This is a genomic window from Vibrio splendidus (genome assembly GCF_003345295.1).
Taxonomy (GTDB): domain Bacteria; phylum Pseudomonadota; class Gammaproteobacteria; order Enterobacterales; family Vibrionaceae; genus Vibrio; species Vibrio splendidus_K.
On record NZ_CP031055.1, the window covers coordinates 1,555,461 to 1,613,131 of the forward strand.

Consider the following 57,671-nt stretch of genomic DNA (forward strand, 5'->3'; position numbering starts at 1 on the left):
TTGCTCAAATTCGATCCAAGTTACCTGACCTTCACTATCAACTTGCTCAGTCAGCGACTGTTGATAATACGATTCAAGTTGCTCCCTATCCGTCACTTGATTGATAAAACTGGATGACAAAAAGCGTTCCCAGAATTTGCGGCGTTCATCAACAGTAGGAAAGGACTCCTTAATCGAATTGCGTTTTGATGCACCAAAGTCCGCAATCAAACCTATGTTTTGTGGCAATACCGTTTCGAGTTTTTCTCTAATATTTCTCACCAAAACAGGTGATGCACCCCCACTTGAGATCGCAATTTGGATTCTTCCGCGATTTATCATTGAAGGAGTGATGAAGTCACAATAGGGTAAGTCATCGACCACATTGACAAGAATACCCATTTTTTTTGCATCATTATGTACTTGATGATTTAGGTTTGGGTTGTCTGTTGTTGCCCACACTTGTAAGTAGTTTTTCGAGATAAGTTGTGAAGAGTAAAAATTTTGAATCCAATGTAATTTATTATCATCGACAAGCTGCTTTAAGTAAGGCTCTACCTTTGGGGACACTAACGTGACATCCGCCCCAGCTCTTAACAAGCTATCGACTTTTCGGCAAGCAACCTCACCCCCACCTACCACTAAGATCGGCTTATTTTCTACATCTAAAAACATTGGGAAATAACGCATGTTCTTCCTTGAGGTGACTTCAATAACTATTCAGCCATGCTACCAAATTTGGAGCATATTAATAACTATCCAAGTACAATAAAAATATTTATTCACCAAATTTCAATCTTTCTGAAGTTTAATGTTTCATCATTGTGACATTGATTCAGAATATTAACCTAGTCAATTGTCAATATAAAAATCTAAATCTCGTTGCACCAACAGTGTGAAGCGCTGCACTATTTACATTAAGTTAACATTTGGTCATTCTAATTGTGTTCGGATTTGTGATTTCATTCAAAATTCTTTTTAAATTATACATTTGTGAAAGTACAGATCCTTTCCTAACCTTATAAATAGTTGTTTAAATCGCACACAGTTTCATTTGCAAAATGCAACCAGTTTGATTTGAGTAACAAGGTCATAGAAAACGCAACACATATAGAAAAACTCAAATGAGCACGAGTATCAGGTGTCACCTGGTTAACAAGGAAGGATACAAATGACAAATAAACTAACACTTCTTGCTTCAGTAGTAGCTGCATCAACTGCGATGATGGCAACATCAGCATCAGCGGCAGAAAGCACTCTGGACAAAGTCACATCTCAAGGTTTTCTAACTTGTGGTGTAAGTACCGGTCTTCCAGGGTTCTCTAACCCTAACTCAAAAGGTGAATGGGAAGGAATTGATGTTGAGTATTGTCAAGCTCTTGCAGCGGCTGTACTCGGTGACAAAACTAAAGTTAAGTATGTACCTCTTACTGCTAAAGAACGTTTTACCGCGCTTCAATCTGGCGAAATCGACGTACTATCTCGTAACACAACATGGACACTACATCGTGACACAGCTCTAGGTCTGAACTTCGTAGGCGTTAACTACTACGATGGTCAAGGCTTCATGGTTAAGAAAGAACTCGGTCTTACAAGTGCTCAAGAACTTGATGGCGCTTCTGTATGTGTTCAATCAGGTACAACGACTGAACTTAACCTAGCCGATTACTTCCGTAACAGTGGCATGTCTTACAAGCCAGTGGTATTCGATACGGCAGCACAAACATCTAAAGGCTTCGACGCGGGTCGTTGTGATGTGCTAACGACTGACCAATCTGGTCTTTACGCACTTCGCCTAAACTTAGCTGATCCTAAATCTGCACAGGTACTTCCTGAAATCATCTCTAAAGAGCCACTAGGCCCTGTTGTTCGTCAAGATGATGACAAGTGGTTCAACGTCGCTAAATGGACACTTTCAGCAATGATTAACGCGGAAGAGTACGGTATCTCATCTAAGAATGCTGACGAAATGCTTAAGTCAAAAGATCCAAACATCAAACGTATTCTTGGTGTCGACGGTCCTAAAGGCAAAGGCCTTGGTATTCGTGACGATTGGGGTTACCAAGTCATTAAACAAGTTGGTAACTACGGTGAGAGCTTCGAACGTACTGTTGGTACAGGTTCACCACTACAGATCTCTCGTGGCGTAAACGCACTATGGAATGCGGGCGGCTTTATGTACGCTCCACCAATCCGTTAATAAATTTACAAGCATCAATTAGGGCGGACTTTTCCGCCCTATTTATTAAATGGATTTGAGGTTATAGCAGTATGAAACCTAATGAAACTATTTCTCCAGCTCAGGCAAAGCCACAGCCCAAAAGTGCCAACCTTTTTTACAACCCCACTTTTCGCTCAATTGTTTTCCAAATTATCGCCGTCGGGGCGCTTTGTGCTTTCTTTTATACGATTGTAAATAATGCACTCACTAACTTAGATTCCCGTGGTATCGCCACTGGTTTTGATTTTTTATCCCAAGAAGCTGGTTTTGGTATCGGCTTAACACTGATTGAATACGACGAAACATTCTCATACGGTCGTACCTTCTTTATCGGTCTTCTCAATACCGCTTTGGTTTCTGTACTCGGCATAATGTTAGCCACGGTACTGGGCTTTAGTATGGGTATTGCAAGGCTCTCTTCAAATTGGTTAGTTAGCCGATTTGCAGCTATCTATATTGAGATATTCCGAAACATCCCTCTTCTGTTGCAAATCTTTTTCTGGTATTTCGCCGTTCTACAAGCCTTACCTTCTGCTCGTCAAAGTATGAGCCTTGGTGAAGCCATTTTCTTGAACGTACGTGGTTTGTACTTCCCTGCACCAGTGTTAGAGCAAGGCAGTAGTATTGTGATCGCATCATTGATTACGGGTGTCATCGCTACTTTTGTTATCAACATATGGGCTAATAACAAGCAAAAGCTAACCGGCCAACAAACACCAATGTTGCGAATTGCTGCGGCACTGATTGTGGGCTTACCATTGGTAACTTACTTTGTTATGGGCATGCCTATCTCTGCGGAGTACCCTGTTTTGAAAGGGTTTAACTTCAAAGGCGGTATTAGCATCATCCCTGAACTGGCTGCGTTGATGCTTGCTTTAAGTATCTACACTGCAGCGTTCATCGCCGAGATTGTGCGTTCAGGTATTAACGCGGTAAACCATGGGCAAACAGAGGCTGCGATGTCTCTAGGTCTCCCTAGAACACGAACCCTCAAGTTGGTGATTATTCCACAAGCATTAAGAATTATCATTCCACCATTAACCAGTCAGTATTTGAATCTGACCAAAAACTCATCACTTGCGATGGCCATTGGTTATCCCGATCTTGTTTCTGTATTTGCAGGAACAACATTGAACCAAACTGGACAAGCTATCGAAGTAATCGCGATGACAATGGGCGTCTACCTGACTCTAAGCCTATTAACATCCGCTCTAATGAACATATACAACCGCAAAGTAGCGTTGGTGGAGAGATAAGATGAGTACACATCAATTTCAACCTGATCTTCCGCCTCCAGCGAATACTGTTGGACCTGTCGGTTGGTTAAGAAAAAATCTATTTAATGGACCAATTAACAGTGTCGTCACTGTGGTCCTTGGTTATTTTGCTTTCACTTTATTGTGGGCAATAGCAGATTGGGCATTCATTAATGCTGATTGGATAGGAACAACTCGAGATGCCTGTACAAGTGATGGAGCATGTTGGGTTTTCATTAGTGTTCGTTGGGACCAATTCATGTATGGCTTCTATCCAGAAGCTGAACTGTGGCGCCCTCGCCTTTTCTACGCAACGTTAGCTATTTTTGTCGTTTTGTTAGCTTACGAAAAAACACCTAAGCGCACGTGGATTTGGTTGTTCTTCGTAAACATCTACCCGTTTATCATCGCTGGCTTACTATACGGTGGTGTATTTGGACTAGAGGTTGTTGATACCCATAAATGGGGCGGTCTACTGGTTACGCTGATCATCGCACTTGTTGGTATTGTAGTGTCACTTCCTATTGGCGTTGCATTGGCACTTGGGCGTCGTTCAGAGATGCCGATCATCCGCAGTATGTGTACCGTTTACATCGAAATTTGGCGTGGTGTACCGCTGATTACGGTTCTATTTATGGCCTCGGTAATGCTTCCGCTCTTTTTATCAGAAGGGATGGAAACCGATAAACTGATCAGAGCGTTGGTTGGGGTAGTACTATTTAGTGCGGCTTATATGGCAGAGGTAATCCGTGGTGGTTTGCAAGCAATACCAAAAGGTCAATACGAAGCCGCTGATGCTTTAGGGTTGAGCTACTGGAAAAAAACAGGGCTTATCATTCTACCTCAAGCTCTTAAAATCACGATTCCTTCAATTGTGAATACCTTTATTGGTTTGTTCAAAGATACCAGTCTGGTTTTAATTATCGGTATGTTTGATGTATTGGGAATTGGCCAAGCCGCGAATACCGATCCTGAATGGCTTGGGTTTTCAACAGAAAGTTATGTATTTGTCGCGTTAGTGTTCTGGGTGTTTTGTTTTGGCATGTCGAGATACTCGATTTGGCTAGAAAACAGACTTCACACCGGTCACAAACGATAATTAACAAGATCAAGGACGTATTATGACGCAGCAAACAGAAAACAACTCTCAAGGTCTTATGATCGAGTTAAAAGACATGAACAAGTGGTACGGTGAGTTCCACGTTCTTAAAAACATCAATTTGGAAGTTAGAAAAGGCGAGAAAATTGTTATTTGTGGCCCTTCTGGTTCAGGTAAATCAACGATGATTCGCTGTATCAACCGATTAGAAGAGCACCAAAAAGGTCATATCTTCGTTTCAGGTAATGAACTGACAGAAGATCTGAAGAACATTGAAGCCGTGCGCAGAGATGTAGGTATGTGTTTCCAACACTTCAACCTATTCCCTCACCTAACGGTTTTAGAAAACTGTACTCTGGCCCCTATTTGGGTGAAGAAGATGCCGAAAGAGGAAGCTGAAGCAATCGCTATGAAATTCCTCGAGCGTGTAAAAATCCCTGAGCAAGCGGATAAATTCCCAGGACAGCTTTCAGGTGGCCAACAACAACGTGTGGCAATCGCTCGTTCTTTATGTATGAACCCGCAAGTCATGTTGTTTGATGAACCAACATCGGCACTCGACCCGGAAATGGTTCGTGAAGTACTAGACGTTATGGTTGAGCTTGCCGAAGAAGGCATGACGATGTTGTGTGTAACGCACGAGATGGGTTTTGCTAAAGAAGTTGCCGACCGCGTTATCTTTATGGATGCAGGTGAAATCATAGAAGAGAACAACCCTGTCGACTTCTTTGAAAACCCACAATCGGACAGAACGCAGAACTTCTTGAGCCAAATCTTGCACCATTAATGTGTTATGATGCATAAACTATAGAGGCGGCTTAGGTCGCCTCTTTATTTTTCAAGGTTATAGTTAGTTTTTCAAAGGTTATAAATCATTAACCAGTAACTATGAAAGTTTGAACATCGAGTATTAGCGACACTTTATACGTCATTAGAAACACTTTGTTACACCTTAAGAAACACTTAACCGACTATTTTGATTATTATTTTAGGTATACAAAAGGAATGAAAGACTTGATTTTTCGAACTTTCAGCCCCATAAATGTACTAATAACTATTGAAGTCACCTTACGAGGAAGATTATGAACAGCCCTATGTTTTCACGCACAGCATCTCAAGAAAGTGCTCTGCAAACCAATAAAGTGTTGCGTAACACCTACGCACTACTGTCTATGACACTACTTTGGTCTGCTGTAGTAGCAGGCGTATCTATGGCGATGAACCTTCCTCGCCCTGGTCTTATCATTATGCTAATTGGTTTCTACGGCCTACTGTTCCTAACAGAAAAGAACCGTGACAATAGCATGGGTCTAGTCTTCACATTCCTATTTACAGGTTTCTTAGGCTACACCATTGGTCCAATCTTAAACATGTACGTTGGCGCAGGCATGGGTGATGTCATCCTTACTGCACTTGGTGGTACAGCATTAGCATTTATGGGTGCATCAGCTTACGCACTGACGACTAAACGTGACCTTTCATTCCTTAACGGTATGCTAATGGCTGGTTTTGTTGTTCTGCTAGTAGGGATGGTTGCAAACATCTTCCTACAAATGCCTCTACTGTCGTTAGCAATGAGCGGTATGTTCATCCTATTCTCGACTGGTGTTATTTTGCTAACAACGCAAAGCATCATCCGCGGCGGTGAAACAAACTACATCTCAGCAACGATTAGCTTGTATGTTTCTATCTACAACATCTTCATCAGCCTACTAAGCATCTTAGGTATTATGAACAGCAACGACTAATCATAGTTCGTTCAAAATTGAGCCCAAGAGCCTGTCTCTTGGGCTTTTTTGTATCTATAGTTGCAATATTCCTAGAGATAACGACGATATTTCTTGAGAAAGGCAAACGTGGTCATGTACCCTATTTACTGAGTTAAACTGATTCTGGACTAAACATGTTTGAATATAATGGCAAACAAATTGAAACCGACGCTCAAGGCTACCTATTGGACTACACACAATGGGAAGAAGGTATGATTGAGATTCTTGCTCAAGACGAGGCGATTGAACTGACTGATGCGCACTTAGAAGTGGTACATTTTGTAAGAAGCTTTTACGAAGAATTCAAAACCTCTCCGGCTGTTCGTATGCTCGTTAAAGCGATGGAAAAAGCGCACGGCCCAGAGAAAGGTAACAGTAAGTACCTATTCAAATTGTTCAAGAAAGGCCCCGCTAAACAAGCAACCAAGCTCGCAGGTTTACCTAAACCAGCAAAATGCTTGTAACGCTTAAACAACTTTAGGTTACTCTCAAGGTAAAAAGGCAAATACTGTAGTGCGCTAGCTACAGTATTTTAAACTCATCTATACGTACATCCTGTCGCTCACTTTCTTTAACTCGATGCATCACTACTTGGTCTACTGTCGCACTCGAAGGACCAATATTGAGCCATGCGTGGAACTTCTCTATGTCCTTACCCTTTCCGACAGCTAACACTTCAACTCGGCCATCATTTAGGTTCTTTGCATAGCCTGAAATGCCCAGAGCTTGTGCCTGCCTACTGGTGTGATAGCGAAAACCAACACACTGAACTACGCCTGATACGACAAAAATATATTGTGAACTTTCCATAACGTTGCCTCATAAATTGTATGAATGATATAGTTGCGACTCTATTCATTCACCGCTTATTGGTGGACTTACTTCGAGTATAACGATTATGAAAGAAATCCCATTTCGTTGGATTGACAAATATCTCATTCACCTAAAAATCCAAGAAAAGTTCTATCTACTCTTCTTATTACCTCTTCTCGCCCTGGTTATATTAACTCTTGTTTTAGATAGCGCAGCGGACTCTTTACTTGCTCATCTTTATCAAGAAGAAATGCTCCTGATGAAAGGGCTTATCGAAGCGGGTCAACTGACGAAAGATCAAGTTGCTCAACTTGTCAGTAATTCTGAAACCATCTCTTTAGGCTATGGTGTTGGTTCCGTCTCAGTTATGAACGGTGCATTCAGCTTGGTTGCTAACCATGATCAAAACTTATGGTCAGCTCTATCTACGACTCAGGTTTCAATTATCGCAGTAACCCTAACGCTGATCGCGCTGGGTGTTTACTACATCATGACTTTCATCGGTGGCGCAATGTTCTCTATGAACAAAGCGTTAAGCACGCTAGCGAGTGGTGATCTCACCTGTCGTATGAACTACTTCCTCGTTCGTGATGAGTTCAGTGAAATCGCAATTACTATTGATAAGGTAGCAGAACGTGAACAAAACATGGTTCTATCAATCCAAGAGTCTGTCGCACTCATGCAGCAGATCAGTTCTGACTTAAACCAGTCGACACAACAGAGCTCAGACATCTCGGGTAACCAACAAGAACACCTGAATAGTTTAGCAAGTGCAACGGAACAAATGGCAGCTACGATTCGTGAAGTCGCTACCCTTGCTCATGAGTCTAGCTCTCAAACTATGGACGCTCGCGGTGTTGCACAGAGTGGCCAAGTAAAAGTTTCAAATACATTGGAATCTATCTCAAGCCTATCTCAAGAAATTCAATCAGCTTCGCAAGCGGTAGAAGAGCTTGATGCTAACGCAGCGCAAATTGATGAAGTGGTCGCAACCATCAATGGCATCTCTGAACAAACTAACCTATTAGCCCTGAATGCTGCCATTGAGGCTGCACGTGCTGGCGAGCAAGGTCGTGGATTTGCTGTTGTTGCCGATGAAGTCCGTGCCCTTGCCGGCCGTACTCAACAAGCAACGGTTGAAATCCAGAGCATGATCGAATCATTACAACGTAACAGCCAATCACTGACAAAATTGATGGAAGTGACTGTTAGCAATGCTAACGAAGGTCAAACATTGATGTCGGAAGTAAACGTTGAGATTGGATCGTTAGCTGAAAAGAACCAATCTATTTCTGATAGCAGCACTCAAATTGCTACTGCTGCTGAAGAGCAAGGTGTTGTTGCTGACAACATTGCACAAAGTGTTGAAGAAATTCGTCATCAATCAGACAGCATCTGTGAAATGATCAGTAAGAGTAATGTAAATGTTGACCAACTTCGTAAGCAAAGCGATACGATGGAAGGTTTGCTGACAGGTCTTAAAGCTTAATACTCACATCTAACCACTATGTGTTAATTAATCATTGCTAGGGCTGCTTCTGCAGCCCTTTCTTATTTGCTTTTCCCTTGTACTTCCCCGACAATACCCCTCCTTCAAATTCAACAAACAGAGTAAATTATGACTCCTTCAATTCATCTAGCTAAAGGCCGAGATAAATCACTACGCCGTAAACACCCTTGGGTATTTTCACGCGGTATCGATAAGGTCGAAGGCGAACCACAACAAGGTGAAACTGTAGACGTATATGCTCAAAATGGTCAGTGGCTCGCAAAAGCAGCTTACTCACCAGAATCTCAAATTCGCGCTCGTGTTTGGACATTTGAAAAAGAAGAAATCAATAAAGCGTTTTTCATCAAAAGATTTAAAGACGCACAATCACTACGTGATGATATCATCGAACGTGACGGCCTAACGGGGTACCGATTAACAGCGGCTGAATCTGACGGCCTGCCAGGTATTACTATCGACAAGTACCAAGACTTCTTAGTTTGCCAACTACTGAGTGCTGGCGCGGAATTCAACAAAAGCGTTATCGTTGAAGCTTTAGTTGAATGCTTCCCTGAATGTAATATTTACGAACGCTCTGACGTAGCGGTTCGTAAAAAAGAAGGTTTAGAGCAAACCGTCGGCGTACTGCATGGCGTAGAGCCACCTAAGTCAGTAGTCATTGAAGAAAACGGCGTGAAGATCAGCGTGAACATTATGGAAGGCCACAAAACGGGCTTCTATATGGACCAACGTGATAGTCGCAAAGAATCTATGAAGTACGTTAAAGGCAAAGATGTCCTTAACTGTTTCTCATACACCGGTGGCTTTGGCCTTTACGCACTTAAAGGCGACGCGAAGCGTGTGATCAACGCAGACGTATCTCAACTTGCTCTTGATACAGCTAAGTTCAACGCTGAACTTAACGAGTTTGATATCTCGAAAAAGCGTGCTGTATTCCTAAACGCTGACGTATTCAAACTACTTCGAGAATACCGTGACCAGGGCACTAAGTTTGACGTAGTGATAATGGACCCACCAAAGTTTGTTTCAAGCAAGAACAACCTAACTTCAGGCGCTAACGGCTACAAAGACGTTAACATGCTAGCAATGCAAATCCTGAAGCCAGGTGGAACACTACTCACCTACTCTTGCTCAGGTTTGATGGGGGCTGACTTATTCCAAAAGATCATTGCTGATGCCGCTCTAGATGCGGGCAGAACAGTGAAGTTTGTTGAACGCTTCGAGCAAGCTGCCGATCACTTGATCGATACAGCTTACCCAGAAGGTTTCTACCTAAAAGGTTTTGCTTGTAAGGTGCTTTAATTCTAGTGCTTTAGAGTCTAGTTTTCATAGCCAAATAGACGTAATAAAAAGGTTCATCGCGGATTCACGGGAACTAATAACAAAAACGGTAGTAAGTGATATGGTTTAGTCGCCAAACAAAAATCATACACAAACTACCGTTTTCATGCTGAATCATACTTTCCTATCTTCATTCTGAGAAGGCTTTCAAATAGTAAAGTCTCATCAGACATCATCACTGATTAACCTGATTTTTAAACCTAACTCTGAGGCTAAATACCTTTGTGGCCTTGGAGCCGAAGCTATCCATGAATATCAATGGCGCCATGAAAAAGAAGCTATGTTGATCGGTGTTCCTGTTGAACTTTCCGTTCAAACACGAAGAATTAAGTGTTGTGACTGCGGTATAAAAACAGAATCTCTATCTTGGTTGGAGCCTTCTGCTCGTATAACGAAGCGCCTCAAAAGCTATATAGAACAACTACCTCTTCATGACGAAAGAAGCGGCTTTCCCCGGAAAGCCGCGATGAAACTTAAAAAAGGGCCTTTCGGCTCTTTTTCTAATACTTTAAATTAGTCCACTTGAAGTATATTCAAAATTGCTAACATGTCAGATTGAGAATAGTGTCCATCAGGTTGTTCTGTAAACTCATTGAACTGAGTTGCAGCATGATCAAGCACAATGGTTTGATTTTCAGAGCCAAATGGGATTGTTAAGGTAAGATCTTCCCCATCAATTGAAACATCAATCTTTGACAGTAAATCATTCATGTCAGAACTTCCGGTATCAGACACAAGCTCGGACAAATCGATATTATCACTATCACGATTAAAGTCAGTAATCACATCTTCTTGGTTATCTAATGAGTCATCAACCCATTTGAAGATGTCATCACCTTCTCCGCCAGTAAGAATATCATTACCCGTTCCGCCAATAAGAATATCATTACCCGAACCGCCAACTAATGTATCGCTACCAACACCGCCTCTCAAAACATCATCGCCAATACCACCATCTAAATAATCATCACCATTACCACCATAAATTAAGTCGATACCTTCTTGACCATAAACACTATCACTACCATCGCCAGCATGAGCTGCATCGACATGCGCAGAAGGGCTATAGCCACTAACAAATGAGTCGAGGTCGTGTTCATTCAGTTTTGAGGCATCTGAACCAGCTGCAAACTGATTTTTCTCAACAATAGCAGCTTGATAAGCTGATGGGGTTTCATCAAAACCAGGGGTATGACTCTCGCCAAGCATTATTGTGTCATTACCATTACCAGAAGCAACATGGTCATTACCCGCTTGACTATCAATAATATTAGCATCACCAATATCATAACGAACAGGCGTTAAGCCTGGCGACTGCACCCAACCCGATGTGATCTGATCATTAAAATCACCGGTCAAAATAAGATCACTATCAGAGGTAATAGGGGAAGTGTTAACACCTTCTTTAGCAATTACAAAATCAATAACTGCCGGTACTGATTTAGCTGAACTATCGTTAGAGGCTTCAAGCGCAATCGAAGAAACTGTCAATGAAAAAGAGCCTATCATCGCCTTATCAAATGCAAGTTTAGCGACTTGTAATTGCTCAGTAGTAAGTGTGATCTTACCATCAATTGGTGTAAGAAGTACCCCTCCGACATAGATATAACCACCTAGAGGAATATTACCAATTTCATAACTTAACGACTCAGAACCGTCAATATCAACTAATGAACCATTAATATACTCGACAAGTTCAATATGAGTTTGTGGGTCGGAATTTCCAGCTTGAACTCCATCGTGTTCTACTATTTTAATATCATCAATAAGAACGCCACGGCCTTGTCTATTATCTACCCCAGACTCAATCAGTTGAATATTGGTAATATCATCAGATCCCATAAAACTAAACTGAACTTCATTCCAATTTAGTGAATTATCACCTATGCCTGAAGCACTCCAAGTTCCCACAACAATACCATCAACAACAACATCAAACGAATTAACCGAAGCTCCATAGCCGGGTCTAGGTGCGACATCAAGCGTAATCGTGTACAGTTTTCCTGAAGTTGTATCAAGATTTGTTTGTATACCACTAGCATTAGCAAAATTTTCAGAGCTGTTTAGTTCAACAATATTCTGCCCTTCCGATGCATTAACCGTGATATAACGACCATTACCAGTCAGCATTTGAGACCCATTAACCCAAACTTCAATCGATTCAGCCCCCGAGGCAGGCTTCCAAGCTCCAACTTGACTATAAAACCCTTGACCATTGACTCCTGTTTCAAACCCTGAATCGAAAACAACTTTACTTTCTTCCAGCGGTTCAATCGTTGGAATATCAGCTACAGCCTCAACTTTGATATTAAGGCTAGCACTAGCACCAGTATTCGTCGTGTACTCAATAGCTGGCACATCCCCACTCCAATGAGATATTGGAGTAAATACATAATCACCATTAGATTCAATCACAATTGAACCAATCCCACTCAGTGTCAAAGCATTGCCAGCCATCGAAATTTGACCATCGACACGGAAACTATCAACTGTGAGTATATCGTCTTGATCATAATCATTAGTCAAGACATTGCCTGTAGCGCTCTGCTCTTCTTTTACAAAGCTTGTATCCGAATCGAGAGCTGGCGCATCATTAACTTTACTAACAAAGACAGTTACTTTTGCTGTGCTTGACCCACCATTATTATCAGAAACTGTATAAGTAAATGTAGCCTCTCCGCTATAGTTCTCTGCTGGCTCAAAAATGATTTTACCCGTTATAGGGTCAATAGACGCTCTTCCATTATTTTCATCTTGTACACTAATAATGCTTAACACATCGCCATCAGGATCTGTGTCATTACCTAATAGTGTTTCTGGATCAATTATTAGCGCGACATCTTCTACGGTACTTAACTCATCATTTAATGTAGGAGCGTCCAACAATGGAGTAAACGCACCAATCAGATTACCGTCTTCATCATACTGGCCAATGTCAATATCAAGTACAGCGTTACCGCCTTGGTCCCAATAAACAATTTCTATGGTGTGATAACCAGCATCAGTAATTTCAAAAACATCATGAATTCGTTCTGTTGGTGATTGGTTACGGTCCACTTCAGCAACGACAACTCTATCAATTACGATTGAATAACCGTCGTCAGCATTCACCTTAAGCGCAAATTCCCCTTCATCTAAATAAATTGCCCCAGTTAAATTGAACACCCCATCGGTTGTTCCGTTAGGAACATTGCCAGAAATACTATCCGCGTCGTCACCTAAGAAGTCTCTTAATTGCGTATCATCATCGACTCCACTCGTCACGCTCAAGGAGTAATCAAGATCCGTTGCTGTAAAAGTGACATCTGGATCACCAGCGTTAATCACTGAAAGGGCAACCGCTACACTGCTCACTTGACTATTGTGTCCGTAATAAGCGCCTGATAAACCTTGAGTATGTGTGTATGTGTCATCGTTGGCGTTTGGCGCTTCGTTCACATCCGTTAGGTTGATGGTGAACGTCGCGTTGCTGCTTGTGCCATCCGTTGAGGTCGCCGTGATCTCGATGGTCGGAGCCGTATCGGTTTCGTAGTCCAGCTTGCTGCCGTCTTTCACCGTCACCACGCCTGTGGTCGCGTCGATTTCGAACGCACCGTTGTAATCGTCTGTCAGCGCGTACGTCACTGTGTCCGTCGCATCCGCATCCGTCGCCAGACCCGTGATCTGCACTTCGGTGCCATTGACCGCACTTTCACTGATCACGTTCGCATCTGTATCGCTATCAACCACTGCGCTGATGCCGCTTTCGCTCGTGTCATCCGTTAGGTTGATGGTGAACGTCGCGTTGCTGCTTGTGCCATCCGTTGAGGTCGCCGTGATCTCGATGGTCGGAGCCGTATCGGTTTCGTAGTCCAGCTTGCTGCCGTCTTTCACCGTCACCACGCCTGTGGTCGCGTCGATTTCGAACGCACCGTTGTAATCGTCTGTCAGCGCGTACGTCACTGTGTCCGTCGCATCCGCATCCGTCGCCAGACCCGTGATCTGCACTTCGGTGCCATTGACCGCACTTTCACTGATCACGTTCGCATCTGTATCGCTATCAACCACTGCGCTGATGCCGCTTTCGCTCGTGTCATCCGTTAGGTTGATGGTGAACGTCGCGTTGCTGCTTGTGCCATCCGTTGAGGTCGCCGTGATCTCGATGGTCGGAGCCGTATCGGTTTCGTAGTCCAGCTTGCTGCCGTCTTTCACCGTCACCACGCCTGTGGTCGCGTCGATTTCGAACGCACCGTTGTAATCGTCTGTCAGCGCGTACGTCACTGTGTCCGTCGCATCCGCATCCGTCGCCAGACCCGTGATCTGCACTTCGGTGCCATTGACCGCACTTTCACTGATCACGTTCGCATCTGTATCGCTATCAACCACTGCGCTGATGCCGCTTTCGCTCGTGTCATCCGTTAGGTTGATGGTGAACGTCGCGTTGCTGCTTGTGCCATCCGTTGAGGTCGCCGTGATCTCGATGGTCGGAGCCGTATCGGTTTCGTAGTCCAGCTTGCTGCCGTCTTTCACCGTCACCACGCCTGTGGTCGCGTCGATTTCGAACGCACCGTTGTAATCGTCTGTCAGCGCGTACGTCACTGTGTCCGTCGCATCCGCATCCGTCGCCAGACCCGTGATCTGCACTTCGGTGCCATTGACCGCACTTTCACTGATCACGTTCGCATCTGTATCGCTATCAACCACTGCGCTGATGCCGCTTTCGCTCGTGTCATCCGTTAGGTTGATGGTGAACGTCGCGTTGCTGCTTGTGCCATCCGTTGAGGTCGCCGTGATCTCGATGGTCGGAGCCGTATCGGTTTCGTAGTCCAGCTTGCTGCCGTCTTTCACCGTCACCACGCCTGTGGTCGCGTCGATTTCGAACGCACCGTTGTAATCGTCTGTCAGCGCGTACGTCACTGTGTCCGTCGCATCCGCATCCGTCGCCAGACCCGTGATCTGCACTTCGGTGCCATTGACCGCACTTTCACTGATCACGTTCGCATCTGTATCGCTATCAACCACTGCGCTGATGCCGCTTTCGCTCGTGTCATCCGTTAGGTTGATGGTGAACGTCGCGTTGCTGCTTGTGCCATCCGTTGAGGTCGCCGTGATCTCGATGGTCGGAGCCGTATCGGTTTCGTAGTCCAGCTTGCTGCCGTCTTTCACCGTCACCACGCCTGTGGTCGCGTCGATTTCGAACGCACCGTTGTAATCGTCTGTCAGCGCGTACGTCACTGTGTCCGTCGCATCCGCATCCGTCGCCAGACCCGTGATCTGCACTTCGGTGCCATTGACCGCACTTTCACTGATCACGTTCGCATCTGTATCGCTATCAACCACTGCGCTGATGCCGCTTTCGCTCGTGTCATCCGTTAGGTTGATGGTGAACGTCGCGTTGCTGCTTGTGCCATCCGTTGAGGTCGCCGTGATCTCGATGGTCGGAGCCGTATCGGTTTCGTAGTCCAGCTTGCTGCCGTCTTTCACCGTCACCACGCCTGTGGTCGCGTCGATTTCGAACGCACCGTTGTAATCGTCTGTCAGCGCGTACGTCACTGTGTCCGTCGCATCCGCATCCGTCGCCAGACCCGTGATCTGCACTTCGGTGCCATTGACCGCACTTTCACTGATCACGTTCGCATCTGTATCGCTATCAACCACTGCGCTGATGCCGCTTTCGCTCGTGTCATCCGTTAGGTTGATGGTGAACGTCGCGTTGCTGCTTGTGCCATCCGTTGAGGTCGCCGTGATCTCGATGGTCGGAGCCGTATCGGTTTCGTAGTCCAGCTTGCTGCCGTCTTTCACCGTCACCACGCCTGTGGTCGCGTCGATTTCGAACGCACCGTTGTAATCGTCTGTCAGCGCGTACGTCACTGTGTCCGTCGCATCCGCATCCGTCGCCAGACCCGTGATCTGCACTTCGGTGCCATTGACCGCACTTTCACTGATCACGTTCGCATCTGTATCGCTATCAACCACTGCGCTGATGCCGCTTTCGCTCGTGTCATCCGTTAGGTTGATGGTGAACGTCGCGTTGCTGCTTGTGCCATCCGTTGAGGTCGCCGTGATCTCGATGGTCGGAGCCGTATCGGTTTCGTAGTCCAGCTTGCTGCCGTCTTTCACCGTCACCACGCCTGTGGTCGCGTCGATTTCGAACGCACCGTTGTAATCGTCTGTCAGCGCGTACGTCACTGTGTCCGTCGCATCCGCATCCGTCGCCAGACCCGTGATCTGCACTTCGGTGCCATTGACCGCACTTTCACTGATCACGTTCGCATCTGTATCGCTATCAACCACTGCGCTGATGCCGCTTTCGCTCGTGTCATCCGTTAGGTTGATGGTGAACGTCGCGTTGCTGCTTGTGCCATCCGTTGAGGTCGCCGTGATCTCGATGGTCGGAGCCGTATCGGTTTCGTAGTCCAGCTTGCTGCCGTCTTTCACCGTCACCACGCCTGTGGTCGCGTCGATTTCGAACGCACCGTTGTAATCGTCTGTCAGCGCGTACGTCACTGTGTCCGTCGCATCCGCATCCGTCGCCAGACCCGTGATCTGCACTTCGGTGCCATTGACCGCACTTTCACTGATCACGTTCGCATCTGTATCGCTATCAACCACTGCGCTGATGCCGCTTTCGCTCGTGTCATCCGTTAGGTTGATGGTGAACGTCGCGTTGCTGCTTGTGCCATCCGTTGAGGTCGCCGTGATCTCGATGGTCGGAGCCGTATCGGTTTCGTAGTCCAGCTTGCTGCCGTCTTTCACCGTCACCACGCCTGTGGTCGCGTCGATTTCGAACGCACCGTTGTAATCGTCTGTCAGCGCGTACGTCACTGTGTCCGTCGCATCCGCATCCGTCGCCAGACCCGTGATCTGCACTTCGGTGCCATTGACCGCACTTTCACTGATCACGTTCGCATCTGTATCGCTATCAACCACTGCGCTGATGCCGCTTTCGCTCGTGTCATCCGTTAGGTTGATGGTGAACGTCGCGTTGCTGCTTGTGCCATCCGTTGAGGTCGCCGTGATCTCGATGGTCGGAGCCGTATCGGTTTCGTAGTCCAGCTTGCTGCCGTCTTTCACCGTCACCACGCCTGTGGTCGCGTCGATTTCGAACGCACCGTTGTAATCGTCTGTCAGCGCGTACGTCACTGTGTCCGTCGCATCCGCATCCGTCGCCAGACCCGTGATCTGCACTTCGGTGCCATTGACCGCACTTTCACTGATCACGTTCGCATCTGTATCGCTATCAACCACTGCGCTGATGCCGCTTTCGCTCGTGTCATCCGTTAGGTTGATGGTGAACGTCGCGTTGCTGCTTGTGCCATCCGTTGAGGTCGCCGTGATCTCGATGGTCGGAGCCGTATCGGTTTCGTAGTCCAGCTTGCTGCCGTCTTTCACCGTCACCACGCCTGTGGTCGCGTCGATTTCGAACGCACCGTTGTAATCGTCTGTCAGCGCGTACGTCACTGTGTCCGTCGCATCCGCATCCGTCGCCAGACCCGTGATCTGCACTTCGGTGCCATTGACCGCACTTTCACTGATCACGTTCGCATCTGTATCGCTATCAACCACTGCGCTGATGCCGCTTTCGCTCGTGTCATCCGTTAGGTTGATGGTGAACGTCGCGTTGCTGCTTGTGCCATCCGTTGAGGTCGCCGTGATCTCGATGGTCGGAGCCGTATCGGTTTCGTAGTCCAGCTTGCTGCCGTCTTTCACCGTCACCACGCCTGTGGTCGCGTCGATTTCGAACGCACCGTTGTAATCGTCTGTCAGCGCGTACGTCACTGTGTCCGTCGCATCCGCATCCGTCGCCAGACCCGTGATCTGCACTTCGGTGCCATTGACCGCACTTTCACTGATCACGTTCGCATCTGTATCGCTATCAACCACTGCGCTGATGCCGCTTTCGCTCGTGTCATCCGTTAGGTTGATGGTGAACGTCGCGTTGCTGCTTGTGCCATCCGTTGAGGTCGCCGTGATCTCGATGGTCGGAGCCGTATCGGTTTCGTAGTCCAGCTTGCTGCCGTCTTTCACCGTCACCACGCCTGTGGTCGCGTCGATTTCGAACGCACCGTTGTAATCGTCTGTCAGCGCGTACGTCACTGTGTCCGTCGCATCCGCATCCGTCGCCAGACCCGTGATCTGCACTTCGGTGCCATTGACCGCACTTTCACTGATCACGTTCGCATCTGTATCGCTATCAACCACTGCGCTGATGCCGCTTTCGCTCGTGTCATCCGTTAGGTTGATGGTGAACGTCGCGTTGCTGCTTGTGCCATCCGTTGAGGTCGCCGTGATCTCGATGGTCGGAGCCGTATCGGTTTCGTAGTCCAGCTTGCTGCCGTCTTTCACCGTCACCACGCCTGTGGTCGCGTCGATTTCGAACGCACCGTTGTAATCGTCTGTCAGCGCGTACGTCACTGTGTCCGTCGCATCCGCATCCGTCGCCAGACCCGTGATCTGCACTTCGGTGCCATTGACCGCACTTTCACTGATCACGTTCGCATCTGTATCGCTATCAACCACTGCGCTGATGCCGCTTTCGCTCGTGTCATCCGTTAGGTTGATGGTGAACGTCGCGTTGCTGCTTGTGCCATCCGTTGAGGTCGCCGTGATCTCGATGGTCGGAGCCGTATCGGTTTCGTAGTCCAGCTTGCTGCCGTCTTTCACCGTCACCACGCCTGTGGTCGCGTCGATTTCGAACGCACCGTTGTAATCGTCTGTCAGCGCGTACGTCACTGTGTCCGTCGCATCCGCATCCGTCGCCAGACCCGTGATCTGCACTTCGGTGCCATTGACCGCACTTTCACTGATCACGTTCGCATCTGTATCGCTATCAACCACTGCGCTGATGCCGCTTTCGCTCGTGTCATCCGTTAGGTTGATGGTGAACGTCGCGTTGCTGCTTGTGCCATCCGTTGAGGTCGCCGTGATCTCGATGGTCGGAGCCGTATCGGTTTCGTAGTCCAGCTTGCTGCCGTCTTTCACCGTCACCACGCCTGTGGTCGCGTCGATTTCGAACGCACCGTTGTAATCGTCTGTCAGCGCGTACGTCACTGTGTCCGTCGCATCCGCATCCGTCGCCAGACCCGTGATCTGCACTTCGGTGCCATTGACCGCACTTTCACTGATCACGTTCGCATCTGTATCGCTATCAACCACTGCGCTGATGCCGCTTTCGCTCGTGTCATCCGTTAGGTTGATGGTGAACGTCGCGTTGCTGCTTGTGCCATCCGTTGAGGTCGCCGTGATCTCGATGGTCGGAGCCGTATCGGTTTCGTAGTCCAGCTTGCTGCCGTCTTTCACCGTCACCACGCCTGTGGTCGCGTCGATTTCGAACGCACCGTTGTAATCGTCTGTCAGCGCGTACGTCACTGTGTCCGTCGCATCCGCATCCGTCGCCAGACCCGTGATCTGCACTTCGGTGCCATTGACCGCACTTTCACTGATCACGTTCGCATCTGTATCGCTATCAACCACTGCGCTGATGCCGCTTTCGCTCGTGTCATCCGTTAGGTTGATGGTGAACGTCGCGTTGCTGCTTGTGCCATCCGTTGAGGTCGCCGTGATCTCGATGGTCGGAGCCGTATCGGTTTCGTAGTCCAGCTTGCTGCCGTCTTTCACCGTCACCACGCCTGTGGTCGCGTCGATTTCGAACGCACCGTTGTAATCGTCTGTCAGCGCGTACGTCACTGTGTCCGTCGCATCCGCATCCGTCGCCAGACCCGTGATCTGCACTTCGGTGCCATTGACCGCACTTTCACTGATCACGTTCGCATCTGTATCGCTATCAACCACTGCGCTGATGCCGCTTTCGCTCGTGTCATCCGTTAGGTTGATGGTGAACGTCGCGTTGCTGCTTGTGCCATCCGTTGAGGTCGCCGTGATCTCGATGGTCGGAGCCGTATCGGTTTCGTAGTCCAGCTTGCTGCCGTCTTTCACCGTCACCACGCCTGTGGTCGCGTCGATTTCGAACGCACCGTTGTAATCGTCTGTCAGCGCGTACGTCACTGTGTCCGTCGCATCCGCATCCGTCGCCAGACCCGTGATCTGCACTTCGGTGCCATTGACCGCACTTTCACTGATCACGTTCGCATCTGTATCGCTATCAACCACTGCGCTGATGCCGCTTTCGCTCGTGTCATCCGTTAGGTTGATGGTGAACGTCGCGTTGCTGCTTGTGCCATCCGTTGAGGTCGCCGTGATCTCGATGGTCGGAGCCGTATCGGTTTCGTAGTCCAGCTTGCTGCCGTCTTTCACCGTCACCACGCCTGTGGTCGCGTCGATTTCGAACGCACCGTTGTAATCGTCTGTCAGCGCGTACGTCACTGTGTCCGTCGCATCCGCATCCGTCGCCAGACCCGTGATCTGCACTTCGGTGCCATTGACCGCACTTTCACTGATCACGTTCGCATCTGTATCGCTATCAACCACTGCGCTGATGCCGCTTTCGCTCGTGTCATCCGTTAGGTTGATGGTGAACGTCGCGTTGCTGCTTGTGCCATCCGTTGAGGTCGCCGTGATCTCGATGGTCGGAGCCGTATCGGTTTCGTAGTCCAGCTTGCTGCCGTCTTTCACCGTCACCACGCCTGTGGTCGCGTCGATTTCGAACGCACCGTTGTAATCGTCTGTCAGCGCGTACGTCACTGTGTCCGTCGCATCCGCATCCGTCGCCAGACCCGTGATCTGCACTTCGGTGCCATTGACCGCACTTTCACTGATCACGTTCGCATCTGTATCGCTATCAACCACTGCGCTGATGCCGCTTTCGCTCGTGTCATCCGTTAGGTTGATGGTGAACGTCGCGTTGCTGCTTGTGCCATCCGTTGAGGTCGCCGTGATCTCGATGGTCGGAGCCGTATCGGTTTCGTAGTCCAGCTTGCTGCCGTCTTTCACCGTCACCACGCCTGTGGTCGCGTCGATTTCGAACGCACCGTTGTAATCGTCTGTCAGCGCGTACGTCACTGTGTCCGTCGCATCCGCATCCGTCGCCAGACCCGTGATCTGCACTTCGGTGCCATTGACCGCACTTTCACTGATCACGTTCGCATCTGTATCGCTATCAACCACTGCGCTGATGCCGCTTTCGCTCGTGTCATCCGTTAGGTTGATGGTGAACGTCGCGTTGCTGCTTGTGCCATCCGTTGAGGTCGCCGTGATCTCGATGGTCGGAGCCGTATCGGTTTCGTAGTCCAGCTTGCTGCCGTCTTTCACCGTCACCACGCCTGTGGTCGCGTCGATTTCGAACGCACCGTTGTAATCGTCTGTCAGCGCGTACGTCACTGTGTCCGTCGCATCCGCATCCGTCGCCAGACCCGTGATCTGCACTTCGGTGCCATTGACCGCACTTTCACTGATCACGTTCGCATCTGTATCGCTATCAACCACTGCGCTGATGCCGCTTTCGCTCGTGTCATCCGTTAGGTTGATGGTGAACGTCGCGTTGCTGCTTGTGCCATCCGTTGAGGTCGCCGTGATCTCGATGGTCGGAGCCGTATCGGTTTCGTAGTCCAGCTTGCTGCCGTCTTTCACCGTCACCACGCCTGTGGTCGCGTCGATTTCGAACGCACCGTTGTAATCGTCTGTCAGCGCGTACGTCACTGTGTCCGTCGCATCCGCATCCGTCGCCAGACCCGTGATCTGCACTTCGGTGCCATTGACCGCACTTTCACTGATCACGTTCGCATCTGTATCGCTATCAACCACTGCGCTGATGCCGCTTTCGCTCGTGTCATCCGTTAGGTTGATGGTGAACGTCGCGTTGCTGCTTGTGCCATCCGTTGAGGTCGCCGTGATCTCGATGGTCGGAGCCGTATCGGTTTCGTAGTCCAGCTTGCTGCCGTCTTTCACCGTCACCACGCCTGTGGTCGCGTCGATTTCGAACGCACCGTTGTAATCGTCTGTCAGCGCGTACGTCACTGTGTCCGTCGCATCCGCATCCGTCGCCAGACCCGTGATCTGCACTTCGGTGCCATTGACCGCACTTTCACTGATCACGTTCGCATCTGTATCGCTATCAACCACTGCGCTGATGCCGCTTTCGCTCGTGTCATCCGTTAGGTTGATGGTGAACGTCGCGTTGCTGCTTGTGCCATCCGTTGAGGTCGCCGTGATCTCGATGGTCGGAGCCGTATCGGTTTCGTAGTCCAGCTTGCTGCCGTCTTTCACCGTCACCACGCCTGTGGTCGCGTCGATTTCGAACGCACCGTTGTAATCGTCTGTCAGCGCGTACGTCACTGTGTCCGTCGCATCCGCATCCGTCGCCAGACCCGTGATCTGCACTTCGGTGCCATTGACCGCACTTTCACTGATCACGTTCGCATCTGTATCGCTATCAACCACTGCGCTGATGCCGCTTTCGCTCGTGTCATCCGTTAGGTTGATGGTGAACGTCGCGTTGCTGCTTGTGCCATCCGTTGAGGTCGCCGTGATCTCGATGGTCGGAGCCGTATCGGTTTCGTAGTCCAGCTTGCTGCCGTCTTTCACCGTCACCACGCCTGTGGTCGCGTCGATTTCGAACGCACCGTTGTAATCGTCTGTCAGCGCGTACGTCACTGTGTCCGTCGCATCCGCATCCGTCGCCAGACCCGTGATCTGCACTTCGGTGCCATTGACCGCACTTTCACTGATCACGTTCGCATCTGTATCGCTATCAACCACTGCGCTGATGCCGCTTTCGCTCGTGTCATCCGTTAGGTTGATGGTGAACGTCGCGTTGCTGCTTGTGCCATCCGTTGAGGTCGCCGTGATCTCGATGGTCGGAGCCGTATCGGTTTCGTAGTCCAGCTTGCTGCCGTCTTTCACCGTCACCACGCCTGTGGTCGCGTCGATTTCGAACGCACCGTTGTAATCGTCTGTCAGCGCGTACGTCACTGTGTCCGTCGCATCCGCATCCGTCGCCAGACCCGTGATCTGCACTTCGGTGCCATTGACCGCACTTTCACTGATCACGTTCGCATCTGTATCGCTATCAACCACTGCGCTGATGCCGCTTTCGCTCGTGTCATCCGTTAGGTTGATGGTGAACGTCGCGTTGCTGCTTGTGCCATCCGTTGAGGTCGCCGTGATCTCGATGGTCGGAGCCGTATCGGTTTCGTAGTCCAGCTTGCTGCCGTCTTTCACCGTCACCACGCCTGTGGTCGCGTCGATTTCGAACGCACCGTTGTAATCGTCTGTCAGCGCGTACGTCACTGTGTCCGTCGCATCCGCATCCGTCGCCAGACCCGTGATCTGCACTTCGGTGCCATTGACCGCACTTTCACTGATCACGTTCGCATCTGTATCGCTATCAACCACTGCGCTGATGCCGCTTTCGCTCGTGTCATCCGTTAGGTTGATGGTGAACGTCGCGTTGCTGCTTGTGCCATCCGTTGAGGTCGCCGTGATCTCGATGGTCGGAGCCGTATCGGTTTCGTAGTCCAGCTTGCTGCCGTCTTTCACCGTCACCACGCCTGTGGTCGCGTCGATTTCGAACGCACCGTTGTAATCGTCTGTCAGCGCGTACGTCACTGTGTCCGTCGCATCCGCATCCGTCGCCAGACCCGTGATCTGCACTTCGGTGCCATTGACCGCACTTTCACTGATCACGTTCGCATCTGTATCGCTATCAACCACTGCGCTGATGCCGCTTTCGCTCGTGTCATCCGTTAGGTTGATGGTGAACGTCGCGTTGCTGCTTGTGCCATCCGTTGAGGTCGCCGTGATCTCGATGGTCGGAGCCGTATCGGTTTCGTAGTCCAGCTTGCTGCCGTCTTTCACCGTCACCACGCCTGTGGTCGCGTCGATTTCGAACGCACCGTTGTAATCGTCTGTCAGCGCGTACGTCACTGTGTCCGTCGCATCCGCATCCGTCGCCAGACCCGTGATCTGCACTTCGGTGCCATTGACCGCACTTTCACTGATCACGTTCGCATCTGTATCGCTATCAACCACTGCGCTGATGCCGCTTTCGCTCGTGTCATCCGTTAGGTTGATGGTGAACGTCGCGTTGCTGCTTGTGCCATCCGTTGAGGTCGCCGTGATCTCGATGGTCGGAGCCGTATCGGTTTCGTAGTCCAGCTTGCTGCCGTCTTTCACCGTCACCACGCCTGTGGTCGCGTCGATTTCGAACGCACCGTTGTAATCGTCTGTCAGCGCGTACGTCACTGTGTCCGTCGCATCCGCATCCGTCGCCAGACCCGTGATCTGCACTTCGGTGCCATTGACCGCACTTTCACTGATCACGTTCGCATCTGTATCGCTATCAACCACTGCGCTGATGCCGCTTTCGCTCGTGTCATCCGTTAGGTTGATGGTGAACGTCGCGTTGCTGCTTGTGCCATCCGTTGAGGTCGCCGTGATCTCGATGGTCGGAGCCGTATCGGTTTCGTAGTCCAGCTTGCTGCCGTCTTTCACCGTCACCACGCCTGTGGTCGCGTCGATTTCGAACGCACCGTTGTAATCGTCTGTCAGCGCGTACGTCACTGTGTCCGTCGCATCCGCATCCGTCGCCAGACCCGTGATCTGCACTTCGGTGCCATTGACCGCACTTTCACTGATCACGTTCGCATCTGTATCGCTATCAACCACTGCGCTGATGCCGCTTTCGCTCGTGTCATCCGTTAGGTTGATGGTGAACGTCGCGTTGCTGCTTGTGCCATCCGTTGAGGTCGCCGTGATCTCGATGGTCGGAGCCGTATCGGTTTCGTAGTCCAGCTTGCTGCCGTCTTTCACCGTCACCACGCCTGTGGTCGCGTCGATTTCGAACGCACCGTTGTAATCGTCTGTCAGCGCGTACGTCACTGTGTCCGTCGCATCCGCATCCGTCGCCAGACCCGTGATCTGCACTTCGGTGCCATTGACCGCACTTTCACTGATCACGTTCGCATCTGTATCGCTATCAACCACTGCGCTGATGCCGCTTTCGCTCGTGTCATCCGTTAGGTTGATGGTGAACGTCGCGTTGCTGCTTGTGCCATCCGTTGAGGTCGCCGTGATCTCGATGGTCGGAGCCGTATCGGTTTCGTAGTCCAGCTTGCTGCCGTCTTTCACCGTCACCACGCCTGTGGTCGCGTCGATTTCGAACGCACCGTTGTAATCGTCTGTCAGCGCGTACGTCACTGTGTCCGTCGCATCCGCATCCGTCGCCAGACCCGTGATCTGCACTTCGGTGCCATTGACCGCACTTTCACTGATCACGTTCGCATCTGTATCGCTATCAACCACTGCGCTGATGCCGCTTTCGCTCGTGTCATCCGTTAGGTTGATGGTGAACGTCGCGTTGCTGCTTGTGCCATCCGTTGAGGTCGCCGTGATCTCGATGGTCGGAGCCGTATCGGTTTCGTAGTCCAGCTTGCTGCCGTCTTTCACCGTCACCACGCCTGTGGTCGCGTCGATTTCGAACGCACCGTTGTAATCGTCTGTCAGCGCGTACGTCACTGTGTCCGTCGCATCCGCATCCGTCGCCAGACCCGTGATCTGCACTTCGGTGCCATTGACCGCACTTTCACTGATCACGTTCGCATCTGTATCGCTATCAACCACTGCGCTGATGCCGCTTTCGCTCGTGTCATCCGTTAGGTTGATGGTGAACGTCGCGTTGCTGCTTGTGCCATCCGTTGAGGTCGCCGTGATCTCGATGGTCGGAGCCGTATCGGTTTCGTAGTCCAGCTTGCTGCCGTCTTTCACCGTCACCACGCCTGTGGTCGCGTCGATTTCGAACGCACCGTTGTAATCGTCTGTCAGCGCGTACGTCACTGTGTCCGTCGCATCCGCATCCGTCGCCAGACCCGTGATCTGCACTTCGGTGCCATTGACCGCACTTTCACTGATCACGTTCGCATCTGTATCGCTATCAACCACTGCGCTGATGCCGCTTTCGCTCGTGTCATCCGTTAGGTTGATGGTGAACGTCGCGTTGCTGCTTGTGCCATCCGTTGAGGTCGCCGTGATCTCGATGGTCGGAGCCGTATCGGTTTCGTAGTCCAGCTTGCTGCCGTCTTTCACCGTCACCACGCCTGTGGTCGCGTCGATTTCGAACGCACCGTTGTAATCGTCTGTCAGCGCGTACGTCACTGTGTCCGTCGCATCCGCATCCGTCGCCAGACCCGTGATCTGCACTTCGGTGCCATTGACCGCACTTTCACTGATCACGTTCGCATCTGTATCGCTATCAACCACTGCGCTGATGCCGCTTTCGCTCGTGTCATCCGTTAGGTTGATGGTGAACGTCGCGTTGCTGCTTGTGCCATCCGTTGAGGTCGCCGTGATCTCGATGGTCGGAGCCGTATCGGTTTCGTAGTCCAGCTTGCTGCCGTCTTTCACCGTCACCACGCCTGTGGTCGCGTCGATTTCGAACGCACCGTTGTAATCGTCTGTCAGCGCGTACGTCACTGTGTCCGTCGCATCCGCATCCGTCGCCAGACCCGTGATCTGCACTTCGGTGCCATTGACCGCACTTTCACTGATCACGTTCGCATCTGTATCGCTATCAACCACTGCGCTGATGCCGCTTTCGCTCGTGTCATCCGTTAGGTTGATGGTGAACGTCGCGTTGCTGCTTGTGCCATCCGTTGAGGTCGCCGTGATCTCGATGGTCGGAGCCGTATCGGTTTCGTAGTCCAGCTTGCTGCCGTCTTTCACCGTCACCACGCCTGTGGTCGCGTCGATTTCGAACGCACCGTTGTAATCGTCTGTCAGCGCGTACGTCACTGTGTCCGTCGCATCCGCATCCGTCGCCAGACCCGTGATCTGCACTTCGGTGCCATTGACCGCACTTTCACTGATCACGTTCGCATCTGTATCGCTATCAACCACTGCGCTGATGCCGCTTTCGCTCGTGTCATCCGTTAGGTTGATGGTGAACGTCGCGTTGCTGCTTGTGCCATCCGTTGAGGTCGCCGTGATCTCGATGGTCGGAGCCGTATCGGTTTCGTAGTCCAGCTTGCTGCCGTCTTTCACCGTCACCACGCCTGTGGTCGCGTCGATTTCGAACGCACCGTTGTAATCGTCTGTCAGCGCGTACGTCACTGTGTCCGTCGCATCCGCATCCGTCGCCAGACCCGTGATCTGCACTTCGGTGCCATTGACCGCACTTTCACTGATCACGTTCGCATCTGTATCGCTATCAACCACTGCGCTGATGCCGCTTTCGCTCGTGTCATCCGTTAGGTTGATGGTGAACGTCGCGTTGCTGCTTGTGCCATCCGTTGAGGTCGCCGTGATCTCGATGGTCGGAGCCGTATCGGTTTCGTAGTCCAGCTTGCTGCCGTCTTTCACCGTCACCACGCCTGTGGTCGCGTCGATTTCGAACGCACCGTTGTAATCGTCTGTCAGCGCGTACGTCACTGTGTCCGTCGCATCCGCATCCGTCGCCAGACCCGTGATCTGCACTTCGGTGCCATTGACCGCACTTTCACTGATCACGTTCGCATCTGTATCGCTATCAACCACTGCGCTGATGCCGCTTTCGCTCGTGTCATCCGTTAGGTTGATGGTGAACGTCGCGTTGCTGCTTGTGCCATCCGTTGAGGTCGCCGTGATCTCGATGGTCGGAGCCGTATCGGTTTCGTAGTCCAGCTTGCTGCCGTCTTTCACCGTCACCACGCCTGTGGTCGCGTCGATTTCGAACGCACCGTTGTAATCGTCTGTCAGCGCGTACGTCACTGTGTCCGTCGCATCCGCATCCGTCGCCAGACCCGTGATCTGCACTTCGGTGCCATTGACCGCACTTTCACTGATCACGTTCGCATCTGTATCGCTATCAACCACTGCGCTGATGCCGCTTTCGCTCGTGTCATCCGTTAGGTTGATGGTGAACGTCGCGTTGCTGCTTGTGCCATCCGTTGAGGTCGCCGTGATCTCGATGGTCGGAGCCGTATCGGTTTCGTAGTCCAGCTTGCTGCCGTCTTTCACCGTCACCACGCCTGTGGTCGCGTCGATTTCGAACGCACCGTTGTAATCGTCTGTCAGCGCGTACGTCACTGTGTCCGTCGCATCCGCATCCGTCGCCAGACCCGTGATCTGCACTTCGGTGCCATTGACCGCACTTTCACTGATCACGTTCGCATCTGTATCGCTATCAACCACTGCGCTGATGCCGCTTTCGCTCGTGTCATCCGTTAGGTTGATGGTGAACGTCGCGTTGCTGCTTGTGCCATCCGTTGAGGTCGCCGTGATCTCGATGGTCGGAGCCGTATCGGTTTCGTAGTCCAGCTTGCTGCCGTCTTTCACCGTCACCACGCCTGTGGTCGCGTCGATTTCGAACGCACCGTTGTAATCGTCTGTCAGCGCGTACGTCACTGTGTCCGTCGCATCCGCATCCGTCGCCAGACCCGTGATCTGCACTTCGGTGCCATTGACCGCACTTTCACTGATCACGTTCGCATCTGTATCGCTATCAACCACTGCGCTGATGCCGCTTTCGCTCGTGTCATCCGTTAGGTTGATGGTGAACGTCGCGTTGCTGCTTGTGCCATCCGTTGAGGTCGCCGTGATCTCGATGGTCGGAGCCGTATCGGTTTCGTAGTCCAGCTTGCTGCCGTCTTTCACCGTCACCACGCCTGTGGTCGCGTCGATTTCGAACGCACCGTTGTAATCGTCTGTCAGCGCGTACGTCACTGTGTCCGTCGCATCCGCATCCGTCGCCAGACCCGTGATCTGCACTTCGGTGCCATTGACCGCACTTTCACTGATCACGTTCGCATCTGTATCGCTATCAACCACTGCGCTGATGCCGCTTTCGCTCGTGTCATCCGTTAGGTTGATGGTGAACGTCGCGTTGCTGCTTGTGCCATCCGTTGAGGTCGCCGTGATCTCGATGGTCGGAGCCGTATCGGTTTCGTAGTCCAGCTTGCTGCCGTCTTTCACCGTCACCACGCCTGTGGTCGCGTCGATTTCGAACGCACCGTTGTAATCGTCTGTCAGCGCGTACGTCACTGTGTCCGTCGCATCCGCATCCGTCGCCAGACCCGTGATCTGCACTTCGGTGCCATTGACCGCACTTTCACTGATCACGTTCGCATCTGTATCGCTATCAACCACTGCGCTGATGCCGCTTTCGCTCGTGTCATCCGTTAGGTTGATGGTGAACGTCGCGTTGCTGCTTGTGCCATCCGTTGAGGTCGCCGTGATCTCGATGGTCGGAGCCGTATCGGTTTCGTAGTCCAGCTTGCTGCCGTCTTTCACCGTCACCACGCCTGTGGTCGCGTCGATTTCGAACGCACCGTTGTAATCGTCTGTCAGCGCGTACGTCACTGTGTCCGTCGCATCCGCATCCGTCGCCAGACCCGTGATCTGCACTTCGGTGCCATTGACCGCACTTTCACTGATCACGTTCGCATCTGTATCGCTATCAACCACTGCGCTGATGCCGCTTTCGCTCGTGTCATCCGTTAGGTTGATGGTGAACGTCGCGTTGCTGCTTGTGCCATCCGTTGAGGTCGCCGTGATCTCGATGGTCGGAGCCGTATCGGTTTCGTAGTCCAGCTTGCTGCCGTCTTTCACCGTCACCACGCCTGTGGTCGCGTCGATTTCGAACGCACCGTTGTAATCGTCTGTCAGCGCGTACGTCACTGTGTCCGTCGCATCCGCATCCGTCGCCAGACCCGTGATCTGCACTTCGGTGCCATTGACCGCACTTTCACTGATCACGTTCGCATCTGTATCGCTATCAACCACTGCGCTGATGCCGCTTTCGCTCGTGTCATCCGTTAGGTTGATGGTGAACGTCGCGTTGCTGCTTGTGCCATCCGTTGAGGTCGCCGTGATCTCGATGGTCGGAGCCGTATCGGTTTCGTAGTCCAGCTTGCTGCCGTCTTTCACCGTCACCACGCCTGTGGTCGCGTCGATTTCGAACGCACCGTTGTAATCGTCTGTCAGCGCGTACGTCACTGTGTCCGTCGCATCCGCATCCGTCGCCAGACCCGTGATCTGCACTTCGGTGCCATTGACCGCACTTTCACTGATCACGTTCGCATCTGTATCGCTATCAACCACTGCGCTGATGCCGCTTTCGCTCGTGTCATCCGTTAGGTTGATGGTGAACGTCGCGTTGCTGCTTGTGCCATCCGTTGAGGTCGCCGTGATCTCGATGGTCGGAGCCGTATCGGTTTCGTAGTCCAGCTTGCTGCCGTCTTTCACCGTCACCACGCCTGTGGTCGCGTCGATTTCGAACGCACCGTTGTAATCGTCTGTCAGCGCGTACGTCACTGTGTCCGTCGCATCCGCATCCGTCGCCAGACCCGTGATCTGCACTTCGGTGCCATTGACCGCACTTTCACTGATCACGTTCGCATCTGTATCGCTATCAACCACTGCGCTGATGCCGCTTTCGCTCGTGTCATCCGTTAGGTTGATGGTGAACGTCGCGTTGCTGCTTGTGCCATCCGTTGAGGTCGCCGTGATCTCGATGGTCGGAGCCGTATCGGTTTCGTAGTCCAGCTTGCTGCCGTCTTTCACCGTCACCACGCCTGTGGTCGCGTCGATTTCGAACGCACCGTTGTAATCGTCTGTCAGCGCGTACGTCACTGTGTCCGTCGCATCCGCATCCGTCGCCAGACCCGTGATCTGCACTTCGGTGCCATTGACCGCACTTTCACTGATCACGTTCGCATCTGTATCGCTATCAACCACTGCGCTGATGCCGCTTTCGCTCGTGTCATCCGTTAGGTTGATGGTGAACGTCGCGTTGCTGCTTGTGCCATCCGTTGAGGTCGCCGTGATCTCGATGGTCGGAGCCGTATCGGTTTCGTAGTCCAGCTTGCTGCCGTCTTTCACCGTCACCACGCCTGTGGTCGCGTCGATTTCGAACGCACCGTTGTAATCGTCTGTCAGCGCGTACGTCACTGTGTCCGTCGCATCCGCATCCGTCGCCAGACCCGTGATCTGCACTTCGGTGCCATTGACCGCACTTTCACTGATCACGTTCGCATCTGTATCGCTATCAACCACTGCGCTGATGCCGCTTTCGCTCGTGTCATCCGTTAGGTTGATGGTGAACGTCGCGTTGCTGCTTGTGCCATCCGTTGAGGTCGCCGTGATCTCGATGGTCGGAGCCGTATCGGTTTCGTAGTCCAGCTTGCTGCCGTCTTTCACCGTCACCACGCCTGTGGTCGCGTCGATTTCGAACGCACCGTTGTAATCGTCTGTCAGCGCGTACGTCACTGTGTCCGTCGCATCCGCATCCGTCGCCAGACCCGTGATCTGCACTTCGGTGCCATTGACCGCACTTTCACTGATCACGTTCGCATCTGTATCGCTATCAACCACTGCGCTGATGCCGCTTTCGCTCGTGTCATCCGTTAGGTTGATGGTGAACGTCGCGTTGCTGCTTGTGCCATCCGTTGAGGTCGCCGTGATCTCGATGGTCGGAGCCGTATCGGTTTCGTAGTCCAGCTTGCTGCCGTCTTTCACCGTCACCACGCCTGTGGTCGCGTCGATTTCGAACGCACCGTTGTAATCGTCTGTCAGCGCGTACGTCACTGTGTCCGTCGCATCCGCATCCGTCGCCAGACCCGTGATCTGCACTTCGGTGCCATTGACCGCACTTTCACTGATCACGTTCGCATCTGTATCGCTATCAACCACTGCGCTGATGCCGCTTTCGCTCGTGTCATCCGTTAGGTTGATGGTGAACGTCGCGTTGCTGCTTGTGCCATCCGTTGAGGTCGCCGTGATCTCGATGGTCGGAGCCGTATCGGTTTCGTAGTCCAGCTTGCTGCCGTCTTTCACCGTCACCACGCCTGTGGTCGCGTCGATTTCGAACGCACCGTTGTAATCGTCTGTCAGCGCGTACGTCACTGTGTCCGTCGCATCCGCATCCGTCGCCAGACCCGTGATCTGCACTTCGGTGCCATTGACCGCACTTTCACTGATCACGTTCGCATCTGTATCGCTATCAACCACTGCGCTGATGCCGCTTTCGCTCGTGTCATCCGTTAGGTTGATGGTGAACGTCGCGTTGCTGCTTGTGCCATCCGTTGAGGTCGCCGTGATCTCGATGGTCGGAGCCGTATCGGTTTCGTAGTCCAGCTTGCTGCCGTCTTTCACCGTCACCACGCCTGTGGTCGCGTCGATTTCGAACGCACCGTTGTAATCGTCTGTCAGCGCGTACGTCACTGTGTCCGTCGCATCCGCATCCGTCGCCAGACCCGTGATCTGCACTTCGGTGCCATTGACCGCACTTTCACTGATCACGTTCGCATCTGTATCGCTATCAACCACTGCGCTGATGCCGCTTTCGCTCGTGTCATCCGTTAGGTTGATGGTGAACGTCGCGTTGCTGCTTGTGCCATCCGTTGAGGTCGCCGTGATCTCGATGGTCGGAGCCGTATCGGTTTCGTAGTCCAGCTTGCTGCCGTCTTTCACCGTCACCACGCCTGTGGTCGCGTCGATTTCGAACGCACCGTTGTAATCGTCTGTCAGCGCGTACGTCACTGTGTCCGTCGCATCCGCATCCGTCGCCAGACCCGTGATCTGCACTTCGGTGCCATTGACCGCACTTTCACTGATCACGTTCGCATCTGTATCGCTATCAACCACTGCGCTGATGCCGCTTTCGCTCGTGTCATCCGTTAGGTTGATGGTGAACGTCGCGTTGCTGCTTGTGCCATCCGTTGAGGTCGCCGTGATCTCGATGGTCGGAGCCGTATCGGTTTCGTAGTCCAGCTTGCTGCCGTCTTTCACCGTCACCACGCCTGTGGTCGCGTCGATTTCGAACGCACCGTTGTAATCGTCTGTCAGCGCGTACGTCACTGTGTCCGTCGCATCCGCATCCGTCGCCAGACCCGTGATCTGCACTTCGGTGCCATTGACCGCACTTTCACTGATCACGTTCGCATCTGTATCGCTATCAACCACTGCGCTGATGCCGCTTTCGCTCGTGTCATCCGTTAGGTTGATGGTGAACGTCGCGTTGCTGCTTGTGCCATCCGTTGAGGTCGCCGTGATCTCGATGGTCGGAGCCGTATCGGTTTCGTAGTCCAGCTTGCTGCCGTCTTTCACCGTCACCACGCCTGTGGTCGCGTCGATTTCGAACGCACCGTTGTAATCGTCTGTCAGCGCGTACGTCACTGTGTCCGTCGCATCCGCATCCGTCGCCAGACCCGTGATCTGCACTTCGGTGCCATTGACCGCACTTTCACTGATCACGTTCGCATCTGTATCGCTATCAACCACTGCGCTGATGCCGCTTTCGCTCGTGTCATCCGTTAGGTTGATGGTGAACGTCGCGTTGCTGCTTGTGCCATCCGTTGAGGTCGCCGTGATCTCGATGGTCGGAGCCGTATCGGTTTCGTAGTCCAGCTTGCTGCCGTCTTTCACCGTCACCACGCCTGTGGTCGCGTCGATTTCGAACGCACCGTTGTAATCGTCTGTCAGCGCGTACGTCACTGTGTCCGTCGCATCCGCATCCGTCGCCAGACCCGTGATCTGCACTTCGGTGCCATTGACCGCACTTTCACTGATCACGTTCGCATCTGTATCGCTATCAACCACTGCGCTGATGCCGCTTTCGCTCGTGTCATCCGTTAGGTTGATGGTGAACGTCGCGTTGCTGCTTGTGCCATCCGTTGAGGTCGCCGTGATCTCGATGGTCGGAGCCGTATCGGTTTCGTAGTCCAGCTTGCTGCCGTCTTTCACCGTCACCACGCCTGTGGTCGCGTCGATTTCGAACGCACCGTTGTAATCGTCTGTCAGCGCGTACGTCACTGTGTCCGTCGCATCCGCATCCGTCGCCAGACCCGTGATCTGCACTTCGGTGCCATTGACCGCACTTTCACTGATCACGTTCGCATCTGTATCGCTATCAACCACTGCGCTGATGCCGCTTTCGCTCGTGTCATCCGTTAGGTTGATGGTGAACGTCGCGTTGCTGCTTGTGCCATCCGTTGAGGTCGCCGTGATCTCGATGGTCGGAGCCGTATCGGTTTCGTAGTCCAGCTTGCTGCCGTCTTTCACCGTCACCACGCCTGTGGTCGCGTCGATTTCGAACGCACCGTTGTAATCGTCTGTCAGCGCGTACGTCACTGTGTCCGTCGCATCCGCATCCGTCGCCAGACCCGTGATCTGCACTTCGGTGCCATTGACCGCACTTTCACTGATCACGTTCGCATCTGTATCGCTATCAACCACTGCGCTGATGCCGCTTTCGCTCGTGTCATCCGTTAGGTTGATGGTGAACGTCGCGTTGCTGCTTGTGCCATCCGTTGAGGTCGCCGTGATCTCGATGGTCGGAGCCGTATCGGTTTCGTAGTCCAGCTTGCTGCCGTCTTTCACCGTCACCACGCCTGTGGTCGCGTCGATTTCGAACGCACCGTTGTAATCGTCTGTCAGCGCGTACGTCACTGTGTCCGTCGCATCCGCATCCGTCGCCAGACCCGTGATCTGCACTTCGGTGCCATTGACCGCACTTTCACTGATCACGTTCGCATCTGTATCGCTATCAACCACTGCGCTGATGCCGCTTTCGCTCGTGTCATCCGTTAGGTTGATGGTGAACGTCGCGTTGCTGCTTGTGCCATCCGTTGAGGTCGCCGTGATCTCGATGGTCGGAGCCGTATCGGTTTCGTAGTCCAGCTTGCTGCCGTCTTTCACCGTCACCACGCCTGTGGTCGCGTCGATTTCGAACGCACCGTTGTAATCGTCTGTCAGCGCGTACGTCACTGTGTCCGTCGCATCCGCATCCGTCGCCAGACCCGTGATCTGCACTTCGGTGCCATTGACCGCACTTTCACTGATCACGTTCGCATCTGTATCGCTATCAACCACTGCGCTGATGCCGCTTTCGCTCGTGTCATCCGTTAGGTTGATGGTGAACGTCGCGTTGCTGCTTGTGCCATCCGTTGAGGTCGCCGTGATCTCGATGGTCGGAGCCGTATCGGTTTCGTAGTCCAGCTTGCTGCCGTCTTTCACCGTCACCACGCCTGTGGTCGCGTCGATTTCGAACGCACCGTTGTAATCGTCTGTCAGCGCGTACGTCACTGTGTCCGTCGCATCCGCATCCGTCGCCAGACCCGTGATCTGCACTTCGGTGCCATTGACCGCACTTTCACTGATCACGTTCGCATCTGTATCGCTATCAACCACTGCGCTGATGCCGCTTTCGCTCGTGTCATCCGTTAGGTTGATGGTGAACGTCGCGTTGCTGCTTGTGCCATCCGTTGAGGTCGCCGTGATCTCGATGGTCGGAGCCGTATCGGTTTCGTAGTCCAGCTTGCTGCCGTCTTTCACCGTCACCACGCCTGTGGTCGCGTCGATTTCGAACGCACCGTTGTAATCGTCTGTCAGCGCGTACGTCACTGTGTCCGTCGCATCCGCATCCGTCGCCAGACCCGTGATCTGCACTTCGGTGCCATTGACCGCACTTTCACTGATCACGTTCGCATCTGTATCGCTATCAACCACTGCGCTGATGCCGCTTTCGCTCGTGTCATCCGTTAGGTTGATGGTGAACGTCGCGTTGCTGCTTGTGCCATCCGTTGAGGTCGCCGTGATCTCGATGGTCGGAGCCGTATCGGTTTCGTAGTCCAGCTTGCTGCCGTCTTTCACCGTCACCACGCCTGTGGTCGCGTCGATTTCGAACGCACCGTTGTAATCGTCTGTCAGCGCGTACGTCACTGTGTCCGTCGCATCCGCATCCGTCGCCAGACCCGTGATCTGCACTTCGGTGCCATTGACCGCACTTTCACTGATCACGTTCGCATCTGTATCGCTATCAACCACTGCGCTGATGCCGCTTTCGCTCGTGTCATCCGTTAGGTTGATGGTGAACGTCGCGTTGCTGCTTGTGCCATCCGTTGAGGTCGCCGTGATCTCGATGGTCGGAGCCGTATCGGTTTCGTAGTCCAGCTTGCTGCCGTCTTTCACCGTCACCACGCCTGTGGTCGCGTCGATTTCGAACGCACCGTTGTAATCGTCTGTCAGCGCGTACGTCACTGTGTCCGTCGCATCCGCATCCGTCGCCAGACCCGTGATCTGCACTTCGGTGCCATTGACCGCACTTTCACTGATCACGTTCGCATCTGTATCGCTATCAACCACTGCGCTGATGCCGCTTTCGCTCGTGTCATCCGTTAGGTTGATGGTGAACGTCGCGTTGCTGCTTGTGCCATCCGTTGAGGTCGCCGTGATCTCGATGGTCGGAGCCGTATCGGTTTCGTAGTCCAGCTTGCTGCCGTCTTTCACCGTCACCACGCCTGTGGTCGCGTCGATTTCGAACGCACCGTTGTAATCGTCTGTCAGCGCGTACGTCACTGTGTCCGTCGCATCCGCATCCGTCGCCAGACCCGTGATCTGCACTTCGGTGCCATTGACCGCACTTTCACTGATCACGTTCGCATCTGTATCGCTATCAACCACTGCGCTGATGCCGCTTTCGCTCGTGTCATCCGTTAGGTTGATGGTGAACGTCGCGTTGCTGCTTGTGCCATCCGTTGAGGTCGCCGTGATCTCGATGGTCGGAGCCGTATCGGTTTCGTAGTCCAGCTTGCTGCCGTCTTTCACCGTCACCACGCCTGTGGTCGCGTCGATTTCGAACGCACCGTTGTAATCGTCTGTCAGCGCGTACGTCACTGTGTCCGTCGCATCCGCATCCGTCGCCAGACCCGTGATCTGCACTTCGGTGCCATTGACCGCACTTTCACTGATCACGTTCGCATCTGTATCGCTATCAACCACTGCGCTGATGCCGCTTTCGCTCGTGTCATCCGTTAGGTTGATGGTGAACGTCGCGTTGCTGCTTGTGCCATCCGTTGAGGTCGCCGTGATCTCGATGGTCGGAGCCGTATCGGTTTCGTAGTCCAGCTTGCTGCCGTCTTTCACCGTCACCACGCCTGTGGTCGCGTCGATTTCGAACGCACCGTTGTAATCGTCTGTCAGCGCGTACGTCACTGTGTCCGTCGCATCCGCATCCGTCGCCAGACCCGTGATCTGCACTTCGGTGCCATTGACCGCACTTTCACTGATCACGTTCGCATCTGTATCGCTATCAACCACTGCGCTGATGCCGCTTTCGCTCGTGTCATCCGTTAGGTTGATGGTGAACGTCGCGTTGCTGCTTGTGCCATCCGTTGAGGTCGCCGTGATCTCGATGGTCGGAGCCGTATCGGTTTCGTAGTCCAGCTTGCTGCCGTCTTTCACCGTCACCACGCCTGTGGTCGCGTCGATTTCGAACGCACCGTTGTAATCGTCTGTCAGCGCGTACGTCACTGTGTCCGTCGCATCCGCATCCGTCGCCAGACCCGTGATCTGCACTTCGGTGCCATTGACCGCACTTTCACTGATCACGTTCGCATCTGTATCGCTATCAACCACTGCGCTGATGCCGCTTTCGCTCGTGTCATCCGTTAGGTTGATGGTGAACGTCGCGTTGCTGCTTGTGCCATCCGTTGAGGTCGCCGTGATCTCGATGGTCGGAGCCGTATCGGTTTCGTAGTCCAGCTTGCTGCCGTCTTTCACCGTCACCACGCCTGTGGTCGCGTCGATTTCGAACGCACCGTTGTAATCGTCTGTCAGCGCGTACGTCACTGTGTCCGTCGCATCCGCATCCGTCGCCAGACCCGTGATCTGCACTTCGGTGCCATTGACCGCACTTTCACTGATCACGTTCGCATCTGTATCGCTATCAACCACTGCGCTGATGCCGCTTTCGCTCGTGTCATCCGTTAGGTTGATGGTGAACGTCGCGTTGCTGCTTGTGCCATCCGTTGAGGTCGCCGTGATCTCGATGGTCGGAGCCGTATCGGTTTCGTAGTCCAGCTTGCTGCCGTCTTTCACCGTCACCACGCCTGTGGTCGCGTCGATTTCGAACGCACCGTTGTAATCGTCTGTCAGCGCGTACGTCACTGTGTCCGTCGCATCCGCATCCGTCGCCAGACCCGTGATCTGCACTTCGGTGCCATTGACCGCACTTTCACTGATCACGTTCGCATCTGTATCGCTATCAACCACTGCGCTGATGCCGCTTTCGCTCGTGTCATCCGTTAGGTTGATGGTGAACGTCGCGTTGCTGCTTGTGCCATCCGTTGAGGTCGCCGTGATCTCGATGGTCGGAGCCGTATCGGTTTCGTAGTCCAGCTTGCTGCCGTCTTTCACCGTCACCACGCCTGTGGTCGCGTCGATTTCGAACGCACCGTTGTAATCGTCTGTCAGCGCGTACGTCACTGTGTCCGTCGCATCCGCATCCGTCGCCAGACCCGTGATCTGCACTTCGGTGCCATTGACCGCACTTTCACTGATCACGTTCGCATCTGTATCGCTATCAACCACTGCGCTGATGCCGCTTTCGCTCGTGTCATCCGTTAGGTTGATGGTGAACGTCGCGTTGCTGCTTGTGCCATCCGTTGAGGTCGCCGTGATCTCGATGGTCGGAGCCGTATCGGTTTCGTAGTCCAGCTTGCTGCCGTCTTTCACCGTCACCACGCCTGTGGTCGCGTCGATTTCGAACGCACCGTTGTAATCGTCTGTCAGCGCGTACGTCACTGTGTCCGTCGCATCCGCATCCGTCGCCAGACCCGTGATCTGCACTTCGGTGCCATTGACCGCACTTTCACTGATCACGTTCGCATCTGTATCGCTATCAACCACTGCGCTGATGCCGCTTTCGCTCGTGTCATCCGTTAGGTTGATGGTGAACGTCGCGTTGCTGCTTGTGCCATCCGTTGAGGTCGCCGTGATCTCGATGGTCGGAGCCGTATCGGTTTCGTAGTCCAGCTTGCTGCCGTCTTTCACCGTCACCACGCCTGTGGTCGCGTCGATTTCGAACGCACCGTTGTAATCGTCTGTCAGCGCGTACGTCACTGTGTCCGTCGCATCCGCATCCGTCGCCAGACCCGTGATCTGCACTTCGGTGCCATTGACCGCACTTTCACTGATCACGTTCGCATCTGTATCGCTATCAACCACTGCGCTGATGCCGCTTTCGCTCGTGTCATCCGTTAGGTTGATGGTGAACGTCGCGTTGCTGCTTGTGCCATCCGTTGAGGTCGCCGTGATCTCGATGGTCGGAGCCGTATCGGTTTCGTAGTCCAGCTTGCTGCCGTCTTTCACCGTCACCACGCCTGTGGTCGCGTCGATTTCGAACGCACCGTTGTAATCGTCTGTCAGCGCGTACGTCACTGTGTCCGTCGCATCCGCATCCGTCGCCAGACCCGTGATCTGCACTTCGGTGCCATTGACCGCACTTTCACTGATCACGTTCGCATCTGTATCGCTATCAACCACTGCGCTGATGCCGCTTTCGCTCGTGTCATCCGTTAGGTTGATGGTGAACGTCGCGTTGCTGCTTGTGCCATCCGTTGAGGTCGCCGTGATCTCGATGGTCGGAGCCGTATCGGTTTCGTAGTCCAGCTTGCTGCCGTCTTTCACCGTCACCACGCCTGTGGTCGCGTCGATTTCGAACGCACCGTTGTAATCGTCTGTCAGCGCGTACGTCACTGTGTCCGTCGCATCCGCATCCGTCGCCAGACCCGTGATCTGCACTTCGGTGCCATTGACCGCACTTTCACTGATCACGTTCGCATCTGTATCGCTATCAACCACTGCGCTGATGCCGCTTTCGCTCGTGTCATCCGTTAGGTTGATGGTGAACGTCGCGTTGCTGCTTGTGCCATCCGTTGAGGTCGCCGTGATCTCGATGGTCGGAGCCGTATCGGTTTCGTAGTCCAGCTTGCTGCCGTCTTTCACCGTCACCACGCCTGTGGTCGCGTCGATTTCGAACGCACCGTTGTAATCGTCTGTCAGCGCGTACGTCACTGTGTCCGTCGCATCCGCATCCGTCGCCAGACCCGTGATCTGCACTTCGGTGCCATTGACCGCACTTTCACTGATCACGTTCGCATCTGTATCGCTATCAACCACTGCGCTGATGCCGCTTTCGCTCGTGTCATCCGTTAGGTTGATGGTGAACGTCGCGTTGCTGCTTGTGCCATCCGTTGAGGTCGCCGTGATCTCGATGGTCGGAGCCGTATCGGTTTCGTAGTCCAGCTTGCTGCCGTCTTTCACCGTCACCACGCCTGTGGTCGCGTCGATTTCGAACGCACCGTTGTAATCGTCTGTCAGCGCGTACGTCACTGTGTCCGTCGCATCCGCATCCGTCGCCAGACCCGTGATCTGCACTTCGGTGCCATTGACCGCACTTTCACTGATCACGTTCGCATCTGTATCGCTATCAACCACTGCGCTGATGCCGCTTTCGCTCGTGTCATCCGTTAGGTTGATGGTGAACGTCGCGTTGCTGCTTGTGCCATCCGTTGAGGTCGCCGTGATCTCGATGGTCGGAGCCGTATCGGTTTCGTAGTCCAGCTTGCTGCCGTCTTTCACCGTCACCACGCCTGTGGTCGCGTCGATTTCGAACGCACCGTTGTAATCGTCTGTCAGCGCGTACGTCACTGTGTCCGTCGCATCCGCATCCGTCGCCAGACCCGTGATCTGCACTTCGGTGCCATTGACCGCACTTTCACTGATCACGTTCGCATCTGTATCGCTATCAACCACTGCGCTGATGCCGCTTTCGCTCGTGTCATCCGTTAGGTTGATGGTGAACGTCGCGTTGCTGCTTGTGCCATCCGTTGAGGTCGCCGTGATCTCGATGGTCGGAGCCGTATCGGTTTCGTAGTCCAGCTTGCTGCCGTCTTTCACCGTCACCACGCCTGTGGTCGCGTCGATTTCGAACGCACCGTTGTAATCGTCTGTCAGCGCGTACGTCACTGTGTCCGTCGCATCCGCATCCGTCGCCAGACCCGTGATCTGCACTTCGGTGCCATTGACCGCACTTTCACTGATCACGTTCGCATCTGTATCGCTATCAACCACTGCGCTGATGCCGCTTTCGCTCGTGTCATCCGTTAGGTTGATGGTGAACGTCGCGTTGCTGCTTGTGCCATCCGTTGAGGTCGCCGTGATCTCGATGGTCGGAGCCGTATCGGTTTCGTAGTCCAGCTTGCTGCCGTCTTTCACCGTCACCACGCCTGTGGTCGCGTCGATTTCGAACGCACCGTTGTAATCGTCTGTCAGCGCGTACGTCACTGTGTCCGTCGCATCCGCATCCGTCGCCAGACCCGTGATCTGCACTTCGGTGCCATTGACCGCACTTTCACTGATCACGTTCGCATCTGTATCGCTATCAACCACTGCGCTGATGCCGCTTTCGCTCGTGTCATCCGTTAGGTTGATGGTGAACGTCGCGTTGCTGCTTGTGCCATCCGTTGAGGTCGCCGTGATCTCGATGGTCGGAGCCGTATCGGTTTCGTAGTCCAGCTTGCTGCCGTCTTTCACCGTCACCACGCCTGTGGTCGCGTCGATTTCGAACGCACCGTTGTAATCGTCTGTCAGCGCGTACGTCACTGTGTCCGTCGCATCCGCATCCGTCGCCAGACCCGTGATCTGCACTTCGGTGCCATTGACCGCACTTTCACTGATCACGTTCGCATCTGTATCGCTATCAACCACTGCGCTGATGCCGCCTATATCGTTAGTACCGGTCACAGTAATTATGATGGTTTGGGTATCTGTACCACCTTCGCCGTCATCAACAACAACTATAAAGCTATCGCTGCCGTTGTAGTTCTCGTCTGGGGTATATGTCCAATTACCATTTTCGTCAACGACTACTGAGCCATTCGACGGTTCTGTGACTTTGCTAAACGTTAACTGATCGTTATCTGCATCGGTTACAGTGAGTGATCCACTTACTGGAGTATCTTCATCTGTGGTGACAGAGACATCTTCACCGACAGGTGAGTCATTAATAGGAGTAACACCGATATTCACGGTTATTGTGTCTGTGCCGCCTTGGCCGTCAGAGACTTCTACCGTAAAGCTGTCATTACCGTTGTAATTTTCATCTGGAGTGTAAGTCCAGTTACCATTCTCATCGACAACAACTGTACCGTTTGATGGATCTGTAGATTTACTGAATGACAGAGAATCGCCATCTTCATCTGAAGCTGATAATGTTCCGTTTACTGGCGTATCTTCATCTGTGACAAAAGAGACAGTGTCACCGGTAGGTGAGTTGTTGTTATCAACAAAAGTGGGATCGGTATTAGGTTGCTCAAACGAACGGAAGGCATCTAGAAGACTCAAGCTTTGAGTACGAGACATACCCAGTGCTTCAAAACCCGTAGTAACGAACTCTGTACCAGGAATGGTTTCTTCACCATCACGTTCAATAGTTCCGCTAGAAGCCAAACTTGAACCATTTTGACCAGCAGCGGTAGCGAATTCCTCACCTAGCTCGGTCGGGTCTTGACCTTCTTCTAATGCGGCAAAGATATTTGCAATATCTTGGTCGAGCTCAATTTCGCCTTCTTCTGATGAGAAGCGTTTTGCCGATACCTGAGGTTCATTGGACCCGTTCTGAGATTCAAGAACGACATCCCCTGCTTGTAGTGGTTGGCCTTCTTCTAAGACTTTAATCGTACCATCTACCGAGATAACAATGCGCTGGCCAAGTGCTAATGCACCACCCAAATTCAATGTTGTCATGTCCATATAAACCCCTAAAAAAGCATTTCTTGTCATTAACGTCAAAATAGTGACATTATATTTATAATATTAGGTAAAATATAACACTTAAAACTATATAATTCATAGTTATGAATGCATTTTTTAACAAAGTGATATACCCCACAATAACAAGGGTCACACAGAACAACATTTAAAATACTCTCAAAAGTGAGATAAGTTATTGTGCTAACGTAAAATAATTGAGATATTAATAGACGTTTCAAGTGCTTCAAAACATCATAAAACGCAGAATAATTGGTAACAAATTGACAACCATTTACGAGCGCCATTTTAGCGATCGTGATTTTTTTGGCGGTTCATCTAAATTTTGTATATTATCTAGCAAAATTAAAACTTAGATGTGACTCATTTTGGAGAGATGCAAATTGAATAGGATTCAAACAACTACATTAAGTTTAGCCATTGCAATGGCCTTTCCAGCTGCGGCACAAACTCTAGAGCAAGCCGTCGCTTTTACGTTGGAGAGCAATCCTGACATTAAAAGTGCATACAATGAGTACGTTAGTAAACGTTATCTTAATGATGCTTCTGGCGGTGCTTATCGTCCAAGTATAGACTTGGATGGAGGTATTGGTTACGAACATACCGATCTAGCAACTAACTCAAGCACGACCGATCTGACTCGGAAAGAAGCGACAATTACGCTAACTCAGCTTATCTGGGATGGGGCTAATACATCGAATGATATTGACCGTACCGCGGCAGATGCGGAATCAGTGCGTTATCAATTGATATCTAATGCTCAAGATATCGCATTAGAAGTGACCAAGGTTTATCTCGATGCGGTAAAAGCCTATGAAGTGCTTTCACTCTCTGAAAACAACCTCGCAACCCACAAAAAAATATACAGCGATATTCGCAAGCGTGTTGAATCAGGTATTGGCTCAACGGCAGATATGTCACAGGTAGAAGCACGTATTGCTAAAGCGCACGGTAATTTACTTGCGGCGCAAAACAACCTTTTTGACACTCATACACAATTCAAAAGGCTTGTGGGTCAATCTCCGTTAGGCTTAACCTTCCCTCGTGCAGATGCAGGCGCTATCCCTTACACGGTTGATGGCGCATTAGCAAAAGCGTTTAATCAGCACCCAGTAATTAAGATTGCACAAGCCGATGTAGACTCAGCGAAATTTCAATACAAGCAATCTAAGAGCACCAACTACCCAACGGTTTCTTTTGAAGCCGCTCAAACCTGGCGCGATGATGCCGGTGGCACTCCAGGCAGCAGTGACGAGTTTTCTGCGATGGTTCGTTTAAGATACAACCTTTACAACGGCGGTTCAGACCAAGACCGTGCAGAAAGTGCCGCTTATCAACTAAACAAAGCGAAAGACCTCCGCGAGAGTACTTACCGTAATGTAGAAGAGAGCTTGCGTCTTTCATGGAGCGCACTTGATTTAACCGTTCAACAGAAAGAGTTTCTATCTGACCACGTAGACTCGGCATCAGACACCGTTATCTCTTATGAGAAACAATACCGTATCGGTAAACGTACCCTTCTCGATTTGCTTAACACCGAGAACGAACTGTTCGAAGCCCGCAAGGGCTATCTGGATGCCAAATACGACGAACAGTACGCGAAATACCGAGTAATGAATGCAACAGGAAACCTGTTAACTGGGTTACGCGTCGAAACCCCTCAAGAATGGAATGAAAAGGTAGAATACTAATGAAGCTGATAAAGACTGTATTTCCGCTTTGTCTCATGATTGTCTCTGCCAACGTTTTAGCTGAAACAAGCAATGAAGAATTTGAATATCGAGCTCTTCCAGACATCACGCAAATTTATGATCTCGAAGATGATGATAATGACGGCGTAATTAACGCACGAGATCTATGTCCCGATACGCAAATTGGTGCAGAGATCGATAACGACGGTTGTGGTTCATATTTTGAATCGTCAGAAAAGAAAGAGCTCCACATACTCTTTGCTAATAACTCTACGGAAATTAACCCTGTTTTCCTAGGGCAGATACGCCAGATGGCTGCGTTTTTGAAGCGTTACGAGGGTACATCGATTGAGTTACAAGGTTATGCCAGCAAAGTCGGCAATGCCAAACACAATTTAAAACTGTCAAAAGAACGAGCATCCCACGTAAGGCGTGCCCTTATCAGTAATGGTATTCAACCATCTCGAGTCAATATCGTGGGTCATGGCGACTCTGAATTCAGCAGTGATGACAGCCAAGTTAATCACGCACTACATCGAAAAGTTGTCGCTTCCGTTGTTGGATTTAAAGGCAACATCAAAGAAGAGTGGCACATCTTCACCAAAATAAAAAAGTAGGCTCTATCCTGCGCTTACCATACTGAAACGTGATCTTTAGTTAACGTTTCAGTATGGTGATAATTCCTTGAATAGCATGTACCTAAGCCGTCTATAATGTTAATCTTGCCTCGTTATCAACATAGAGAATTAATCCATGAGCAAACTAACAGCTGATACTCAAGCAAATCTAGAACTTTTCGTTTCTGAAACACAAGAAACTAAACTGGTATGGGGCCTTCGTAATGAAGAAGGTTGGCTAGCATGTGACTCAAGTGAATTCGAAAGCAGCGAAGTGATGCCTTTTTGGTCTTCAAAAGAAGATGCTCAGACTCACAACGTTGAAGAGTGGGCTGACTTCGAAGTATTAGAAATTCCACTAGATATCTTTGTAGAAGATTGGTTACTGACTCTAGCTGAAGACGGCGTTCTTGTTGGTATTAACTGGAATGCAACATTAGAAGGCAAAGAACTTGAGCCTTCTGATCTAGCGAAATTATACATCTAATTTCCGATATCGGTCGTGCGAACAGTACGACCGATACACCTCTGATAAATATCAACAAATTAGAGACTTACCTCGCATAACCTCCTACCCATACCATTCAAAATTTGAAGCAACATCAAACTAATAATAGAATATCGTTCTTTATCTGATAGATCGTTTCTTGTGACTCACTCTGTTTTTATTGCCCTTCTACTGTTCATTAGCTTTTATTCTCATGGCCAAGTATCAACACAAGATCGTCACCAGGACTCTCCTTTCAACTCATCTAATTTAGATTCAAACACGACTCCAAATGCTGATTGGAACGCACTCTATCTCTCGACTCTAACTCATTCCCCATCGCGTGCATTAAACATGCTGCAAACCCGTTACACTGGTTCTACCGTCTATGGGGATAAGCTTTACCTTTCATCTCTGTTATATCAATACATGAGCCACCGGGATCAACCGTTCTATGGAATCGCTTCAAACGACAGTGAGTACCAAGCGATTGAAGAAGCGTTTATTTCTGCATTGATGAAAGATGGCCAAGGCCAATATGAGGAAGCGCAACAAAGCTTTCTGACACTATTGGCGAAGATGCAATCACGCAGTGATTTGACTGGAAGAGCCCTGCTAAAATACCAGCTATGCCGATCGCTTAACGAGCAAGCTAAATATCATCAAGCGAACTATTACTGTTCTGCGCTTCAATCAGATTTACATAACATCGCTGACCCTGTGTTACCAAAGTTTGGTACTTATCGAGTCATCGCTAACAATCACCATTTCCGCAGTGACTATCAAGCCGCGCTAGATACCTACCTATCACTGATAAACGTGTTCCCACAAGGACATGACATTTCGGGGATCTATAATGATGTGGGTAACTTGCTTAAAGAATTAAAGCAATATGAAAAATCGGCAGAGTACCTCAAAGAAGCACTCACATTAAGAGAAAGTGCTTCTGATTTGATGAAAGCACAAGTGCATCATAGCCTTGCAGATCTCTACCTTAACCAAGAGCAAAGTGACTTAGCAATTAACCACTTTCAAACAGCAAGAACACTGCTGAGCTCATCTTCACATAGCTACGGTATCGCACTAACAAGTCTTGGCTTAGGAAAAGCTTACACTCAAATTAGGGACTATGATTTGGCAAGAGGTTACTTAGTCAACTCTCTGTCAGCTTCGAATGAATTAAGTAACGACGTCATTCGTATTAACGCTTACTTGGCTATAAGCGATATGTTCGAAGAGCAAAAGCTGACAACCGAGGCGCTCAATTATGCTCAGCAAGCTCTAGAAGTATCCGAGCAAGTCACAAGACACAAGTACATCGCTCAGTCACTCCTGCAGCTTTCCGACCTTCATCAAGCGCTCAGCGATTACCAGCAAGCTTTCTATTTCTACCAGCGATACTCATCTATACAAATTGAAACACGCGATATCGATAACAGGTTGGCTTTTGAAGCACTAGACCTGACCCACGCTAAATATGAGCAAGAATTGGAAAATTCTTTCCTGATAAATCAGACAAAGCTCGACCGCGTTCAAATTGAAAAAATGGAACATCAAAGATGGTTGTACAACGTAATTGTTATTCTGTTGCTGTGCGCCGCAAGCTTTACGGTATTAGCAAACAAAACGATTCGCACAAAAGCTTCCATCGATGCTATGACGAAAGCATATGGCCGGACCGAGATCATACGAAGAATCAAAAGAGTCAGACGCTGTAAAGGAACGGACAAGCAACATGTCCTCGTTCTGCTCGATCTGGATAGATTCAAGAAGATCAATGATGAACATGGACACCCTACCGGTGATAGAGCGCTCGTCCATATTAGCCAGCAAATACGAAAACACTTAATGAATGACGAATTGTTTGGTCGCTTAGGAGGCGAAGAATTTCTCATCATGCTAACCAATACCAAGCCTGTAGACGTGCGAGAGCGCGTCGAAGAGCTACATTACGCCATATCAAGCACCGTTTTCTTAACAGAAAGCAAAAAGCCACTTAATGTAACCGCGAGTTTTGCTTATCTAGCAACCTCAAACGCATTAAGTGACTTTGATGACTTGTACTCTGTGCTTGACCAAGCACTGTATCAAGCAAAGAGCAACGGCCGAAACTGCATCATTGATGCTTACAACGAACCAATTGATTGACCTGAGGTTATTTATTCTCAGTCTGTTTGCGAACCAACTCAGCCATAATACCTTCACGATCACCTAGGTAATCGTTAAGGCCAACTTTACGCAGTTCACACGCTGGGCAATCGCCACAACCATCACCGATGATGCCATTGTAACAAGTCAGTGTTTTATTGCGAACAAGCTCAAGTGCTGAATATTGGTCGGCCATCGCCCATGTTTCAGCTTTGTTCAGCCACATCAGTGGTGTTTTAATATCAAGCTTCTTGTCCATGCCCTGTACAAGCGCAGAATTCATCGCTTTTACAAAATCATTGCGACAATCAGGATAACCAGAGAAATCTGTTTCACACACACCAGTAATCACAGTTTCAGCACCGATTTGGTACGCGTAAATACCGGCCAGTGTTAAGAACAGAATATTACGACCAGGAACAAAAGAGTTTGGTAGTCCATTCTCTTGTAGCTCATGAGACACAGGAATATCGTCACGAGTCAGAGAGCTGATAGCCAGTTCATTCAACAGAGTCACATCCATCACTTTGTGCGCTTTCACACCAAGCTCTTTCGACAACGACTCCGCAACTTCAATCTCGAGTCTATGGCGCTGACCATAGTCAAACGTAATCGCATGAACTTCATCATACTCTTTTAAAGCTTGAACAAGACACGTTGTTGAGTCTTGACCACCACTGAATACTACGACTGCTTTTTTCATCTTAAATCCTTACGAGAATCTTCTACTAGCGACTTATCTAGGCCAGTAAACAAATGCAACCTATGCGATGCTCAAATATTTGTGAGTTTGAATAGATAAACGCCAGTTACGTTCAATACAAGTATCAATACACAGTTGCGTTGCACGTTCTTTTTGGCTAATCGGCTGAAGTGCAATGACTGTATTTTCAGGAACATCGGCTCTAGCAATAAGAGCATCTAGTTGCTCGATATCTTTACCTGTACCAACAGGGTGCTTGATTTCATTCGCACGAACGAGTGCGCTATCAAGGATATCCAATTTGGCTTTCATTGCGACTTTTGGTGACACCGTAACCCAAGTGTCCGTTGTGGCTTTTACTTCTGATGTTCCGCTGGTCTCAATCTGACAGCGACAACCGTGCTGCTCAAATGCTTCAGTAAGAGGGACAAGATCATAGATGCACGGCTCACCACCAGTAATCACAATGTGCTTCGCGGTGTAACCTTGCTTGATATATTCATTCACGATTCCTTGCGCATCGATTGCAGACCAAGTCGGTGAATCCTCTGTCTTAACCATAATATCACCAAGGCTCGTTTCATCTTCCGGCAACGCTTCCCAAGTCTGTTTGGTATCACACCAAGAACAGCCTACAGGGCAAATTTGCAGTCGAACAAAAACAGCAGGAACGCCGGTAAATACGCCCTCGCCCTGGATGGTTTCAAACATTTCATTAATCTTGTACAACTTACCCTCAGCTCAATCATTTGATGAAATTAATCAACCGCAGACCTTAAAGCACTTGCCCCTTTTGGTCAAACAAATGAGTACTGATAAATGAGTTGATCAAAGCCCTAGCCTGAACTTTCAAGTTCCCTTATCCTTTCGCCCATTAGATTTCGTTAGCTTTTAATTTTTTAGTAAGGAACAACATGTACAAACTGATTGCTCTTGATATGGATGGCACACTGCTCAACAGTGATAAAGTAATTTCTCAAGAGAACAAAGACGCGATTGCCAAAGCACGCGCTGCAGGTGTGAAAGTGGTTCTGGCTTCTGGTCGTCCTTTAGAAGGCATGCAGAGTAAGTTAGACGAGCTTTCAATCAAAGGCGAAGATGACTTTGTGCTCTTCTACAACGGCTCTATGGTTCAAAACGTCTCTACAAAAGAACTCATTCACAGTGAGATCAGCAATGGTGAAGCCGCGAAAGAGATCGCAGCCCTCGCTGTACAGCTTGGCGGTTATGTTCATGCATTCAGCAAGATTCATGGCTTAATCACGCCTGAAAACAATGAGTACACAGCTATTGAAGCGCGTATTAATGGCTTAGAGATTACCGAGTTCGACTTTTCTCAACTAGAAGACGACCACGAAATCATCAAAACTATGATTGTCGCAGAACCAAGCAAGCTGACTGAAATCATCGGCAAGTTGCCACAAGAGCTTAAGGCTCAATTTACTATCGTGCAAAGTGCACCATTCTTCTTAGAGTTCCTAAACCCGAATTCAAACAAGGGTGTCGGTATTGAGGCGATAGCTAAGCACTTGGGTATTACAGCAGAAGAAGTAATCTGCATGGGTGACGCTGAAAACGATCATCATATGCTTGAATACGCTGGCCTTGGCATTGCAATGGAAAACGCAATGGAAGAAACCAAGAAACTGGCGGATCACATCACAGCGAGCAACGACGACCATGGTGTAGCGGTCGCGATTGAGAAGTTTATCTTCAACTCATAAACGCTCAGCAGCTATAGTGAGAATTACTTTTTGCTTGTGGCACAAATGACAAAGGCTGTGCACTGCACAGCCTTTTTTGATTTTATATTATTCGGTTCGCCTACTCTCTTTTCCATGGCAGACGAAACGCCACTACACCAAATAGAATCAAGATTGGGAAACGTAAGGTCTCAACGATAAATGAAGCGATGCCACTGAATGAGACGAAACTTCCAGCCCAGCTAATCAGTAGATTCCCCGCTAACAACATAGCCATCACTCCAAATACAATCTTGAATGAGAACTGGCCGACCAAAGGCTTCGAATCCGTTAACGTTACTAAGCATGCAATCGTCATCAAAATTGCTACCCAGAAAGAGAATGTTGGCAGTGGCCATATCACCGTGAGAACAATCGACAGTAAGCACAATGCCCACCAGACACCTTTAGAGCTTAATAAGGCACTAATATCAACATCAGGTTTCGCATCTAATCTCACGATGTGCCAAGTCGTTAACGCGCCCAATACGCCTCCCATTAAGACATCACTAAAGAACGCACTGCCTGAATAAGACGTAAATAGCATAATCCACAGTAGGCCCGCGAGCACTATCAAAATCGATTTTTGCTCCAAGAGGCGCTTTAGTTTCCAAAAGACTAACAAGGTTAAACTCACCCACAAGCCAGCCAATAAACTTGGAAAGCTATAGCCACTGCTCATCACTAGCTTCAATGTTGGCAAGTAAGCATGCGGACGTGGAAAACCAAACCCTTGGTGGGCGATTAAAGTGAGCAATGTCACCGAGATCAAAGTGAAGCCAAACTTCAACGCGAAGTTACGGCCAAAATGCCAAGCAATTAGCGGCAATATCACGATGAAAACCCATGGCTTCGCTAACGAGTCAGTTAAAAGCACAGTATTCGCAAACACGCTTGGCATATTCTCGAACGCGTTTTGAAGCGACACAATCCAATTTAATTCAACTTGATGGACTTTCGGTGCCGCGCCCACCAGCTCAGTCACATACGTCACAGGTTGATCTGTCGCGGATAGAAAGAATTCGTTAATCTCAGACCATTGCTCTGGGTAACGGTATTGATTGGCTTGCAACTCAGTAGGTGGCAATAACATCGCGCGACTGACTTCCACACCATAATGAGGAGCAAACCAGATTGGTAGCTCAAAGCCACCTAACTCATTTCGAGCTTTGTAACTGATCACTTCAGAGTCAGAGACACAATCATACACAACGGCACTGTCGGTATATCCCAACACATCACCGACCGTCACGGACAAGCCCGCCTCTTCCCAAGTTTCTCGTTGCGCCGCGACCGATGGCGGCTCACCAGAAACCACAGTGCCTCCCGGTAGAGACAATTGCCCCGTGATCAATTCATCAACCAATACGATTTGGTTATCGGCACGTACTACACACAAGGCGCCCGCGATATGATCGGGCAAAGTGTTGCTTGCCCAAGCGGAAGTAGTACTTAAAAGAGATAATATGAAAACTAATAAATGTCGAATAGCCAACGAGTTTACCTAAAAATAAGAGAAAAAGTTAAAGACTGCTCTAGTGTAATCAAACACGCACAAAATCGCTGTCTACGTTTTGTGCAAAGCCTTCCTCATCCATTGAATGTGAGGTGTGAACCCCATTTTTTGATAGAAGTCCTTGGCAGGTGAATTAAAGTCCCAAACCTCTACAAAGACTTGTTCAACCCCATAATCATCAAAAGTCGCTTCAACTTTGCTAAACAACTTTTCAGCAATCGATTCTTTTCGATAATCAGGCAAGATAAACAGTTCATCAACACTCCCCATCGGCACCGGTTTACTCACCGTTGAGATAAGCTCACAAAAATGTCCGGAGATAAAGCCAACAATGAGCTCACCTTTTAATGCCACATAGACTAAGCATTCAGGATCATCCAAGTAACGTGCAATGCTTTTTTCCTGTTCAATCTCTTCTGCCGTTTTAAAGTGCTCTGGGCTAGCAAGGTGGTGATGATGGTGGAGATCGAACATTAACTCATTAAGTTGTTCCAAATCCGTATGCTTTGCAGCCCTTAAGGTGACATTCATGACTATTGCGCTTCTCAAACCAAATTAATATCTAAACTGAGTCTAGTTTACTTGCCGTGAGTATCTATACAAGTTATTGAATTAATTCATTGTTTGAAGTGCGTATTTTAGATACAAAAACGGCCACATTACGTGGCCATTCTGTTTGAATGATTTTGAATTAAACGAATATCTAGGCTTTAGCTTTATGCGCCGTTATCTTCTTTATCTTCTTTGAGTTCAGCAAGCTGTTGTTCTAGTTCGATAAGTTTAATTTCAGCCTCTACTTCAGCAACTCGCTTTTCTGCATCGGTGCGATTGTCTTGCGCTAGACCATCGGCAGTGACTTGGGTTCGTTGTGCGTTTCTCGCATCATCCGTATCTTTCATTGAACCAGCAACACCACCGGTCACACCACCTAATGCAGCGCCCTTCACGGCTAAGCTCGCATCTCCAGTTAAAGCACCTGCTGTCGCTCCTAATAAAGCACCACCTATTGCACCACGATTACGCGCTGCGTTTTCATTTTCGTTGTCAGTTGCAGGTGATGCACAACCAGAAAGAGTCACAATCAGTGTCGCTAAAAGAAAAGGTTTAGTGAATTTCATAGGAGTCTCGCTTAGTTCTTTGTTTGGAGTAGAGTCATCTTAAGCAGAACCGTTAACCAGATAAATAAAGCCACCTTTAGACGATACATCATTTTCAGCTATGTATCATTCATCCACCACATAACTGATTGATGATATATGTCTTTGCGCTCGCTTTATCCTGACAAACAAAAAGGGCGACCAATAAGGTCGCCTCAATCGATCTTTCTCTATAATTCTTCTCTTTCAGATGCCACTCTTAGCCTTTGGACCAAAAGTTTTGCATATTTTCTGCGCTAGGGGGTGGCCTAACACCGCAATCTCGATAATGATTTTTATCGCCGATCCCCAGTATTTTGCCATTTTCGTCGTCAATCATTGCGGCAACTTTAACACCGTCTCCCACATGACGAGTTAACACGACAATTTCACCGGATCTTTCAGACCTTACCGCGCCTAAGATTTGATATTCGTAGCGACCTTTCCTTGAATTAACGATCATCTTCGAGTTAATCGGGTCGGCTTCATATCTCACTCCAATATCAAAAACCGCTTGATAGAGATCGACGCCAGTCTTGGATACACATTTAAATATCTTGGGATGACTCATTGGCTCTAACAACGCTCTACTCGCTTCATCCTTTGAAATACTGGCACTAGCAGCACCACTGATCATTAAAGCAATCAACAAAAAGTAAGCTCGCATAAAAAGACCTCAATATGTGGGATTCATAATGAGGTCATAGTAAACGCAATGGATAAGCGGATAAATAAAGTAGAGTTTAGGTAAACCATCACGCTGGCTTATGTATAAATCAACAAGCCGAAAATGATACTACCTAAACTGCGACGTCTATTTACCGAGCTTTTCAGCAATTTCAGTTAAGCTGGTAGGGTCGTCAATCGTCGAAGGCACCACATATTGTTCACCTTCTGCGATCTGTCGGATAGTTCTGCGTAAGATCTTACCTGAACGTGTCTTAGGTAACCTCTCAACAACCAAGGCTTGCTTAAAACAGGCGACCGCGCCAATCTCATTGCGAACCTTGCCAACCAACTCCGCTTGCAACTCAATGCCATCGACTTTTACGCCATCTTTCAGCACAACTAAACCAAGAGGTAGCTGCCCTTTTAAGTCATCGTGAATACCGACTACCGCACATTCTGCAATGGCTGGGTGACCACCCACTATCTCTTCCATTTCTCCCGTCGACAGACGGTGTCCCGCTACGTTTATCACATCGTCGATACGGCCCATGATAAATAGATACCCATCTTCATCAAGATAGCCACCGTCCCCAGAAACATAATAGCCCGGGAACTGACTCAAATAACCCGATTCAAACCGATCATGATTGCGCCATACCGTGGGTAAGCAACCAGGCGGCAATGGTCGTTTAAGTGCCACAAACCCTTGTTGATTCGTTTGTGCGATTTCACCCAATTCATTGAGGATCTCCACTTGGTAACCGGGTACTGGCTTGGTTGAAGAACCCGCTTTTACAGGCAAAGATTCAAGCCCTGTCGGATTTGCAGAAATAGCCCAACCCGTTTCTGTTTGCCACCAATGATCGATAACCGGTTTATTGGTATGAGACTCGACCCAATCCAATGTTGGCGGGTCCAAACGCTCGCCAGCCATGAAAATCGACTTGAGTGATGATAAGTCATACTTGGTGAGCAACTCACCTTCAGGATCTTCTTTCTTAATGGCTCTAAATGCCGTTGGAGCAGAAAACAATACATCGACGTTGTACTGTTCACACACACGCCAGAATGCGCCGGGATCTGGTGTTCGTACTGGCTTGCCTTCAAACAAAATGGTCGTGCAGCCATGAATCAATGGCGCATAAACAATATAGGAATGCCCCACTACCCAGCCGACATCGGAAGCTGCCCAAAACACACCATCTTGCGGCATATCGTAGATAGTGCTCATCGAGTATTTCATGGCGACCGCGTGACCACCATTATCACGCACCACGCCTTTTGGCTTACCCGTCGTCCCTGATGTATACAGTATGTATAGTGGATCAGTAGCTAGAACAGGCACACACACATGAGGTAATGCATCGCTAACCGCTTGTTGCCAAAGTACATCACGTTCATTGTTCAATTCGGCTAGAGACTGCTCTCTTTGGAATACCACGACTTTTTCTGGTTTCCAACGGCTGTCCATGATCGCTCTGTCAACCATTGGCTTATATGGTAGAACCTTGTTTATCTCGACTCCACAAGACGCTGTAATCAACACCTTCGGCTCGGCATCTTCAATTCGAACGGCAAGCTCATGAGGAGCAAACCCACCAAACACCACCGAATGCACCGCGCCTAGTCGTGCACAGGCCAACATTGCCATCGCCGCTTCAGGAATCATTGGCATGTAGATCACCACACGATCGCCTTTGGTAACGCCTTGCGTGGCTAACATACCAGCGACTTTAGCCACTTGGTCACGCAGTTGTTTGTAAGTGTACGAGGATTGAGTTCCTGTAACTGGAGAGTCGTAAATCAGCGCGGTATTGTCACCTCGCCCATTTTCACAATGATAATCAAGCGCCAGCCAGCACGTGTTCATCACCCCATCAGGAAACCAGCGCTCAATACCGTTATCGTCAGTTTGTAATATCGTTTTTGGTGGTTCAAACCAATCTATCGCTTGTGATTGTGTTTCCCAAAACGAATTAGGGTCTTCCCTAGCCCATTGGTACTCGGTGATATAGTCTGTTTTTCTGTTCATTTGATTCGTAGCAGACATAGTGCCTCCTCCATGCTTTATCCATTTGTCCAAGCGACTAGCTTTTAGCAGTGTCACTTGGGTGCACTCTTTTCTCAGCGTTGTGTTCGTGAATATTTAACCGTTCACGACAATCGCTTTACTTAGGAAAAGGCACACGGATGGCACCTTCCATGATCACTCGGGCACTACGACTCATAATCGCCCTCTCAATTTTCCACCCACTTTCGGTCTGCAACGCTTTCGCACCTACCTTTAAGGTTCCTGACGGGTGGCCAAAGGTCACCGATTCACGTTGGCCTTCACCAGCAGCCAAATTAACAAGAGTTCCAGGAACACTTGCAGCAGAAGCAATCGCAACCGCAGCCGTTCCCATCATAGCGTGATGAAGTTGTCCCATAGACAAAGCACGCACCAGAAGGTCAGTATCTTCGGCAGCAACCGATTTACCACTAGATGCTTGGTACGCTTGAGGCTTAGCAACAAACGCGACTTTCGGTGTGTGTTGGCGTGATTCGGCTTGTTCTAGGGAATCAATAAGACCCATCGCAACCGCACCATGCGCTCGGATAGATTCAAACAGCGCCAAAGCTTTGGCATCGCTATTGATATCCGATTGAAGCTCTGTGCCTTGATAACCCACCGATTCAGCATCAACAAAAATAGTCGGTATTCCTGCATTGATGTATGTTGCTTTGATGCAGCCCAATTCGGGAACATCTAAAAAATCGACAACATTCCCTGTAGGGAACATCGAACCACTCGCATCGGCAGGGTCAAGAAAATCGACTTGGATCTCAGCGGCAGGAAAAGTCACACCATCAAGCTCAAAGTCACCTAACTCTTGGACTTCACCATTGGTGATAGGCACATGAACAATAATGGTTTTCTGGATATTCACTTGCCATACTCGCACCTCAACAACACCGTTTTCAGGGATACGAGTCAAGTCAACCAAGCCACTATGAATAGCGAACGGACCGACCGCTGCAGACAAGTTCCCACAGTTACCACTCCAATCCACAAACGGCTTATCTATCGCCACTTGGCCGAATAGGTAATCAACATCGTGATCGGCTTTACTGCTTTTCGAAACAATCACGGTTTTACTGGTACTCGATGTAGCACCACCCATACCATCGGTTTGTTTACCATAAGGGTCTGGACTGCCAATCACTCTCAACAACAATGTATCTCTCGCTTCTCCAGCAACTTGCGCTGATTGAGGTAAATCACTTAGATTGAAGAAAACCCCTTTGCTCGTGCCTCCTCGCATATAAGTTGCAGGCACTTTGATCTGTTTGTTTGTCATATCAAGCTCCTACTGTGCAAGAAAGTCTTTGGCAAAACGCTGCAATACACCACCAGCGCTGTACACGTTCACTTCGTCTGCAGTGTCTAGTCGACAGGTCACGGGAACATCAAGCTTTTCACCGTTTTTACGAGTAATGACTAGAGCCAAATCAGAACCTGCTTGGATGTCACCATAAACGTCGTAAAGCTCGGTACCGTCCAATTCTAAGGTGTTGCGATTGGTCCCCGCTTTGAATTGCAGAGGCAGTACGCCCATGCCAACCAAGTTGGTTCTGTGAATTCGTTCAAATCCTTCAGCCACAATCACTTCAACACCCGCTAAACGCACACCTTTGGCAGCCCAGTCACGTGATGAACCTTGTCCATAATCCGCACCCGCCACGACAATCAAAGGCTGTTTACGGTTCATGTAGGTTTCTATCGCTTCCCACATTCGCGTAACTTGACCTTCGGGTTCAACTCTTGCTAGTGAACCTTGCACGACATCTCCACCGTCCTTAACCATTTCGTTATACAGCTTAGGGTTGGCGAATGTTGCTCGTTGCGCGGTTAAGTGATCACCTCGATGGGTCGCGTAAGAGTTAAAGTCCTCTTCCGGCACTTCCATTTTGGTGAGGTATTCCCCCGCTGCGCTCGAAGCGAGAATCGCATTTGAAGGGGATAAATGATCCGTAGTGATATTGTCACCCAGAATAGCCAAAGGCCTCATACCAGATAGGCTTCGTTCTCCTGCAAGAGCACCTTCCCAATAAGGTGGTCTGCGAATATAGGTACTTTGAGGTCGCCAGTCATAAAGCGGTTCAGTCGTTACCTGCTCTTCGTCTGGCTGGAACATTTTCACGTAGATTTGTTGGAATTGCTGAGGCTTAACATGCTCACCGACAACCGCATCAATTTCTGCATCACTTGGCCACAAATCACTTAGATAGATTGGTTTACCATTGTTGTCTGTACCTAGGCTGTCTTTTTCGATATCAAAGCGAATCGTACCCGCTAAAGCGTAAGCAACAACCAATGGCGGTGACGCTAAAAACGCTTGTTTAGCATAAGGATGAATTCGACCATCGAAATTTCGGTTCCCAGACAAAACAGCGGTTGAATACAGGTCGCGGTCGATGATCTCTTGTTGGATTTTAGGATCTAACGCCCCGCTCATCCCGTTACATGTCGTACA

Annotated in this window: 25 protein-coding genes and 1 pseudogene (2 of these 26 cut by a window edge); 14 read left to right on the top strand and 12 right to left on the bottom strand. The window is 50.1% G+C overall.

Going from position 1 to position 57,671, the window contains the following annotated elements; all coding sequences use genetic code 11:
- Positions 1-669: the 5' portion of a precorrin-2 dehydrogenase/sirohydrochlorin ferrochelatase family protein gene (locus DUN60_RS07020; RefSeq protein ID WP_017082223.1), read on the bottom strand. The gene continues 273 nt to the left of window position 1, outside the view; the window shows 669 of its 942 coding nt (coding positions 1-669); its start codon is at positions 667-669; its stop codon lies beyond the left edge, outside the window.
- A 481-nt stretch (positions 670-1,150) separates the two neighbouring features.
- On the opposite strand from DUN60_RS07020, the gene DUN60_RS07025 reads away from it, so the two are divergent.
- The 6 genes from DUN60_RS07025 to DUN60_RS07050 all read left to right on the top strand — a co-directional run bounded on the left by DUN60_RS07025 (position 1,151) and on the right by DUN60_RS07050 (position 6,788).
- Positions 1,151-2,179: an amino acid ABC transporter substrate-binding protein gene (locus DUN60_RS07025; protein ID WP_004733634.1), complete on the top strand. Its 1,029-nt coding sequence runs from the start codon at positions 1,151-1,153 to the stop codon at positions 2,177-2,179.
- 71 nt (positions 2,180-2,250) lie between these two features.
- Positions 2,251-3,456 (top strand): amino acid ABC transporter permease, encoded by a 1,206-nt coding sequence (locus DUN60_RS07030; protein ID WP_054547706.1) that lies wholly within the window; start codon positions 2,251-2,253, stop codon positions 3,454-3,456.
- Between the two features lies 1 nt (position 3,457).
- Entirely contained in the window at positions 3,458-4,555 is a 1,098-nt protein-coding gene (locus DUN60_RS07035; protein WP_004733636.1) for an amino acid ABC transporter permease, read from the top strand.
- Between the two features lie 22 nt (positions 4,556-4,577).
- Positions 4,578-5,342, top strand: a complete 765-nt coding sequence (locus DUN60_RS07040; protein WP_004733637.1) for an amino acid ABC transporter ATP-binding protein — start codon at positions 4,578-4,580, stop codon at positions 5,340-5,342.
- A 295-nt stretch (positions 5,343-5,637) separates the two neighbouring features.
- Positions 5,638-6,303, top strand: coding sequence for a Bax inhibitor-1/YccA family protein (locus DUN60_RS07045; protein WP_114633588.1), 666 nt, complete (start codon positions 5,638-5,640; stop codon positions 6,301-6,303).
- Positions 6,304-6,458: 155 nt separating this feature from the next.
- A complete protein-coding gene (locus tag DUN60_RS07050) occupies positions 6,459-6,788 on the top strand; it encodes a TusE/DsrC/DsvC family sulfur relay protein (RefSeq protein WP_004733621.1) in 330 nt (109 codons plus the stop codon).
- A 58-nt stretch (positions 6,789-6,846) separates the two neighbouring features.
- On the opposite strand, the gene yccX is transcribed toward DUN60_RS07050, so the two are convergent.
- The gene (yccX, locus tag DUN60_RS07055) at positions 6,847-7,134 is read right to left on the bottom strand and encodes an acylphosphatase (RefSeq protein ID WP_114633589.1); all 288 of its coding nucleotides are present in this window, start codon (positions 7,132-7,134) and stop codon (positions 6,847-6,849) included.
- 88 nt (positions 7,135-7,222) lie between these two features.
- On the opposite strand from yccX, the gene DUN60_RS07060 reads away from it, so the two are divergent.
- The 3 genes and pseudogenes from DUN60_RS07060 to DUN60_RS25010 form a co-directional block, all read left to right on the top strand.
- Complete coding sequence (locus DUN60_RS07060; RefSeq protein WP_017088499.1) at positions 7,223-8,626, top strand: methyl-accepting chemotaxis protein; 1,404 nt, start codon at positions 7,223-7,225, stop codon at positions 8,624-8,626.
- A gap of 129 nt (positions 8,627-8,755) precedes the next feature.
- The gene (locus DUN60_RS07065; protein WP_114633590.1) at positions 8,756-9,949 is read left to right on the top strand and encodes a class I SAM-dependent methyltransferase; all 1,194 of its coding nucleotides are present in this window, start codon (positions 8,756-8,758) and stop codon (positions 9,947-9,949) included.
- 190 nt (positions 9,950-10,139) lie between these two features.
- Positions 10,140-10,412: pseudogene (locus tag DUN60_RS25010) on the top strand (ISL3 family transposase); the annotation flags it as partial.
- 89 nt (positions 10,413-10,501) lie between these two features.
- Here the strand turns inward: DUN60_RS25010 and DUN60_RS07075 are convergent.
- Positions 10,502-42,427, bottom strand: a complete 31,926-nt coding sequence (locus DUN60_RS07075; protein WP_162808213.1) for an Ig-like domain-containing protein — start codon at positions 42,425-42,427, stop codon at positions 10,502-10,504.
- A 443-nt stretch (positions 42,428-42,870) separates the two neighbouring features.
- On the opposite strand from DUN60_RS07075, the gene DUN60_RS07080 reads away from it, so the two are divergent.
- The 4 genes from DUN60_RS07080 to DUN60_RS07095 all read left to right on the top strand — a co-directional run bounded on the left by DUN60_RS07080 (position 42,871) and on the right by DUN60_RS07095 (position 47,388).
- Positions 42,871-44,136, top strand: coding sequence for a TolC family outer membrane protein (locus DUN60_RS07080; RefSeq protein ID WP_102453821.1), 1,266 nt, complete (start codon positions 42,871-42,873; stop codon positions 44,134-44,136).
- Positions 44,136-44,753, top strand: coding sequence for an OmpA family protein (locus DUN60_RS07085; RefSeq protein ID WP_004733614.1), 618 nt, complete (start codon positions 44,136-44,138; stop codon positions 44,751-44,753). The genes DUN60_RS07080 and DUN60_RS07085 overlap by 1 nt, the downstream gene beginning before the upstream one ends.
- A 136-nt stretch (positions 44,754-44,889) precedes the next feature.
- Positions 44,890-45,240 (top strand): DUF2750 domain-containing protein, encoded by a 351-nt coding sequence (locus tag DUN60_RS07090; RefSeq protein ID WP_004733613.1) that lies wholly within the window; start codon positions 44,890-44,892, stop codon positions 45,238-45,240.
- A 162-nt stretch (positions 45,241-45,402) separates the two neighbouring features.
- Complete coding sequence (locus DUN60_RS07095; protein WP_114633592.1) at positions 45,403-47,388, top strand: tetratricopeptide repeat-containing diguanylate cyclase; 1,986 nt, start codon at positions 45,403-45,405, stop codon at positions 47,386-47,388.
- A 7-nt stretch (positions 47,389-47,395) separates the two neighbouring features.
- Here the strand turns inward: DUN60_RS07095 and queC are convergent, their stop codons facing one another.
- The gene (gene queC, locus DUN60_RS07100; protein ID WP_114633593.1) at positions 47,396-48,091 is read right to left on the bottom strand and encodes a 7-cyano-7-deazaguanine synthase QueC; all 696 of its coding nucleotides are present in this window, start codon (positions 48,089-48,091) and stop codon (positions 47,396-47,398) included.
- A gap of 60 nt (positions 48,092-48,151) precedes the next feature.
- Positions 48,152-48,820: a 7-carboxy-7-deazaguanine synthase QueE gene (gene queE, locus DUN60_RS07105; RefSeq protein ID WP_339373950.1), complete on the bottom strand. Its 669-nt coding sequence runs from the start codon at positions 48,818-48,820 to the stop codon at positions 48,152-48,154.
- A 185-nt stretch (positions 48,821-49,005) separates the two neighbouring features.
- Here queE and DUN60_RS07110 point away from each other — a divergent pair, with 185 nt between their 5' ends.
- Positions 49,006-49,815, top strand: a complete 810-nt coding sequence (locus DUN60_RS07110) for a Cof-type HAD-IIB family hydrolase (RefSeq protein WP_114633595.1) — start codon at positions 49,006-49,008, stop codon at positions 49,813-49,815.
- Between the two features lie 100 nt (positions 49,816-49,915).
- On the opposite strand, the gene DUN60_RS07115 is transcribed toward DUN60_RS07110, so the two are convergent.
- From DUN60_RS07115 to acnD, 7 genes are all read right to left on the bottom strand, one after another.
- Positions 49,916-51,328, bottom strand: a complete 1,413-nt coding sequence (locus DUN60_RS07115; RefSeq protein WP_114633596.1) for a bifunctional NUDIX hydrolase/phosphatase PAP2 family protein — start codon at positions 51,326-51,328, stop codon at positions 49,916-49,918.
- A 72-nt stretch (positions 51,329-51,400) separates the two neighbouring features.
- On the bottom strand, positions 51,401-51,880 hold the full coding sequence (locus DUN60_RS07120) for a GNAT family N-acetyltransferase (RefSeq protein ID WP_114633597.1): 480 nt from the start codon (positions 51,878-51,880) through the stop codon (positions 51,401-51,403).
- A gap of 185 nt (positions 51,881-52,065) precedes the next feature.
- The gene (locus DUN60_RS07125) at positions 52,066-52,467 is read right to left on the bottom strand and encodes a glycine zipper domain-containing protein (protein WP_114633598.1); all 402 of its coding nucleotides are present in this window, start codon (positions 52,465-52,467) and stop codon (positions 52,066-52,068) included.
- 238 nt (positions 52,468-52,705) lie between these two features.
- Positions 52,706-53,152, bottom strand: a complete 447-nt coding sequence (locus DUN60_RS07130) for a hypothetical protein (protein ID WP_114633599.1) — start codon at positions 53,150-53,152, stop codon at positions 52,706-52,708.
- Positions 53,153-53,299: 147 nt separating this feature from the next.
- A complete protein-coding gene (locus DUN60_RS07135; protein ID WP_114633600.1) occupies positions 53,300-55,204 on the bottom strand; it encodes a propionyl-CoA synthetase in 1,905 nt (634 codons plus the stop codon).
- Positions 55,205-55,322: 118 nt separating this feature from the next.
- On the bottom strand, positions 55,323-56,495 hold the full coding sequence (prpF, locus tag DUN60_RS07140) for a 2-methylaconitate cis-trans isomerase PrpF (RefSeq protein WP_114633601.1): 1,173 nt from the start codon (positions 56,493-56,495) through the stop codon (positions 55,323-55,325).
- Between the two features lie 9 nt (positions 56,496-56,504).
- Positions 56,505-57,671: the 3' end of a Fe/S-dependent 2-methylisocitrate dehydratase AcnD gene (gene acnD, locus DUN60_RS07145; RefSeq protein ID WP_114633602.1), read on the bottom strand. Its footprint extends 1,470 nt past the window's final position; the window shows 1,167 of its 2,637 coding nt (coding positions 1,471-2,637); the start codon falls outside the window, past its right edge; it ends in the stop codon at positions 56,505-56,507.

Bases quoted from the DNA above. Each gene is read 5' to 3' on its own strand.
- DUN60_RS07090 (WP_004733613.1), top strand. From the start codon at position 44,890: ATGAGCAAACTAACAGCTGATACTCAAGCAAATCTAGAACTTTTCGTT.
- queC (WP_114633593.1), bottom strand. From the start codon at position 48,091: ATGAAAAAAGCAGTCGTAGTATTCAGTGGTGGTCAAGACTCAACAACG.
- DUN60_RS07045 (WP_114633588.1), top strand. From the start codon at position 5,638: ATGAACAGCCCTATGTTTTCACGCACAGCATCTCAAGAAAGTGCTCTG.
- DUN60_RS07130 (WP_114633599.1), bottom strand. From the start codon at position 53,152: ATGCGAGCTTACTTTTTGTTGATTGCTTTAATGATCAGTGGTGCTGCT.
- DUN60_RS07060 (WP_017088499.1), top strand. From the start codon at position 7,223: ATGAAAGAAATCCCATTTCGTTGGATTGACAAATATCTCATTCACCTA.
- DUN60_RS07075 (WP_162808213.1), bottom strand. From the start codon at position 42,427: ATGGACATGACAACATTGAATTTGGGTGGTGCATTAGCACTTGGCCAG.
- DUN60_RS07035 (WP_004733636.1), top strand. From the start codon at position 3,458: ATGAGTACACATCAATTTCAACCTGATCTTCCGCCTCCAGCGAATACT.
- DUN60_RS07085 (WP_004733614.1), top strand. From the start codon at position 44,136: ATGAAGCTGATAAAGACTGTATTTCCGCTTTGTCTCATGATTGTCTCT.
- DUN60_RS07135 (WP_114633600.1), bottom strand. From the start codon at position 55,204: ATGTCTGCTACGAATCAAATGAACAGAAAAACAGACTATATCACCGAG.
- DUN60_RS07050 (WP_004733621.1), top strand. From the start codon at position 6,459: ATGTTTGAATATAATGGCAAACAAATTGAAACCGACGCTCAAGGCTAC.
- DUN60_RS07125 (WP_114633598.1), bottom strand. From the start codon at position 52,467: ATGAAATTCACTAAACCTTTTCTTTTAGCGACACTGATTGTGACTCTT.
- prpF (WP_114633601.1), bottom strand. From the start codon at position 56,495: ATGACAAACAAACAGATCAAAGTGCCTGCAACTTATATGCGAGGAGGC.
- DUN60_RS07110 (WP_114633595.1), top strand. From the start codon at position 49,006: ATGTACAAACTGATTGCTCTTGATATGGATGGCACACTGCTCAACAGT.
- DUN60_RS07065 (WP_114633590.1), top strand. From the start codon at position 8,756: ATGACTCCTTCAATTCATCTAGCTAAAGGCCGAGATAAATCACTACGC.
- DUN60_RS07120 (WP_114633597.1), bottom strand. From the start codon at position 51,880: ATGAATGTCACCTTAAGGGCTGCAAAGCATACGGATTTGGAACAACTT.
- DUN60_RS07030 (WP_054547706.1), top strand. From the start codon at position 2,251: ATGAAACCTAATGAAACTATTTCTCCAGCTCAGGCAAAGCCACAGCCC.
- yccX (WP_114633589.1), bottom strand. From the start codon at position 7,134: ATGGAAAGTTCACAATATATTTTTGTCGTATCAGGCGTAGTTCAGTGT.
- DUN60_RS07080 (WP_102453821.1), top strand. From the start codon at position 42,871: ATGGCCTTTCCAGCTGCGGCACAAACTCTAGAGCAAGCCGTCGCTTTT.
- DUN60_RS07025 (WP_004733634.1), top strand. From the start codon at position 1,151: ATGACAAATAAACTAACACTTCTTGCTTCAGTAGTAGCTGCATCAACT.
- DUN60_RS07040 (WP_004733637.1), top strand. From the start codon at position 4,578: ATGACGCAGCAAACAGAAAACAACTCTCAAGGTCTTATGATCGAGTTA.